This window comes from Mesorhizobium silamurunense (genome assembly GCF_014843825.1).
Lineage (GTDB): Bacteria > Pseudomonadota > Alphaproteobacteria > Rhizobiales > Rhizobiaceae > Mesorhizobium > Mesorhizobium silamurunense.
In genome coordinates, this window is sequence record NZ_JHQR01000268.1 from 1 (window position 1) to 54,254 (window position 54,254).

The 54,254-nt window shown below is 64.2% G+C and carries 50 protein-coding genes, 1 other RNA gene and 3 pseudogenes; 22 read left to right on the forward strand and 32 right to left on the reverse strand.

Translation table 11 applies throughout. From position 1 onward, the window contains the following. Window positions 1–135: 135 nt before the first annotated feature. Window positions 136–1,944: an NAD(P)/FAD-dependent oxidoreductase gene (locus tag DH10_RS27575; protein ID WP_192245506.1), complete on the forward strand. Its 1,809-nt coding sequence runs from the start codon at window positions 136–138 to the stop codon at window positions 1,942–1,944. A gap of 48 nt (window positions 1,945–1,992) precedes the next feature. On the opposite strand, the gene tmpB is transcribed toward DH10_RS27575, so the two are convergent. Together tmpB and tmpA are read right to left on the reverse strand one after the other, a co-directional pair. Continuing rightward, on the reverse strand, window positions 1,993–2,583 hold the full coding sequence (tmpB, locus tag DH10_RS27580) for a (R)-1-hydroxy-2-trimethylaminoethylphosphonate oxygenase (protein ID WP_192245508.1): 591 nt from the start codon (window positions 2,581–2,583) through the stop codon (window positions 1,993–1,995). Continuing rightward, complete coding sequence (gene tmpA, locus DH10_RS27585; RefSeq protein ID WP_192245510.1) at window positions 2,580–3,731, reverse strand: 2-trimethylaminoethylphosphonate dioxygenase; 1,152 nt, start codon at window positions 3,729–3,731, stop codon at window positions 2,580–2,582. The genes tmpB and tmpA overlap by 4 nt, the downstream gene beginning before the upstream one ends. A gap of 112 nt (window positions 3,732–3,843) precedes the next feature. On the opposite strand from tmpA, the gene DH10_RS27590 reads away from it, so the two are divergent. Further along, the gene (locus DH10_RS27590; RefSeq protein WP_192245512.1) at window positions 3,844–4,728 is read left to right on the forward strand and encodes a LysR family transcriptional regulator; all 885 of its coding nucleotides are present in this window, start codon (window positions 3,844–3,846) and stop codon (window positions 4,726–4,728) included. Here DH10_RS27590 and DH10_RS27595 read toward each other — a convergent pair. The 3 genes and pseudogenes from DH10_RS27595 to DH10_RS27605 all read right to left on the reverse strand — a co-directional run bounded on the left by DH10_RS27595 (window position 4,720) and on the right by DH10_RS27605 (window position 6,177). Beyond that, window positions 4,720–5,259, reverse strand: a complete 540-nt coding sequence (locus DH10_RS27595) for a GNAT family N-acetyltransferase (protein WP_192245514.1) — start codon at window positions 5,257–5,259, stop codon at window positions 4,720–4,722. The two genes, DH10_RS27590 and DH10_RS27595, sit on opposite strands and share 9 nt — an antisense overlap. Before the next feature lie 37 nt (window positions 5,260–5,296). Continuing rightward, window positions 5,297–5,606 (reverse strand): annotated as a pseudogene (locus DH10_RS27600) (hypothetical protein). Between the two features lie 4 nt (window positions 5,607–5,610). Continuing rightward, window positions 5,611–6,177: a helix-turn-helix domain-containing protein gene (locus DH10_RS27605; protein ID WP_192245516.1), complete on the reverse strand. Its 567-nt coding sequence runs from the start codon at window positions 6,175–6,177 to the stop codon at window positions 5,611–5,613. A 151-nt stretch (window positions 6,178–6,328) separates the two neighbouring features. On the opposite strand from DH10_RS27605, the gene DH10_RS27610 reads away from it, so the two are divergent. Then, window positions 6,329–8,158 (forward strand): ATP-binding protein, encoded by a 1,830-nt coding sequence (locus DH10_RS27610; RefSeq protein ID WP_192245518.1) that lies wholly within the window; start codon window positions 6,329–6,331, stop codon window positions 8,156–8,158. A gap of 220 nt (window positions 8,159–8,378) precedes the next feature. Here DH10_RS27610 and DH10_RS27615 read toward each other — a convergent pair whose 3' ends face one another. Both DH10_RS27615 and miaA read right to left on the reverse strand, forming a co-directional pair. Further along, window positions 8,379–9,170: a GGDEF domain-containing protein gene (locus DH10_RS27615; protein WP_192245520.1), complete on the reverse strand. Its 792-nt coding sequence runs from the start codon at window positions 9,168–9,170 to the stop codon at window positions 8,379–8,381. Window positions 9,171–9,297: 127 nt separating this feature from the next. Further along, a complete protein-coding gene (gene miaA, locus DH10_RS27620) occupies window positions 9,298–10,242 on the reverse strand; it encodes a tRNA (adenosine(37)-N6)-dimethylallyltransferase MiaA (RefSeq protein ID WP_192245603.1) in 945 nt (314 codons plus the stop codon). Here miaA and serB point away from each other — a divergent pair. Beyond that, window positions 10,232–11,119, forward strand: a complete 888-nt coding sequence (gene serB / locus DH10_RS27625; protein WP_192245522.1) for a phosphoserine phosphatase SerB — start codon at window positions 10,232–10,234, stop codon at window positions 11,117–11,119. The two genes, miaA and serB, sit on opposite strands and share 11 nt — an antisense overlap. Then, window positions 11,116–11,688 (forward strand): GNAT family N-acetyltransferase, encoded by a 573-nt coding sequence (locus DH10_RS27630; RefSeq protein WP_192245525.1) that lies wholly within the window; start codon window positions 11,116–11,118, stop codon window positions 11,686–11,688. Before serB ends, DH10_RS27630 begins: the two co-directional genes overlap by 4 nt. Before the next feature lie 44 nt (window positions 11,689–11,732). Here the strand turns inward: DH10_RS27630 and DH10_RS27635 are convergent, their stop codons facing one another. The 6 genes and pseudogenes from DH10_RS27635 to DH10_RS27660 all read right to left on the reverse strand — a co-directional run bounded on the left by DH10_RS27635 (window position 11,733) and on the right by DH10_RS27660 (window position 17,431). After that, window positions 11,733–13,247, reverse strand: a complete 1,515-nt coding sequence (locus tag DH10_RS27635) for a DegQ family serine endoprotease (protein WP_192245527.1) — start codon at window positions 13,245–13,247, stop codon at window positions 11,733–11,735. Between the two features lie 146 nt (window positions 13,248–13,393). Beyond that, window positions 13,394–13,557 (reverse strand): annotated as a pseudogene (locus DH10_RS27640) (DUF2065 domain-containing protein). 6 nt (window positions 13,558–13,563) lie between these two features. Next, a complete protein-coding gene (hflC, locus tag DH10_RS27645) occupies window positions 13,564–14,556 on the reverse strand; it encodes a protease modulator HflC (RefSeq protein WP_192245529.1) in 993 nt (330 codons plus the stop codon). Next, window positions 14,556–15,653, reverse strand: coding sequence for an FtsH protease activity modulator HflK (gene hflK / locus DH10_RS27650; RefSeq protein ID WP_192245531.1), 1,098 nt, complete (start codon window positions 15,651–15,653; stop codon window positions 14,556–14,558). Before hflK ends, hflC begins: the two co-directional genes overlap by 1 nt. A 246-nt stretch (window positions 15,654–15,899) precedes the next feature. Continuing rightward, window positions 15,900–16,418 carry a dihydrofolate reductase gene (locus DH10_RS27655; RefSeq protein ID WP_192245533.1) on the reverse strand — a complete coding sequence of 173 codons (519 nt, stop codon included), beginning with the start codon at window positions 16,416–16,418 and terminating at the stop codon, window positions 15,900–15,902. After that, window positions 16,418–17,431, reverse strand: a complete 1,014-nt coding sequence (locus tag DH10_RS27660) for a DUF4424 domain-containing protein (RefSeq protein WP_192245605.1) — start codon at window positions 17,429–17,431, stop codon at window positions 16,418–16,420. Before DH10_RS27660 ends, DH10_RS27655 begins: the two co-directional genes overlap by 1 nt. A gap of 187 nt (window positions 17,432–17,618) precedes the next feature. Between DH10_RS27660 and cobF the strand changes: the two genes are divergently transcribed. Next, window positions 17,619–18,383: a precorrin-6A synthase (deacetylating) gene (gene cobF, locus DH10_RS27665; RefSeq protein WP_192245535.1), complete on the forward strand. Its 765-nt coding sequence runs from the start codon at window positions 17,619–17,621 to the stop codon at window positions 18,381–18,383. A gap of 108 nt (window positions 18,384–18,491) precedes the next feature. Here cobF and DH10_RS27670 read toward each other — a convergent pair whose 3' ends face one another. The 4 genes from DH10_RS27670 to modA form a co-directional block, all read right to left on the reverse strand. Beyond that, the gene (locus tag DH10_RS27670; RefSeq protein ID WP_066990897.1) at window positions 18,492–18,833 is read right to left on the reverse strand and encodes a winged helix-turn-helix domain-containing protein; all 342 of its coding nucleotides are present in this window, start codon (window positions 18,831–18,833) and stop codon (window positions 18,492–18,494) included. A gap of 85 nt (window positions 18,834–18,918) precedes the next feature. Then, the gene (gene modC / locus DH10_RS27675; protein WP_192245537.1) at window positions 18,919–20,031 is read right to left on the reverse strand and encodes a molybdenum ABC transporter ATP-binding protein; all 1,113 of its coding nucleotides are present in this window, start codon (window positions 20,029–20,031) and stop codon (window positions 18,919–18,921) included. Beyond that, window positions 20,028–20,732 (reverse strand): molybdate ABC transporter permease subunit, encoded by a 705-nt coding sequence (gene modB, locus DH10_RS27680; RefSeq protein WP_192245539.1) that lies wholly within the window; start codon window positions 20,730–20,732, stop codon window positions 20,028–20,030. The genes modC and modB overlap by 4 nt, the downstream gene beginning before the upstream one ends. Before the next feature lie 19 nt (window positions 20,733–20,751). Next, window positions 20,752–21,546 carry a molybdate ABC transporter substrate-binding protein gene (gene modA / locus DH10_RS27685; protein WP_192245541.1) on the reverse strand — a complete coding sequence of 265 codons (795 nt, stop codon included), beginning with the start codon at window positions 21,544–21,546 and terminating at the stop codon, window positions 20,752–20,754. A gap of 166 nt (window positions 21,547–21,712) precedes the next feature. Here modA and DH10_RS27690 point away from each other — a divergent pair, with 166 nt between their 5' ends. Beyond that, window positions 21,713–21,922: a TOBE domain-containing protein gene (locus tag DH10_RS27690; RefSeq protein ID WP_192245543.1), complete on the forward strand. Its 210-nt coding sequence runs from the start codon at window positions 21,713–21,715 to the stop codon at window positions 21,920–21,922. Window positions 21,923–21,964: 42 nt separating this feature from the next. On the opposite strand, the gene DH10_RS27695 is transcribed toward DH10_RS27690, so the two are convergent. Further along, complete coding sequence (locus DH10_RS27695) at window positions 21,965–22,759, reverse strand: thymidylate synthase (protein ID WP_192245545.1); 795 nt, start codon at window positions 22,757–22,759, stop codon at window positions 21,965–21,967. Window positions 22,760–22,901: 142 nt separating this feature from the next. Continuing rightward, window positions 22,902–23,213, reverse strand: coding sequence for a DUF2853 family protein (locus DH10_RS27700; RefSeq protein ID WP_192245547.1), 312 nt, complete (start codon window positions 23,211–23,213; stop codon window positions 22,902–22,904). A 168-nt stretch (window positions 23,214–23,381) separates the two neighbouring features. Here DH10_RS27700 and ssrA point away from each other — a divergent pair. Both ssrA and DH10_RS27710 read left to right on the forward strand, forming a co-directional pair. Next, window positions 23,382–23,742, forward strand: a transfer-messenger RNA (tmRNA) gene (gene ssrA, locus DH10_RS27705). A gap of 89 nt (window positions 23,743–23,831) precedes the next feature. Beyond that, entirely contained in the window at window positions 23,832–24,425 is a 594-nt protein-coding gene (locus DH10_RS27710) for an AAA family ATPase (RefSeq protein ID WP_192245549.1), read from the forward strand. 4 nt (window positions 24,426–24,429) lie between these two features. Here the strand turns inward: DH10_RS27710 and DH10_RS27715 are convergent, their stop codons facing one another. After that, complete coding sequence (locus DH10_RS27715; RefSeq protein ID WP_192245551.1) at window positions 24,430–25,635, reverse strand: multidrug effflux MFS transporter; 1,206 nt, start codon at window positions 25,633–25,635, stop codon at window positions 24,430–24,432. A 208-nt stretch (window positions 25,636–25,843) separates the two neighbouring features. Between DH10_RS27715 and DH10_RS27720 the strand changes: the two genes are divergently transcribed. The 4 genes from DH10_RS27720 to DH10_RS27735 all read left to right on the forward strand — a co-directional run bounded on the left by DH10_RS27720 (window position 25,844) and on the right by DH10_RS27735 (window position 27,625). Next, window positions 25,844–26,527 carry a TetR/AcrR family transcriptional regulator gene (locus tag DH10_RS27720; RefSeq protein ID WP_192245553.1) on the forward strand — a complete coding sequence of 228 codons (684 nt, stop codon included), beginning with the start codon at window positions 25,844–25,846 and terminating at the stop codon, window positions 26,525–26,527. Between the two features lie 117 nt (window positions 26,528–26,644). After that, window positions 26,645–27,181: an SspB family protein gene (locus DH10_RS27725; protein ID WP_192245555.1), complete on the forward strand. Its 537-nt coding sequence runs from the start codon at window positions 26,645–26,647 to the stop codon at window positions 27,179–27,181. Window positions 27,182–27,190: 9 nt separating this feature from the next. Then, window positions 27,191–27,388, forward strand: a complete 198-nt coding sequence (locus tag DH10_RS27730) for a DUF4169 family protein (RefSeq protein WP_192245557.1) — start codon at window positions 27,191–27,193, stop codon at window positions 27,386–27,388. 9 nt (window positions 27,389–27,397) lie between these two features. Further along, window positions 27,398–27,625 carry a ribbon-helix-helix domain-containing protein gene (locus DH10_RS27735; RefSeq protein ID WP_192245559.1) on the forward strand — a complete coding sequence of 76 codons (228 nt, stop codon included), beginning with the start codon at window positions 27,398–27,400 and terminating at the stop codon, window positions 27,623–27,625. A gap of 6 nt (window positions 27,626–27,631) precedes the next feature. Here DH10_RS27735 and DH10_RS27740 read toward each other — a convergent pair whose 3' ends face one another. Continuing rightward, complete coding sequence (locus DH10_RS27740) at window positions 27,632–29,434, reverse strand: chloride channel protein (RefSeq protein WP_192385573.1); 1,803 nt, start codon at window positions 29,432–29,434, stop codon at window positions 27,632–27,634. 186 nt (window positions 29,435–29,620) lie between these two features. Here DH10_RS27740 and DH10_RS27745 point away from each other — a divergent pair, with 186 nt between their 5' ends. Continuing rightward, complete coding sequence (locus DH10_RS27745; RefSeq protein ID WP_192245563.1) at window positions 29,621–30,052, forward strand: MarR family winged helix-turn-helix transcriptional regulator; 432 nt, start codon at window positions 29,621–29,623, stop codon at window positions 30,050–30,052. A 52-nt stretch (window positions 30,053–30,104) separates the two neighbouring features. Here DH10_RS27745 and DH10_RS27750 read toward each other — a convergent pair whose 3' ends face one another. Then, window positions 30,105–34,073 (reverse strand): AsmA family protein, encoded by a 3,969-nt coding sequence (locus DH10_RS27750; RefSeq protein ID WP_192245565.1) that lies wholly within the window; start codon window positions 34,071–34,073, stop codon window positions 30,105–30,107. A gap of 212 nt (window positions 34,074–34,285) precedes the next feature. Here DH10_RS27750 and DH10_RS27755 point away from each other — a divergent pair, with 212 nt between their 5' ends. Then, a complete protein-coding gene (locus tag DH10_RS27755; protein WP_192245567.1) occupies window positions 34,286–35,254 on the forward strand; it encodes a Dyp-type peroxidase in 969 nt (322 codons plus the stop codon). A gap of 12 nt (window positions 35,255–35,266) precedes the next feature. On the opposite strand, the gene DH10_RS27760 is transcribed toward DH10_RS27755, so the two are convergent. Beyond that, window positions 35,267–36,685, reverse strand: coding sequence for an FAD-binding oxidoreductase (locus DH10_RS27760; RefSeq protein WP_192245569.1), 1,419 nt, complete (start codon window positions 36,683–36,685; stop codon window positions 35,267–35,269). Window positions 36,686–36,850: 165 nt separating this feature from the next. On the opposite strand from DH10_RS27760, the gene DH10_RS27765 reads away from it, so the two are divergent. Then, entirely contained in the window at window positions 36,851–37,336 is a 486-nt protein-coding gene (locus DH10_RS27765) for a thioesterase family protein (RefSeq protein WP_192245571.1), read from the forward strand. A gap of 144 nt (window positions 37,337–37,480) precedes the next feature. Continuing rightward, entirely contained in the window at window positions 37,481–37,696 is a 216-nt protein-coding gene (locus DH10_RS27770) for a hypothetical protein (RefSeq protein WP_066990849.1), read from the forward strand. Here DH10_RS27770 and DH10_RS27775 read toward each other — a convergent pair. Beyond that, window positions 37,682–38,158, reverse strand: a complete 477-nt coding sequence (locus tag DH10_RS27775) for an Lrp/AsnC family transcriptional regulator (RefSeq protein WP_192245574.1) — start codon at window positions 38,156–38,158, stop codon at window positions 37,682–37,684. The two genes, DH10_RS27770 and DH10_RS27775, sit on opposite strands and share 15 nt — an antisense overlap. Window positions 38,159–38,246: 88 nt before the next feature. Here DH10_RS27775 and DH10_RS27780 point away from each other — a divergent pair, with 88 nt between their 5' ends. Further along, window positions 38,247–39,164, forward strand: coding sequence for an EamA family transporter (locus DH10_RS27780; RefSeq protein ID WP_192245576.1), 918 nt, complete (start codon window positions 38,247–38,249; stop codon window positions 39,162–39,164). 9 nt (window positions 39,165–39,173) lie between these two features. On the opposite strand, the gene DH10_RS27785 is transcribed toward DH10_RS27780, so the two are convergent. After that, a complete protein-coding gene (locus DH10_RS27785) occupies window positions 39,174–40,061 on the reverse strand; it encodes a dienelactone hydrolase family protein (RefSeq protein ID WP_192385574.1) in 888 nt (295 codons plus the stop codon). 259 nt (window positions 40,062–40,320) lie between these two features. On the opposite strand from DH10_RS27785, the gene DH10_RS27790 reads away from it, so the two are divergent. Next, window positions 40,321–40,758: a hypothetical protein gene (locus tag DH10_RS27790; protein WP_192385575.1), complete on the forward strand. Its 438-nt coding sequence runs from the start codon at window positions 40,321–40,323 to the stop codon at window positions 40,756–40,758. A 17-nt stretch (window positions 40,759–40,775) separates the two neighbouring features. Here DH10_RS27790 and DH10_RS27795 read toward each other — a convergent pair whose 3' ends face one another. Further along, window positions 40,776–43,094, reverse strand: a complete 2,319-nt coding sequence (locus DH10_RS27795; RefSeq protein WP_192245580.1) for a glucose/quinate/shikimate family membrane-bound PQQ-dependent dehydrogenase — start codon at window positions 43,092–43,094, stop codon at window positions 40,776–40,778. A 181-nt stretch (window positions 43,095–43,275) separates the two neighbouring features. Between DH10_RS27795 and DH10_RS27800 the strand changes: the two genes are divergently transcribed. Continuing rightward, on the forward strand, window positions 43,276–45,960 hold the full coding sequence (locus tag DH10_RS27800; RefSeq protein ID WP_192385576.1) for an ATP-dependent helicase: 2,685 nt from the start codon (window positions 43,276–43,278) through the stop codon (window positions 45,958–45,960). Window positions 45,961–45,969: 9 nt separating this feature from the next. Here the strand turns inward: DH10_RS27800 and DH10_RS27805 are convergent, their stop codons facing one another. From DH10_RS27805 to DH10_RS27825, 5 genes are all read right to left on the reverse strand, one after another. Continuing rightward, complete coding sequence (locus tag DH10_RS27805; RefSeq protein WP_192245585.1) at window positions 45,970–47,019, reverse strand: ABC transporter permease; 1,050 nt, start codon at window positions 47,017–47,019, stop codon at window positions 45,970–45,972. After that, window positions 47,016–47,813, reverse strand: coding sequence for an ATP-binding cassette domain-containing protein (locus tag DH10_RS27810; protein WP_192245587.1), 798 nt, complete (start codon window positions 47,811–47,813; stop codon window positions 47,016–47,018). The genes DH10_RS27805 and DH10_RS27810 overlap by 4 nt, the downstream gene beginning before the upstream one ends. An 86-nt stretch (window positions 47,814–47,899) precedes the next feature. Next, a complete protein-coding gene (locus tag DH10_RS27815) occupies window positions 47,900–48,913 on the reverse strand; it encodes a substrate-binding domain-containing protein (protein ID WP_192245589.1) in 1,014 nt (337 codons plus the stop codon). 101 nt (window positions 48,914–49,014) lie between these two features. After that, window positions 49,015–49,923: a sugar phosphate isomerase/epimerase family protein gene (locus DH10_RS27820; RefSeq protein ID WP_192245591.1), complete on the reverse strand. Its 909-nt coding sequence runs from the start codon at window positions 49,921–49,923 to the stop codon at window positions 49,015–49,017. Beyond that, the gene (locus DH10_RS27825) at window positions 49,920–50,951 is read right to left on the reverse strand and encodes a Gfo/Idh/MocA family protein (protein ID WP_192245593.1); all 1,032 of its coding nucleotides are present in this window, start codon (window positions 50,949–50,951) and stop codon (window positions 49,920–49,922) included. Before DH10_RS27825 ends, DH10_RS27820 begins: the two co-directional genes overlap by 4 nt. 198 nt (window positions 50,952–51,149) lie before the next feature. On the opposite strand from DH10_RS27825, the gene DH10_RS27830 reads away from it, so the two are divergent. After that, window positions 51,150–52,175: a LacI family DNA-binding transcriptional regulator gene (locus DH10_RS27830; protein ID WP_192245595.1), complete on the forward strand. Its 1,026-nt coding sequence runs from the start codon at window positions 51,150–51,152 to the stop codon at window positions 52,173–52,175. Between the two features lie 66 nt (window positions 52,176–52,241). Here DH10_RS27830 and DH10_RS27835 read toward each other — a convergent pair. Beyond that, window positions 52,242–52,549, reverse strand: a pseudogene (locus DH10_RS27835) (ferritin family protein). A gap of 258 nt (window positions 52,550–52,807) precedes the next feature. On the opposite strand from DH10_RS27835, the gene DH10_RS27840 reads away from it, so the two are divergent. After that, window positions 52,808–54,232 carry an esterase-like activity of phytase family protein gene (locus tag DH10_RS27840; protein ID WP_246505915.1) on the forward strand — a complete coding sequence of 475 codons (1,425 nt, stop codon included), beginning with the start codon at window positions 52,808–52,810 and terminating at the stop codon, window positions 54,230–54,232. Window positions 54,233–54,254: the final 22 nt, after the last annotated feature.

Genomic DNA, 54,254 nt, shown 5'->3' on the forward strand with positions numbered 1-54,254 from the left:
CGGCCGCCACCGGTTTTGCCCCGGTTACGAGGGACTTCCCTAACGACTTGATTGCATTGTGATTTATCCCTTGGCGCGGTGGCTGGCACGTCATTTGCAGTTCATTTCGGGACTCTGGCAAGTGGAGGAGAACAAATGCTCGAGAGAACACCCACCACCAGGGCGCAGGCGCTGCTCGACAAATTCGGCAAGGCGCTGGAAGCCGGCGACATCGATGCCGCCGTCAACTGCTTCCAGGCCGACTGCTACTGGCGCGACCTTGTCGCCTTCACCTGGAACCTGAAAACGATGGAGGGTCGCGACCAGATCGGCGACATGCTGCAGGCGACGCTGGCTAATACCAAGCCTATCGGCTGGACGGTGGCCGAAGGCGAAGAAGCGACCGAGGACGGCGGCATCATCACCGCCTGGATCACGTTCGAGACCGGTGTGGCGCGCGGCTTCGGCCTCGTGCGGTTCAAGGGCGACCTGATCTGGACGCTGCTGACCACCATCGCGGAGCTGAAGGGCCATGAGGAGAAGGCGGGCTTCACCCGCCCGCTCGGCGCCAAGCACGGCCACGGCAAGGGCCGCAAGACATGGCGCGAGGAGCGCGACGACGAGATCGCCGAGCTCGGCCATACAAGGCAACCCTATGCCGTCATCATCGGCGGCGGCCAGGGCGGAATTGCTCTTGGCGCCCGGCTGAAGCAGCTCGGCGTGCCGGCCATCATCGTCGAGAAGAACGAGCGCCCGGGCGATTCCTGGCGCAAGCGCTACAAGTCGCTCTGCCTGCACGATCCGGTCTGGTACGATCACCTGCCCTACATCGACTTTCCGAAGAACTGGCCGGTCTTCGCGCCGAAGGACAAGATCGGCGACTGGCTGGAAATGTACACCAAGGTGATGGAGCTGAACTATTGGAGCTCCACCACCGCGAAATCCGCCGCTTACGACGAGAAGACCAAGGAATGGACCGTCGTCGTCGAGCGCGACGGCAAGGAGATCGTGCTGAAGCCGAAGCAGCTGGTGCTGGCGACCGGCATGTCCGGCAAGGCGAACTGGCCGAAATACAAGGGCCAGGACATCTTCAAGGGCGAACAGCAGCACTCCTCGACCCATCCCGGCCCGGACAAATATGTCGGCAAGAAGGTCGTCGTCATCGGCTCCAACAACTCCGCCCACGACATCTGCGCGGCGCTGTGGGAAGCAGGCGCGGATGTGACCATGGTGCAGCGCTCGTCCACGCATATCGTCAAGTCCGACACGCTGATGGATATCGGCCTCGGCGCCCTGTATTCCGAGCAGGCGGTCGAGAACGGCATGACGACGCGCAAAGCGGACATGATCTTCGCCTCCCTGCCCTACCGCGTCCTGCACGAGTTCCAGATTCCGCTCTACGAACAGATGAAGGAGCGCGACGCCAAATTCTACGAGGATCTGGAAAAGGCCGGCTTCATGCTCGACTGGGGCGACGACGGTTCGGGTCTGTTCATGAAATATCTGCGCCGCGGCTCCGGCTACTACATTGACGTCGGCGCCTGCGACCTCGTCATCGACGGCTCCATCAAGCTGAAGAGCGGTCCGTGTGCTGCGGTGCAGGAACTCACCGAGACCGGCGTCAAGTTCGTCGACGGCAGCGAATTGCCGGCCGATCTTGTGATCTATGCCACCGGCTACGGCTCGATGAACGGCTGGGCCGCGGACCTCATCTCGCAGGAAGTGGCGGACAAGGTCGGCAAGGTCTGGGGCCTCGGCTCCAACACCACCAAGGATCCCGGCCCGTGGGAAGGCGAGCAGCGCAACATGTGGAAGCCGACGCAGCAGGAAGCGCTGTGGTTCCACGGCGGCAATCTGCATCAGTCGCGCCACTATTCGCAGTATCTATCGCTGCAACTGAAGGCCAGGCAGGTCGGCCTGCCGACGCCCGTCTACGGGCTGCAGCAGGTGCACCACAAGGCTTGATGCAAAAGGTCGCGTCGAATGGAAGCCCGGTTATGCCGGGCATCCGTTTTATGTCGCCCTTTGGGCCGCGAATTTTTTCACCACCCGCTCGAGCAGCGGCACGTAGTCGCGAAAGGCCCGCGTCCTCATGTTGGCGACCTTGCCGCCTTCGTCCCAGATGCGCACACGCACCGCTTCCTCGTGAAACGGATTGCTGCGGAACTCCGCCACCTCCTCGGCACGCATCGGCCCGCCTTGCAGCGACAGCGTGTGGACCGAAGCCGGCGACAGCTTGCTGAAATAGGTCGGATCCGTGGCGCAGAGATAGCGTTTGGCCGCAACATGCAGCCGCACACATTCGACGATGACCGGCGGAAAGAACGGCGCCAGCACCTCGCCGCCCGCCTCATCATGGTGCTTGTCCTCGACATCGTCGGGCGAATAGGTGCCGAACTCGCTGGTGTAGTGGCCGATGTCGTGCAGCAACGCCGCGGCCACCAGTTCCTCCGGCGCACCGTCCTGTTCGGCAAGCCACGCGCCCTGAAGCATATGCTCCGACATGGTGACGGGCTCGCCGAGATAGGATTCCGCCCCGCGGCGCTCGAAGATATCGGCGATGAACTCGACGATGTTGCCGGTGTTCAATCCCTGCGGGTTCATTCCGCCGCCTCCCTGAAACCGTGCTCGATCGCGGCAAGTGTCGAAAGCAGGCCATCCTTGTCGGCGTAGCAGCCCTGCAGCCAGCGCTTGCCGCTGCCGGAAAACGCCTTGCGCGCATGCATGACGCGAGTGTTATCGACGATGAAGGACTGCCCCGCCTCGAGCTTGAAGGTCACCTCGAAGGAAGGATCCTCGATCAGTTCGGCGAACCGGCGATAGGCGGCGTAGTATGTGTCCATCTCGGCGAACGGCACATCGACGATCGGCGCCAGCGAGCGGTTATTGAATCGGATGCAGATGAGTTCGCCATCGGGTCCGAGCTCGATCATCGGCCGCTTCGACTGCAGCCGAACGCCGGAAGAGCCGGCATATTCGAAGCGCGCCGGATAGGAGCAGAGCAGCCGGAAACCCTCGGGGTTTTCCGTCTGCAGCGCGGCGGCGACCGCAAATCCGTCGACGACGCTGGATTCGCCGCCGTCGACCGTATTCTCGATGCAGGCCAGGATCTGCAGCGTCGGCACCGGATCGCGGTAGGGATTGTCGGTATGCGCCTGCAGGCCGAGATTGGTATAGGCAAGGTTGTTCGGATTGACCTCGGCGCGCACCTCGAACCAGCGCCCGTAATTGGTTTCCCTGATGTAGCCGAAGAGATCGGCCACCTTGCACAATGCCCCGGATTCGGTCGGCAGACCGTCCATGACGGCGAAGCCGTAGGTCCGCACGGCGGCCAGCCATTGCCGCAGAACATTGCTGTCGCGGCTGGCCTCCGCATAGGCCGCGCGCGGCACCGAATTCTGCATGATGGCCTTGGTCCACCGCTGAATGTCGCTACCTGTCCAGCCGGGCTGCCGATCCTCCTGGTGGTCATATGCATGGGCGCGAAGCCAGCTTGCGGGAAAGCTGACGGTCTTGTCTTCCGGGACGAACGCGACTTCCAGCGCTTCGCCCTTGATCGAAGCAGCGCCGATCCGCGCCTCCGCCGGAATGTCGAGAATGGTGATCAGCCGCTGGCCGTTGCCGGCGCTGCGCGTCTTGTCGTCCAGCGCATTGTCGCGCAGCCACATGGCATGGAAGCGGCAGTGCGTTCCGTCCTCCCAGCCGAGTTCGATCGTTCGTCCGTCGTTGGCCAGCGTTGCTCTGGTCAGCATGTTCATGAAGCTCCCATCTTCGATCCCGCCACCGCAGGTACCGGTTGCATGCTGACGTCGCCAATGGCATAATTCAAATTATCGTTTTTCGGTCAATGGCGTAGAAATTCTGATGGCTAGGAAAACTTTCGACACAATACCTCCTCTCGACTGGCTGCGCAGTTTCGAGGCGGCAGCGCGCCTGTCGAATTTTACCGCCGCGGCCGCAGAGCTCGGCCTCACGCAAGCTGCCGTCAGCCAGCACATCCGCTTTCTGGAAGAACGGCTCAAGACGCGGTTGTTCGCACGCCTGGCACGTGGCGTCGCTCTCTCGCCGGAGGGCGCCGCCTATCTGCCACACATCCAGTCGGCATTCGCGATCATTGGCAACAGCACGAGCGAGCTGTTTGAGCCCCGCGCCGTGCAGACGGTCAGCATCCGCGTTCCGATCTCCTTCGCCCTTCTCGTGCTCGTGCCGGCTCTTGCCGATCTGGCAAAAGCGCTGCCACGGGTCAGGCTCGATCTGGTGACCATCCATCGACCGGCCGATTACGACCAGCCGGGCTCTGCACTCGACATACGCTTTGGCAACGGATCTTTCCCGGCGCGCGAGGCCGACCGGCTGACCGTCGAGCGGCTTGTCCCAGTCGCGGCTCCGCCCCTGGCCAGTGACGCTGATTGGACGTCGTTACCGCTGCTGCTGGTGGCGGGCGCGCGCGAGATGTGGGCGGAATGGTTCGCGGCCGCCGGGCTTGCCGGCCATTCGCGGCGCTCGCACCGCTTCGACAGTTTCGTCGCCGCGATGGACGCGGCGAAGGCCGGCGCCGGAGCGCTGCTGGGCTCGCGGCCGCTGATCGACGCCGCCCTCAAGGACAACGTCCTTGTCAGGCTTTCGGACTTCGAGCTTTCGAGCCCATCGGGCCACTTCCTGACAAGGCCGTCGTCGTCGCGGCTGACCGGCGCCGAGCAGGATTTTCGCCGCTGGCTTTTGTCGCGCGTCTCCACGAGTTCAGGGTAGCGCTTGAACCGGCGCGCCTATCCGCTTCCAGTAGATGAGTGTGCCGGTCAGCCCGCCATGCGGCTTGAGTGCATAGTCCGGAATCTCGCCGGTCAGCGCGAAGCCGAGTTTCTCGTAAAGGCCGGCAGCTCCCTCCTCGCTTGCTGTGTCCAACACCAGCAAGGTGCGTCCCTTCTCGACGGCCAGTTCCTCGGCGGCCCGCATCAGACCCGTCGCGATGCCTTTGCCGCGATGGTCGAGGCGGGTCATCAGCTTGGCGATCTCGGCGCGGTGCGGCTGGTTGGGCGGGCAGTCGAGCAGCAGCGTCACGGTGCCGACAAGCGTCTCGCCGTCCCATGCGCCCAGCACCGCCCTTTCTCCCCGTGCGGCGGCGGCGAGCGATTTGCGCCAGAACTCATGGGCCGCGTCGGGCGACAGCGGATGCATGAAGCTCACCGATCCGCCGGTGGCGACCGTCTCGATCAGCAGATCGGCCAGCATCCCGCTGGTTTTCGCGTCATCGTTCAACGCCATGATTTCAAGGGAGTCCATGTCCATACTCTCCAGGTGGTGAAGTGTCGGGCCGCCGTCATTCGAAATGACTGTTCCGTCGTCGGCGGCGCGCCCTGCGGATTTCCGCGATGCGCTCGGCGTCGTCCTCGCCTGAGGTGGCGCCCGCGCTCCGGGATCTCGAGCGTGTACTCTTCATAGGTGAGGCCAAGCCGCTCGGCCCTTTCCAGCCGCATCAGCATGATTCCGTGGCTCGGCGCCTTCCAGGCTTTGTCGTGGGCGTCGCGCCAGGCGAGAAAGATGTAGGCATCGCCCTTGCCCCAGGGAGGGCCTTCATAATCGTCGATAGGCGGCCCGCCATTGTGCGAGCGTCTCGGTCGGCGTGCCATGCGATCAGCCCCGGACCAGCGCCACCAGATACTCGGCGGCTTCCGGTCCCGGAGCATGGAACGTGCAGTCCGACGGAGCGCCGAGCGCAAGGCAATCGCCCGGCTCGAGCCTGTGCACGACATCGCCTTCGGTGAAGTCGAGGCGGCCGCCGATAAGCCAGATCTGCTGCTTGATGAAAGCATAGGACGCTGCCGGGAAATCGACCTCGGCGCCTGCCGGCAAACTGACCCGGATCAGTTCGAGCGGCATTTGCGTCGCCGGCGACAGGTGCCGTCTCACATAACCCGTCGCCGGATCCTGCCAGACCGGCTGCTCATCCTTGCGGCAGACCCCGCCGCCCTGCATTTCGGCGCGGGCAATCAGCGTCGACAGCGTCATGCCGAAAGCCGACGCTATGCGCACCAAAAGCGCCGCGGTCGGGCTTGTCATGCCGCGCTCCAAGGCGCTCAGCATCGCCTTGGAAACAACCGACCGCTCGGCCAGCTCGGCCAGCGACCATCCTCGCAAATCCCGCTCGGAGCGTATCCGCCTGCCGATGGTGGATGTGATGTCATTCGATATATCAGCCATTCGTCCAATATATCGAAAACTAACCATAGCGAAAGTGGCTATTCGATCGAATTTTCGCGACTACCTTAACAGGCCCTACACCATCCGACCTCACGCGACTTTAACCCCGATTGGATAGGTTTGACCTCGAGGGGAATGGGACAGGTCACCGATGTTTGTTGAACGCGAAGCCTCCGTTGGGGAACCGACCTCGCAGGAGCGCCGCGACGCCCAGCAAAGCGACAAGCGCATTCTGGGCAATGTCGTGCAATGCGACGGCGCGCGCGCCACCATCAGCGCCTATGCCGAGGATGCCGAAGGCACGGTCACCGGCCTGTGGACCGTCGGCAAGATGATTTCCATCAACCTCGGCTCGACGCGCACCGTTGGCCTTGTCTATGCGATCGGCAAGTCTGACCGCGCCTGGAGCAGCGAGGGCCAGAATGCGATCGAGGTCAGCATCGAACTGATCGGCGAGGTGCGCGACGGCGCCGAGTCTGGCGCCAAGCCGGTCTTCGACCGCGGCATCACCACCTATCCGCATATCGGCGCCGTTGCCCATCGCATCCGCAGCCGCGACCTGCAGGCCGTCTACGATCTCGCCGGCCGCCATTCGATCACCATCGGCACGCTGTCCCAGGACGAGGCGATCGACGCCAACATCGCCATCGACGACACGCTGGCGCGCCATTTCGCCGTTGTCGGCACGACCGGCGTCGGCAAATCCACGGCTGTCTCGCTGCTTTTGCGTAAGTCGATCGAGGCCCGGCCCGATCTGCGCGTGCTGATCCTCGACCCACACAATGAGTTTGCCGCCTCGCTTCCGGAACATTGCGTGAAGGTCGATTCCAAGACGCTCGACCTGCCGTTCTGGATGTTCAGGCTGGAGGAATTCGCCGAGGTTCTGTTTCGCGGGCGCGAGACCGTGCCGGAGGAAGTCGACGTCCTGCGCGACCTCATCCCGGCCGCCAAGAACCTCTACCGCAACCCGAGTTCCGGCTCGTATATCAGGCGCGGCAGCGATGCGCTGACGGCGGACACGCCGGTGCCTTACCGCATCGCCGATCTCCTCAAGCAGATCGACGAGCGAATGGGTCTCCTGGAAAGCAAGAACGATCGGCCGACACTGAAGTCGCTGAGGACGCGCATCGAATCGGCCGCGGCCGATCCGCGCTACCGTTTCATGTTCAATTCGCGGCTGATCGAGGACACCATACACGAGACCGTCGGCAACATCTTCCGCGTGCCGAACCACGGGCGTCCGGTAACCTGTTTCGAGATGGCGGGCATGCCGTCCGAGGTCGTCAACTCCGTCTGCTCGGTACTGGCGCGTCTCGCCTTCGACCTTGCGCTCTGGAGCGAGGGCCGGCTGCGGCTGCTTTTGCTATGCGAGGAGGCGCATCGCTACATGCCCGCCGATCCGCGCCTCGGCTTCGCGCCGACCAGGCACGCTTTGTCGCGCATCGCCAAGGAAGGCCGCAAATATGGCTGCTACCTCGGCGTCGTCACCCAGCGTCCGGGTGAGCTCGATCCGACCATCCTGTCACAATGCTCGACCTTCTTCGCCATGCGGCTCGCCAACGAGCAGGACCAGGCGATCATCCGCTCGGCGATCGCCGATTCCTCGGCCTCGACGCTGGCGTTCCTGTCCTCCATGGGCCAGCGCGAAGCCATCGCCTTCGGTGAAGGCGTGGCGACGACCATGCGGCTCAAATTCGAGAAATTGTCCCGCGAATTCATACCGGGAACGGCCAAGCGCGAGCAGACCCTGCCCGCGGAAGCTGGCGACGATGTCGATCTCGCAGGAATTGTCGAGCGGCTGCGCAACGTGCCGAAACCGCAGCAGTCGATAGCGTTCGCCGAGGCCGTCGATGCCGGCCGCCAGGCCGGTGATCCCGACTACCGCAAGCCATCCGCGCCGCGCGTGCAGCCGGACGACGATTTCGACCTGCGCTACGGCCTGAAGCCCTCGACCTTCGGCATGCGCCAGCAGAACGACTGAGCCTGCGGCAGCCTTTCGCCGACCGATAACAGTGCCACTGTAAGGCTTCCAGGCTCCGTTTCACCGGCAGGCATGGGTAAATTCCGTCAGGAAATTCGTCAGGCCGAGTCGACTGGAGTTGCTTTCGAGAACCGGAGCGGAGCGGACAAAAAGTCCGTGAGCACCGGAAGCGCAGAAAGCGGCTCCAGGCGGCCAGCATCACGAATTTAGTGACGGAATTTTAGGCGCAGACGCGGTTGCGGCCCTGCTTCTTCGCCTCGTAGAGCTGCCGGTCCGCGCGGCGATAGAAGTCGTCGGCGCTCTCCTTGCGGTCCCAGACGGCAAGGCCGACGCTGGTGGTGACCTTCAGCCGCACATTGCCCGACAGGATCGACATGTTGGCGATCGCCTTGCGGATTCGCTCGGCGAACCGGGCGAGCAGTTCCGCGTCCATGTTTGGCGTGACCACGGCAAACTCCTCGCCGCCAAGCCTCGCCACCACGTCGTGATAGCGCGTCATGCCGCGCACGCATTGCGCGACGGCCCGCAGAACTTCGTCGCCGACATCATGACCATGCGTGTCGTTGACCTGCTTGAAGTGATCGAGGTCGAGGATCATCAGGCCCACCGGCTTGTCGATGCGGCCGAACTCGTCGAGATATTCCCTTAGCGCGTCGTCGAAGTAGCGGCGGTTCTGCATGCCGGTCAGGCCATCGGTGAGCGCCGCGTGCTCGAGCGTTTGCGAACGGGCGCTCAGTGATACCGTCATGGCGCGCAGCTTGCCTTCTTCCCTCACCTGGCCGCGGATCAGCGGGTAGATGAAGAAGGTCCCGAAGAACAAGGCGGCGGCCAGCAGCGCGCCGGTCACGAACAGCAATTTGTTGAGATAGATGATCCTGTCGAGACGCGACGCGGTGTCGAGATCAGTCGCAATGTCCTGCAATTGGCCATAGGCGTGGAAGGTCACCAGGCCGGCAGCCAGGATCACGAAAATAAAGACGAAAAATGCGGATTCCGCCTTGTGAAAACGCATAACTCCCCGCGGTACTGCGACCCATCGTCGTTATGGCATGCCCAGCCTTACGGACGGTTAACCCGGACAACCGTGGCGGGAAGCTCCATCGAAGATTCCAAGCCTCTGATTGAAATCGCAAAATCCATCAGTCCGGGATTGACGATTCCCCACCCGGGCGGAGCCTTTGCCACTCCGGTCCCAGCTGGTGCCTGAACCAGGTCGTCTGACGCTTGGCATATTGGCGCGTGGCGATCTTGGCGCGCTCGATCGCTTCGGGAAAGCTCATCTCCCCGGCCAACGCGGCCTGCAGCTCTCGAACCCCGATCGCTTTCATCGCCGGCAGGTTCGGAGCAAGATCGAGCGCCATCAACTGCCTGACCTCGTCGAGCGCACCTTTGTCGATCATCTGGTCGAATCGCGCCTCGATGCGCGCCACGAGCTCGCCGCGATCCGGCTCGATCACCAGGAAGCGCGCGCTGTCGCGGTCGATAAGCGGCTGGCCGCGCGCCGCCTGCCAGTCAAGGATCGACCGCCCCGACGCGTCGAGCACCTCCAGCGCCCGCACGATGCGCTGGCCGTCGGTCGGCCTGAGATGCATGGCGACGGCGGAGTCTTCACGCATCAAAATGCGATGCAGCCGTTCGGCCCCTTGTTCCTTGAGCTCGTAGCGCCAGCGCTCGCGCACCGATGGCGGAATGTCGGGCATGTCCGAGATGCCTTCGGCTAAAGCGCGGAAATAGAGCCCGGTGCCGCCGACGAAGACGGCGGGCCGCCCGGACAAAGCGTCTTCCTCGATCAGCCGGGTGACGTCGCGCAGCCAAGCGCCGGTGGAGTAGGCTGTCGAAGGATGCACATGGCCGTAGAGGAAATGCGGCACGCGTGCCATTTCGGCCGCGCTTGGGCGCGCCGTCAGCACGTCGAGTACCGAATAGCCCTGCATGGAATCGGCGTTGACGATGACGCCGCCCTGGCGTTCGGCAAGATCGAGCGCCAGCGCCGACTTGCCGCTGGCGGTCGGCCCAGCTATCAGGATCGCGTTCTTCACGCGGCCTTCGCCCGCCCGTCTGCCGGAATTTTCGATGCCGCTGATCGCCACGCTTGTATCCCGTCCCAAAGACCGCGCAGTGTCGGCCTCACTTGCGAATATGGCCTCGCGTGCAGCCGGCGCAAGCGCCCTTCACTGGCTGGCGGAAGATGTCGCCTGCGATCTGGTTCTGCCGGAGACGCCCGACATCGGCGTATTGACGGCCAATCTGCGCGCGGCATTGGCCTCCGAACCGGTCGACATCGTTGTCCAGCCGGCCGAAGGCAGGAAGAAAAAGATCCTGCTTGCCGATATGGATTCGACCATGATCGACCAGGAATGCATCGACGAGCTCGCCGACGAGATCGGCGTCAAGCAACATGTCGCCGCGATCACGGCGCGGTCGATGAATGGAGAGATCGCGTTCGAGCCCGCCTTGCGCGAGCGCGTCGCCTTGCTGAAGGGCCTCGACACGGCAGTGGTCGACCGCATCATCGCCAAGCGGCTGACGCTGGCCGCCGGCGGCCGCGCGCTGGTGCAGACGATGCGCGCCGGCGGCGCCTGGACGGCACTCGTCTCCGGCGGCTTCGACGTCTTCACCAGCCGCATCGCCGCGCTGCTCGGCTTCCAGGAGAACCGCGCCAACCGACTGATCGAGGCCGACGGCAGGTTCACCGGGACGGTGGCCGAACCGATCCTCGGCCGCGCCGCCAAGGCCGAGGCGCTGCTCGACATTGCGGCAAGGCTTGGCCTGTCGACGGCCGACGCGATTGCTGTGGGCGACGGCGCCAACGACCTCGACATGATCCGCCTGGCAGGCACTGGAGTGGCCCTGCACGCCAAGCCAGCGGTGGCGGAGCAGGCAAGGATCCGCATCGATCATGGCGACCTCACAGCGCTGCTCTACCTCCAAGGCTATCGCCAGGAGGAATTCGTGCAATGAAGCCGATGCGCACCGATCGCCTCATCCTGCGCAACTGGGAGGAGCGCGACCGGGCGCTCTTCCACCGCATCAACTCCGACGAGCGCGTGATGGAGTTCTTCCCATTCCGCCGCGACCGCGCCGCCGCCGATGCCAAGATGGACGAGGTCCGCACCTGGATCGATGAAGACGGTTACGGCTTCGCCGCGGCCGAGATTGCCGCCACGGGCGAGTGCATCGGCTTTGTCGGATTGTCCGGAACGGAGGATGTGGACGTCCTGCCGGCCGGCACGATCGAGATCGGGTGGCGGTTGGCGCCGGAATTCTGGGGCAACGGCTATGTAACCGAGGCGGCCGAAGCCTGGCTCGCTTACGGGTTCGAAACGCTGGAGCTGGGCGAAATCGTTTCCTTCGCCGTCGCTGAAAACCACCGCTCCGTCGCCGTCATGAAACGGCTCGGCATGCGCGTCGATCCGGCCAGCGACTTCGATCATCCTGCCGTGCCGGACAGCCTCCCTCATCTTAAGCGGCACGTCCTCTACAGGCTGTCGCGAGGCGACTGGCAGGCACGGAAAAGGGCGGCTCGCTAGCCGCCCTTTTTGTTGGAGCCCAGTTGGTTGGACGTTTTCCGGACTCAATCCATCCGGATCGTCACGAAGCGCAGCTCGCCGGTCTTCGAGGCCAGCATCAGCAGCGCGTTCTTGCGGCCCTGTTCCTTCAGGGCGCCGATCCGGTCCATGACGTCCTTCGGCGTTCCGACCGATTCCTGCGCGATCTCGGTGATCACCTCGCCGGGCTGGATGCCGCGCTCGGCGGCCGCCGAATCCTTGGCGACGTCGGTGATGACCACGCCCGACACATCGGCCGCGATGCCGAACTTCTGCCGCGTCTGGTCGTTGAGCTCGCCGACGGTCATGCCGAGCACCGAAGCCGTGGACACCGGAGCCGCCTTGTCGCCCTTGTCCTGGTCGGTATTGCCGTTCTCGCCGCTGGCCAGCTTCTCGCCGTCCTCGAGCCGGCCGAGCGTCACCTTCACCGTCTGCTCGACGCCCTTGCGCACGATCACGACGTCGACCGCCTTGCCGACCGGGCTTTCCGCGACCACGCGCGGCAGGTCGCGCATCTCGTGGATGTCCTTGCCGTCGAACTTGATGATGACGTCGCCAGCCTGCACCGAACCATTGTCGACCGGACCGCCCTTGATGACGCCGGCCACCAGCGCGCCCTTGGCCGTCGCCATGCCGAGGCTCTCGGCGATGTCGTCCGTCACCGGCTGGATGCGCACGCCAAGCCAGCCGCGCCGCGTTTCGCCGAACTGGCGAAGCTGGTCGACGACGCCCGCCGCAAGCTGCGAGGGAATGGAGAAGCCGATGCCGATCGAGCCGCCGGACGGCGAGATGATCGCCGTGTTGATGCCGATGACCTCGCCTTCGGCGTTGAACAGCGGGCCGCCGGAATTGCCGCGGTTGATGGCGGCGTCCGTCTGGATGAAGTCGTCATAGGGGCCGGAATTGATGTCGCGGTTGCGCGCCGAGATGATGCCGACCGTGACCGTGCCGCCAAGGCCGAACGGGTTGCCGATCGCCATCACCCAGTCGCCGACGCGCATCTTGGTGGAATCGCCGAATTTCACCGCCGTCAGCTTGTGGCCCTTCGGATCGACCTTCAGCACCGCGACGTCGGTCTTTGTATCGGTGCCGACAAGCGTCGCCTTCAGCGTCACGCCGTCGGAGAAATTGACCTCGATGTCGTCGGCATCGGCGATCACGTGGTTGTTGGTCACCACTATGCCCTGCTCGGCGTCGACGACGAAGCCGGAGCCCAGCGACTGCACCTTCTGCCCGCCGCCGCCCTTGTCGCCGCCACGGTTCTTGAAGAAGTCGTCGAAGAAATCCTGGAAGGGCGAACCTTCGGGGAGTTGCGGCATCGGAACTGCGCCCGGCCCTTCCGTGCCTTTCACCGTTTGCGAGGTCGAGATGTTGACCACCGCGCCGAGCAGGCGTTCGGCGAGATCGGCGACGGAAGGCGGCCCGTCGGAAGCGATCGTGGGCGTGACGAAAGACGGGACGGCAACCATGCCGACGACGAATGCGGTGGCGCCGGCGAAAAGCGTGCGCCGCGCCGCGCGCAACAGGGTGTCGGATATCATCGTGGCCTCCCGGCGTTTTTAGAAAAGGAAAAGCGCATCCGCAAAGGCGCCTGTCCAATTCATGTTGGCAAGAAATAAGGCACGTTTGCGGCTATAGCTATCGGCGGAAGATAAATCGTCAATCACTTCGGCACCATGGAATTTCATCAGCCACGGACCAACCAGACGATCCCGACGCCGACGGCGATCGCAACCAGTCCGCCGATCCGCAGCACATTCTCAGGCGTCGCCAGGCCAGAGCTGGAAACCCGCCATAGACCAGCCCCTCGATGACGAGGACCAGGCCGATTGCCGCAAGGAAATCCTGCACCGCCCGCTACTGGGCGGTGCTGGGTTGTGTCGCAGGCGCGGCAGGTGCCGTCGCAGGCGCGGCAGGTGCCGCAGGCGCCGGTTGCGGTGCCCCCAGTTGCGTTGCCGGTCCGGGGGCGGGCTTGCTGTCCGGATCGCGGAAGTAACGGAAGAACTCGGACTCGGGCGACAGCACCATCGTCGTTCCGGTATTGTCCAACGCGGCACCATAGGCATTCATCGAGCGGTAGAAATCGAAGAAGGCCGGGTCCCGCTTGTAGGCGTCAGCAAAGGTCGCGCTGCGCTGCGCCTCGCCCTCGCCACGCAGGATTTCCGATTCCTTCTGCGCCTCGGCGATGATCTCGACGACCTCGCGGTCGGCCCTGGCCTTGATGCGTTGCGCCGCCTCGTTGCCGCGCGCTCTCAGCCGCTCGGCTTCCGCCAGGCGTTCGGCCTTCATGCGGTCGTAGGTCTGCTGCGATACTTCCGCGGTCAGATCAGTCCGGCGGATGCGCACATCCTCGATGTCGAGGCCGAGCGACGTCGCATCCGGACGGAGCTGGTCACGCACCTCACGCATCATGACACCACGTTCTTCGGAAAGTGCCGCCTCGAAGTCGCGCAGACCGTAGACGCGGCGGAGCGCCGCATCGAGGCGCGTCCTCAACCGAGCTTCGGCGAGTTCCACCTGTCCGGACACGGCCGCTCGGAAGGTGCGCGGATCCGAGATGCGGTAGGCGATGAATGCGTCGACCTCGTAGAACTTGCCGCCGGAGACCTGGACCCGGATGTTGTCGAGGTCGAAGCGCATCACTCTCTTCTCGACCATTTGCACGCTATCGGCGTCGAAGAAGGCGAACGGTGCCTTGAAGTAGACGCCCGGCTCACTCTTGACGTCGATGATCTCACCGAATCTCAGCACGATCGCTTGCTGGCCCGCACTGACCACGAAGACCGAGGAATAGAGGAGGAACAGGAGAACGGCCGCGATGACGGCGATGATGGGAAGACGGTTGGCCATCACTGGTTACCTCCCAGCGCCGGCGCCGGCGGCGCCTTCGGCTGCAGTGCAGGCAACGGCAGATAGGGAAGCACACCCTGGCCGTTGCCCTGCTCGACGACGACCTTGTTCGAGTCCTTCAGGATCCTCTCCATCGTTTCCAGATAAAGGCGCTTGCGCGTGACGTCGGGCGCCTTGGCATATTCGTTGTAGACGGAGATGAAGCGCTGCGCCTCACCTTCGGCTTCCTGCACGACGCGGTTCTTGTAAGCGGCGGCATCCTCGCGGACCTGAGCCGCCTGGCCGCGCGCTTGGCCGAGCTTCTGGTTGGAATACTGGTTGGCCTGCTCGACGAACTTGTCCTCGTCCTGCTCGGCGCGCTGCACCTCATCGAAGGCATCGGCGACCTCGCGTGGCGGTGCTGCATCCTCGATGGAGATCGCGTTGACCTGGAGGCCCGTCTTGTAGCCGTCGAGCGTGTTCTGGATGATCTCACGCACCGAAGTGGCGATACCCTGGCGATCGTCGCGGAAAATATCCTGCGCCGGGCGCCGGCCGACGACCTCGCGCATGGCGCTTTCGGCCACTTGCGTCAGCATGCCATCGGGATCGGAGACATCGAAGAGGTAGGCCCTTGGATCGGAAACCTGATAGGCGACCGAGAACTGCACGTTGACGATGTTCTGGTCGCCGGAGAGCATCAGCCCGGAACCGCTGCTCGATCCGCCGCCGATGCTGACAAGCTGCTCGGAAATCTTGGCCGTCTCGACCGTTTCGATCGGCCACCAGTGGAAATGCAGGCCGGGCTGCGAAAGCTCCGTCTTCGGCTTGCCGAAGCGCAATTCGACCGCAACCTCGTCAGGCTGCACGGTATAGATTGCCTTGAAGGCCCAAAGCACGACCAGAGCGAGCGCGATCAGCCCGAGGACCGCCGGGCTGGCGCCGCCGCCGCCCGGAAGAGCGCGCCGCAGCCTGTCCTGGCCGCGGCGGATAATGTCCTCGAGATCGGGAGGCGAACCCGGCGGGCCGCTCGGGCCTTTCGGTCCCTGCCCCCAGGGCCCCTGATTGCCGCCGCCGCCCCATGGGCCGCCGCCACCGCTCTTGTCGTTCCAGGGCATGAATGTCCTTTCGCTTCGGTTCCCTCGGGCCTTGCGGCGCAATCCTAGCGCATGACCCCGAAAACCGGTACCGGTTTTCGGAAAGGAATCATGCGCCAAATCAAAGTTTTACAGCGGCCTTTTGCGGGTCCGGTTGGACGCGCGGCGCTGTACTGTCGTTCTTCTATAGGGACGCCGTGACGCGCTTTCAACGCGGTCTGCCGCCCGCGCCGTCCGATTTGGGCCGGCAGCGACCCTTTGTCCTCGTCACTGGCCGTCGCCGCGACGCTCATAGACGGTATAGCGCGTCGCGTGGCTGTCCTTTTCGCCCGCCGGGAAATCCTCGGAACGCACGATCCGCCAGATCGCCGGGTCGATCGGCGGAAAATGAGCGTCGCCATCGACCGCGGCCAGCACATGGGTGACATGGAGACGATCGGCGAGCGGCAAGGCCTGGGCATAGATCTCGCCGCCGCCGACCACGCAGATCTCCTCGGCGCCCGCCATGCAGCGGCCGCGCACCTTGGCCAGCGTAATCGCCTCGTCGAGCGAATGGGCGACTTCGATGCCCTCGGCGCGCCAGTCTCTGGCGCGCGTCACCACGATGTTGAGCCTGCCGGGCAGCGGCCGGCCGATGCCCTCATAAGTCTTGCGGCCCATGATGATCGGCTTGCCCATCGTGTCGGCCTTGAAGCGCTTCAGATCGCTGGAAAGCCGCCACGGCAGCCCGCCTTCGCGTCCGATCACGCCGTTCTCGGCAATGGCGACGTAGATCGCGATATCCATCAGCCGCCGTTCCCGCCATTGTCCGACGGCTCGAGCAGCAGGATGTTGATATCGTGCTCAGGATAAAAATCCTTGGCCGTCATCTCGAATGTCGTCGGGCCAACCTTGCGGACGTTGTCGCCGCAGAACGAAACCAGATTCTTGGGGCTACCCTTGTCGATGGTTAGCTTGAAATTGCCGATGCTGCCCGACGCCCAGTTTCCGCCCGTGGTGAGGATGTAAGCGATGCGGCTCTCGAAATATTTCGGATAGCCGTCGGGATTTTCCTTCGCTGCCTTGCGCACCGCGTTCTCGAACGCGCCGTCGATGCAGTAGCGGGTCTTGTAGGTGTCGTACTGCCCCTGGAACTTGCCGTCGTAATAGAAGCTGACCGATGACGTGCCGCCGACGCTGGGCTTATAGCGGTGCGAGACATGGACTTCCTTGTTGGCCGGGAAGGTCGAGCGCCACCAATAAGTCGAGCGCAATTGCCAGAACGGCGCGTAGGCGGTTTGCATGCCCGACCCGTCATCGGCAGTGTCCTCGATAATGATGCCGCGGTTTTCCCAATCCTCGGCGACATCCTTAGGCAGTTTCGCCAGAGCCGCCTTGGCCGCATCGCCGAACGGATAGAGCGGCACGTTCTGCGCCTTGAGGTCGGCCGTGATGTCGATGCCCAGCGCAAACGCCTTCTGTTCGAGCTGCGGCTTCGCGTCGACGCCGTCGATCGTCACCTCGAAGCCTAGGAAATTGTCGCTCTGCGCTTCCGGGAGCGCCGGCATCTCGTTTGGATCGCCCTCGATGTCCGGCATCGGGAAGGCAACGATGGCGCTGACGTCCTTGTCGGTGTTGTTGCGGAAGACGTAGTCGACGGTCACCTTCTCAGGCGAGATGAAAAGGTTCTCGCTTTCCATGGCGACGGCGTCGCTGCGCGACAGGATCAGGCCGCCGGTACCCAGTTCGGCGACGGAATCGTTGGCGAAGGCCGGTGCGGCCAAAAACGCCAACGCTGCGGTGAGGATGGTGCGGAACATGAATCCCCTCTCGACCGGGATCACCCCGGTATGCGCTTTCATCTAGAGCAATTCCACGAAAAGTAGCTAGAGCAGTTCAGCGTTTCTGCCAAACGATGGACTGCTGTTGCCCGCTTCAAAGGCCTTTACGTTCTGGTTGCCCAAGCCGTCTGGACACCGGCCGTCCGATCGGGCAGGAGAAGCGCTCATGCGCAACCTTCTCGTCATCGGCATCGGCGCCGGCAATCCCGATCACATGACGGTCCAGGCCATCAACGGCCTGAACCGCGCCGACGTGCTGTTCATTCCCGACAAGGGCGCGAGCAAGAACGATCTCGCCGAACTTCGCCGGCAGATCTGCGACCGCTTCGTCACCAACCCGCAATCGCGCCGCGTCGAGTTCGACGTGCCGGTTCGCGCCGAGCCGGCATCGTCCTATCGCGTGACGGTCGACGACTGGCACGAGGCGATCGCCGAGATCTATGAGCGGCTGATCCGCGACGAGCTTGCCGAGGATGGCTGCGGCGCCTTCCTGATCTGGGGCGATCCTTCGCTCTATGACAGCGCGCTGCGCATCCTGGAGCGCGTGTGCCGCAGAGGCAATGTCGGTTTCGAGCTCGAGGTCATTCCGGGCATCACCGCGATCCAGGCGCTGGCCGCGAGCCACGCGACAGCGCTCAACCGCATTGGCGATTCGATCCTGGTCACCACCGGACGCAGGCTGACTGAAGAAGGGCTGCCGGCAAACGCCGGAAGCACGGTTGTCATGCTCGACGGCAAATGCGCCTTCAACACGCTGGCCGATCAGGATGTCTTCATCCAATGGGGCGCCTATCTCGGCACGCCGGACGAGATCATCCTCTCCGGCCGGCTCGGCGATGTAGGCGCCGAGATCGAGAAGGTCCGCGAGGAAGCCAGGCGGAAAAAAGGCTGGATCATGGACACCTACCTGCTGAGGAAGCCAGGGGAGTAGGAAATAGGCAGTAGGGAATAGGCAGTGGGCCATTAGTTCGATCGGAAGTTGTCGATTTCGTGCGCGTCGAGCAACAACTCTAGGACATCACAGCCTACTGCCTACTGCCTACCCGGCGTCGATCTCCGCTTGCAAAGCCTGCATATGCACCGCGGCCGCGGAAGCGGCGGCGCGCTCTATGGCCCTGAAGCGACTGACGACGGCGAGGCCTACCGCGGTCAATTGCGCGCCGCCGCCTTTCCGGCCACCGGTCTGCGCCGCAACGAGCGGCTTGCCGAACACCCGGTTCATGTCCTCGACAAGATCCCAGGCATGCTTGTACGACATCTCCATGCCGCGCGCCGCGGCCGAGATCGAACCGAAAGCGGCGATCTGTTCCAGCAACTCGATCTTACCCGGACCAATTCGTCCGTCGGGATCGAGATTTATCCGCAGGCTCAGCGATGGCATCTCTTGTCCTCCGCGATCACGTCGAGATTACCCCCTCCGCCGCCATATCGCTATTCCAAACCAACATAGCGATATTGCCCTTTCGTCAACCGTCGGCCTCTACCGGCAATCCGGGCGCGGTCGTCGCACTGTCGAAGCTCACCGTCTTGATCACCGCGAAGACCTTGCGGCCGAGCGCGAGGCGAAGGGTGTGTTTCGACTGTTCGGTGATGCGCGCCAGGACGATTGCGCCGTTGCAGTCGATGGCGATCTCCACCGTCGGGCCGACGCCCGGCCTGACTGCGGCGATCGTTCCCGCCAATATGTTGAGCGCGCTGAGGCCCGCCGGCCGTTCAGTCGCGATCATGACGTCGCGAGCGCGGATGCGGAGCCGCACCAGAGCCCCCGCCGGCCGTGGGAGGCGTGGCACGCGGATATCGCCGGCCGGCGAGCCGAGCACAGTCATGCCGAAAGCCTCGTCGTGACGCAGCACCCTGGTGTCGAGCACCGCGCCGCCCTCGCCGCGCTCCTCCGCCGGCAAAAGGTCGAGCCGCTGCATGATCGCCTCGGTCGGGCCGAAAGCCGCGACCTTGCCTTGCGAGAGCACCACCACGTCACTCGCCAGCCGCGCCACTTCGGCGACGGAATGACTGACATAGACGATCGGGATCTTCGTCTCGTCACGCAGCCGCTCGATATAGGGCAGGATCTCGGCCTTGCGCGCCTCGTCGAGCGAGGCAAGCGGCTCGTCCATCAACAGCAGTTTCGGGCTGGCAAGCAGCGCACGCCCGATCGCCACGCGCTGCTTTTCGCCACCTGACAATCTCGCCGGCCGCCGGTCGAGCAGAGGACCGATGCCGAGCAGGTCGACCACGGCGTCGATATTGGCGTAGCGTTCGGTAGCCGGCGTAAACCAGCGGCCATAGCGCAGATTGCCGGCGACGCTCATATGCGGGAAGAGCCGCGCGTCCTGGAACACCATGCCGATCCGCCGCTTGTGCATCGGCACGAACACGCTGGCGGCGGTGTCGACCAGCACGCGGCCGTCGATCGCAATCCGCCCTTTTTGCGGCCGGATCAGTCCGGCCATCAGGTTGATCAGCGTCGACTTGCCCGAACCCGAAGGCCCGAACAGCGCCGTCAGCCGGCCGGCGCTTTCGAAATTCGCTTCGATGGCGAAATCGCCGAGGCGATGATTGATGTCGACCGAGAGCGTCATTCGATGTCCATCCGCCGGCCGATCCGCCGCGCAAGGACCTCGGAGGCCACCAGCGCGACCATGGAGATGACGATCGAAATCAGCGTCAGTCTCAGCGCGCCCGCATCACCGCCCGGCACCTGCGTGAAGGTGTAGATCGCCGAGGGCAGCGTCTGCGTCTCGTTGGGGATGTTGGAGACGAAGGTGATGGTGGCGCCGAACTCGCCCATTGCCTTGGCGAAGGAGAGGATCGCGCCGGCGATCAGCCCGGGCAGGATCAACGGCAGAGTGATGGTGGCGAACACCCAGAGCGGATTGGCGCCGAGCGTGCCGGCCGCGGCCTCCATCTTGCGGTCGACCGCCTCGATCGACAGCCGGATCGCTCGTACCATCAGCGGAAAACCCATGACGCCGCAAGCGAGCGCCGCGCCCGTCCAGCGGAACGAAAAGACGATGCCGAAATGTTCGACCAGGAAAGAGCCGGCAGGTCCACGCCTGCCGAAGGTAAGCAGGAGCAGATAGCCGGTCACCACCGGCGGCAGGATCAGCGGCAGATGCACCAATCCGTTGAGCAGGGTCTTGCCCCAGAACTGCCCCCGGGCCAGCACCAGCGCGATCAGGATGCCCGGCGGCAGGCTTGCGATCATCGCCACCGTCGCCACCTTGATCGACAGCCGGACCGCATTCCATTCATCGGGAGTGAGGTCCAGCAGCCAGTTCATATGCGGTGTAAGGTCTCTCTCAGTTGCTCGGCGCGAGCACCGTAAAACCCTGTTCCTTGAAGAGCGCGGCGGCCTTGGCCGACTCGACGCACTTCAGGAAGGCAGCCGTATCCTTGTCCTTCGAATCCGCCGTCTGGGCAATCGGGTAGATGATCGGCGGGTGCGAATCCTCGGGGAAGGTTCCGACGACCTTCACGCCCTTCTCGGCATGCGCGTCGGTAGCGTAGACGATGCCGAGGACGGCCTCGCCAGTCGACACCAGCTTCAGCGCGGCGCGGACATTCTCGGCCTGCGCGACCTTGCCTTCGACGGAGGACCAGACGCCCAGCGATTCCAGCGCCGCCTTGCCGTATTTGCCGGCCGGCACCGCCTTGACGTCGCCGATTGCGAGCCTGCCATCGCCGATAAGCTTGGCGAGATCGAAACCCTTTTCCACCTTGGCTTCGACCTTGGAATCCCTCGGCGCCACCAGCACGATCTGGTTGCCGAGCAGCTTCACTTCGGTGTCCGTCTTGGTCAGCTTCTTGTCGGAAAGATATTTCATCCAGTCGAGATCGGCCGAGACGAAAACGTCTGCCGGCGCACCGCCCTCGATCTGCTTGGCGAGCGCCGAGCTTGCCGCATAGGAAATGGTCGCCGCTTCGCCAACTTCAGGCTCGCAGGCCTTGTTGACCGCATCGAGCGCGTCCTTGAGGCTCGCCGCAGCGAACACGACCACCTTGTCGTCGGCGCGAGCCGTCGGCACGGCCGCGATCAAGAGCGCCGTCAGCCCGCTGACCGCGACCGCCTTCAATCCAAAACCCTTGCCCGTCATGAAACCTCTCCCTGTCTTGAAAATTCGTTCTGCCTAATGCCTTCGATCGATATATCCGGATGAACATAACAAGGGAAGGCTTTTTACCTTCAGCACCATTGTATAGCTGGGTCCTCCCAGCCTACGATGAAGCCTATCCGATACAGCGCAGGCCAAGGAGAGGCAGATGAAGATCAGCGCCCGCAACATCCTCAAGGGCAAGGTCGTCGAGATCATCAAGGGCGCGACCACCTCGCATGTCAGGATCGACATCGGCGGCGGGGCGATCGTCACCGCTTCGATCACCAACGAGGCCGTCGCCGACCTGCAGCTCGAAAAAGGCAAGCAGGCCTATGCGGTGATCAAGGCGTCCGACGTCGTGGTCGGCATCGACTGACAGAACTGCGTTTCACCATCCAAGCGCCGGGAGCGCCTGGTATCAGACCGCGATCGGCGCCTTGATGCTGGCATCGGCGAAATAGTTTTCGAGGCGGAAATCCTCGAAGCGGAAGGCAAAAAGGTCCTTCACGTCCGGGTTGATCCACATCGTCGGCAGCGGCTTCGGCGTGCGCCGCAGCTGCTCGCGCGCCTGCTCGAAATGGTTCGAATAAAGATGCGCGTCGCCGAGCGTGTGGACGAAGTCGCCGGGCTTCAGACCGGTCACCTGTGCCACCATCAGCGTCAGCAACGCATAGGACGCGATGTTGAACGGCACGCCGAGGAAGATATCGCCCGAGCGCTGGTAGAGCTGGCAAGAGAGCCGGCCCTCCGAGACGTAGAACTGGAACAGGCAGTGGCAGGGCGGCAGCGCCATCGCTTCCACTTCGGCCGGGTTCCAGGTCGAAACGATCAGCCGTCGCGAATTGGGATTCTTGCGTATCTCCTTGAGAAGGCCAGCAATCTGGTCGATCTCGCCGCCATGCCCGTCCGGCCACGAGCGCCACTGCTTGCCGTAGACAGGGCCGAGATCGCCGTTCTCGTCGGCCCATTCGTCCCAGATGGTGACGCCGTTGTCGTTGAGATATTTGATGTTGGTGTCGCCCGCCAGGAACCACAGCAGCTCGTGGATGATCGACTTCAGATGCAGCTTCTTGGTGGTGGTGACCGGGAAGCCGCGCGAAAGGTCGAAGCGCATCTGGTAGCCGAACACCGAGCGCGTGCCGGTGCCGGTGCGGTCGCCCCGGTTGGCGCCGTTTTCCAGCACGTGCTTCAATAGGTCGAGATATTGGCGCATAGGATTCGCCTCGATTCGGGTGACATGCGATCATAGCCGACTGGCCGTCGGTCGAACACCGCAAACCCGTCACAGATATGGATCGTGCGCCAGAAAGTCCGCGGGCCGGCACGATGCGGAGCCGGCTGCCGACGGCTGTGCCTCAGAGGGAACCCAGTTTGCCCAGATCCTTGGCGACCAGGTAATAGAAGGTAACGCGGCTCTTGGTGTTGTCGGCGGCCATCGCCTTGCAGACCTTCTCAATCGAGGCGTCTGCCTTCTTGGCGTCCGCGACGCCGAGCTTCTTGCCGGCCCAATTCTCCCGGACGCGCTCGAGCTCCTTCGGGTCCGTGCAGGAGACCAGCGAGGAATCGCGGTTCCTGAGCGCGATGCCCAGATGCTTGACGATCTTCTCGACGGCGTCGGCGCTGGCGCCGGCATCGTACTTCTTCACATCCGCAAGATAGTCGGCCATCGAAATTCCCCTCGTCGGCGCCACGGATCCGATCGATGAGGCTTGTGGCGCGCCGCGCAACTTGTGCGCTAGGTCAGAGATTCCTCATCGCCGGCGGAGCTTCGATTGAGTAAGCGCGCAAGTCAACCCTTGGCTGTCGAGTTTGGCACCGGGGACAAGTGCCGGTTTGGCCTTTCATTTTCCATGATCGGTCCCTATATTCACTTCGTCGGCTTGACCGACTATGGCGATAAACAGGCGATGAAATAAGCCGTTCGGACCCGGGGGCGGTACCCGGCGCCTCCACCAAAAACTGCTCTGGATGACGGAGCGGCTTTTGCTGGGGGCGAAATAGGATCGACGAAGGTGTAAAGATCGTACTTTTGCCCGGCATTGTACCACCGTCATCGGGCTAAACTTATAGTTGCCAACGACAACTATGCGGAAGCTCGTCTCGCTGCTTAATGCAGTGCGAACGCTTCAAATCAAGCCCTAGGGGTTCGCACTTCTAGGCGGGGTTCGGAGGTACCTGGCAACAGAAACCTCCACCTTCTCCCCTTTTCTTCTTTCCCACTGAACGGCCAAGGTCCGGCGCGCATGCGTCGTCCTGCCTTGCCGTCCATCATCCATGGACAAGTCATGCAAAACGACTCCGATCGATTCTTCGTGCTGACCGGCGGTCCCGGCTCCGGCAAGACCACGCTCATCGAAGCGCTGAAGGCCATGGGCTTCGCGACGGCGCCCGAGGCGGGACGCGTCATCCGCGATCAGATGGCGATCGGCGGCCCTGCCCTTCCGTGGCAGGACCAGGCGCTCTTTGCCGAGCTGATGCTGTCATGGGAGCTGCGCTCCTGGCGCGCCGCGCATGCTAAGCCCGGCCCCGTTTTCTTTGATCGCGGCGTGCCGGACGTGATCGGCTATCTCAGGCTCTGCAGCCTGCCGGTGCCTGACCGCATCAAAAACGCGGCGGCCAAATTCCGCTATGCCCGCCGCGTCTTCATCGCGCCGCCATGGCCGAAGATCTTCACTCAGGACGAGGAGAGGAAACAGACACTCGACGAAGCCGAGCGCACCTTCCAATCGGTGGCCGAGGCCTACGCCGAACTCGGCTACAACCTTGTGCCCTTGCCCCTTACGTCGGTCGAGGAGCGTGTGCGCTTCGTCCTCGACGCGACGGATTGTTGCGGACACGGAAAAAGCCGGGCAAGCCCGGCCTTTTCCGATCTTTCGTGAGTTCTTACTCCGCCGGCGCTTCGACCGCTTCCCGCGTGCGGCCGAGAGTCACCTTGGCCAGCGTGAACGAAATCACCGCGCAAAGCGTGATGCCGGCAACCATCGGCAGCGGCGTGCCGTCGAAGAAGAGGCCCGCTACGCCCATGGCCAACGCACCTATGGCGAAGTGCAGCGTGCCCATCAACGCCGAGGCGGTGCCGGCGATCTCGCCATGCTCTTCCATGGCCAGCACGGAAGTGGTCGGGATGACCAAGCCGAGGAAACCGTAGCCAACGAAGAGCAGCGCCGCCATCACGTCGAGCCGGTCGACGCCGGAAGCCATGATCGCGAACAGCGCCACCATCACCGTGGCGTAGCCGGTCACCGCCACCCAGACGACCCGCTTCAAACCAAAGCGGTCCGCCAGCATTCCGGTCAACTGCGACATGCCGATGAAGGCGACCGCGTTGATCGAGAAGAAGACGCTGTAGACCGACGGCGACAGGCCGTAGTGGTCGATCAGGATGAAGGACGAGCTCGACAGATAGACGAAGAAGCTCGCAATGCCGAAGCCGGCGATCGCCACCAGGCCGAGGAAGTTGCGGTCACCCATCAGGTAGCGGTAACCCGCCAGCGCCGTGCCGAAAGACGAGTTGGCGCGCTCCTCCACCGACCGCGTCTCTTTCAGCGAAGTCGCGAGCAGGATGGTGGCTAAAGCCGCGGCACCCGTCACGGTCCAGAAGACTGCGCGCCAGCCAAAACTCTCGATGATCTGGCTGCCGGTCAGCGGCGCCAGGATCGGCGAGACCGAGAACACCAGCATCAGGAGCGACATCAGCTTTGCGGCCTCGTTGCCGGTGTGCAGGTCGCGCACGATGGCGCGCGGAATGGCCATGCCGGCGCTGGCGCCGAGCCCCTGCAGAAAGCGGAAGGCGATCAACCATTCGATGGAGGGCGCCATGGCCGAGCCGACGCCGCCGACCATGAACAGCGCGAGGCCGGCATAAAGCGGCAGCTTGCGCCCGACCATGTCGGAGATCGGGCCGACGACGATCTGGCCGAAGCCCATCGACAGGAAGAAGATCAAGAGGCTCATCTGCACGGCAGCCGTGCCAGCGTGCAGATCCTCACCGATCGAGGGCAGCGCGGGAAGATACATATCGATCGCGAAGGGGCCGATTGCGGACAACAAGCCGAGCACGACCGCGATGCGGAGGAATTTGGGACTCATGATAGGGCTTCTTTCGAATCTGGTTGCCGCCGCGAAGATCGGCGTCTACCCCAGGACGTTCCATCCCGTGGAAATCCGACATCTGAGGGCGAGTTCATTCGCCTCTAGAGCGAATTCATTCGTCTCTCGGGGAGCGGACTTCCCTTTGTTGTGTCCACAAATTTAGACAGGCTTGTCCAATTCGTCAATCACCACTATATAGATTTTTATGAAGCCCGGCGTTTCTCCTGACACTTTCCCGCCACGCAGCCATGAGGCCAAGCGCACATCGGTGGTCGATGCGGCCGCTTCGGTTTTTTGCCGGGAAGGCTATGCCGGCGCCAATATCGACCTGATCGCGGCCGAGGCCGGCGTCTCGCGCCAGACCGTCTACAATCACCATGGCGACAAGGAAAAGCTCTTCATGGCGGTCGTGCGCGACCTGACGGAACGCTGCAATGCCGGCATATTCGCCACCATCGCCACCTTCCCCGATCAGCCCGCCGACCTCGAATCCGATCTTGTCGCCTTCGCGGTGCGCATGAACCGCAACTGCATCTGCAACCGCGACGGCCGCTTCCTGCGCAAGCTGATCCAGGCCGAGGGCGAGCGTTATCCGGAGCTTTTTGCCGAGTGGCGCGAACAGGGGCCGGGCCGCACCTGGTCGGCGCTTGCCGCCCGCTTCGCGCGGCTTGCCTATGCCGGGCACCTGTCGATCGACGATCCGGACGTGGCGGCGCGCCAGTTCCTCGCGCTTGTCAACGCCGAGCTGCAGATAACCTTCATGCTCGGCGGCATGCCGACCGAAGAGGAAGTGCTGCGCTCGGCCACCAACGGTGTGCGCACCTTCCTCCGCGCTTTCGGCTCGCGGAAAACAACCTCCGTCAGGCAGGCCGCCCTCACCCACGCCTGAGCGATCAAATCGCCGCCACCCCCTCTTGGCCTCGGCGTTGGGCGCCTATATGCGGTTTACGCCGCGCTCAAGCTTGATTACAGCTATGCGGACGATTCAACGGAACCCGACCGTCACATGGCCGACGACCACATCCGCTACGACATTCTGGCCCAGGAGGCATTGCGCGGCGTCATGCGCAAGGTCCTGGCCGAGGTCGCGCGCACAGGCCTTCCGGGCAACCATCATTTCTTCATCACCTTCCTGACCGGCGCGCCTGGCGTGCGCATTTCCTCGCGGCTGCGCGAGCGTTATCCGGAGCAGATGACCATCGTCATCCAGTTCCAGTACTGGGACCTGAAGGTGACGGATGCCGGTTTCGAGGTGGGGCTCTCCTTCTCCGACGTGCCTGAAAAGCTCGAGATCCCCTTCTCCGCCGTGCGCGGTTTCTACGATCCTTCGGTGAATTTCGAGCTCGAATTCGACGTCAAGGCGGACAATGCCGCGGAAGACGACGACGCAGCGCCGGCCCCGGAGCTGCCGATTGCCGTCGTGGCCGAAAAGAAACCGGAATCGAAGAAAAAGACCACCGAGGCCGAGAAGAAGCCGGCCGTCGCCGATACCGGCGGCAAGAGCGCCGAGGTGGTTTCGCTCGACGCTTTTCGCAAGAAGTGAGCCGGGAGAATGGGCGAAGTCGTCAATCTCCGCCGGGCCCGCAAACAGAAAGCGCGCATCGAGAAGGAACGCCTGGCCGGCGAGAACCGGGCATTGCACGGCCGCTCCAAGGCCGAGCGCGAGCGTGACTGGCTGACGTCCGACAGGACGGAAAAATTCATGGACGGCCATCGCCGCGAGAAGCCCGGCGATCCGGACGGACGCTGAGCGCCTCCGATGGCCGCGGTCGAAAAGCGCTCGGTGACGATCCGCGGCCACCGCACTAGTTTTTCCTTGGAGCAACCTTTCTACGATGACCTCGTCACGATCGCGGCGCAGCGCTCGATTTCGCTGGCGGCCCTTGTTGCCGAGATCGACGAAACGCGAACACGCGACGCGAACCTCTCCTCCGCGCTGAGGCTCTACGTGCTGGCCTGGGCAAAGCGCGGCGGCAAGTCGCCTTGACCGGCCTCAGACCGGGTCGCCGACGCTTTGCTGCGTCTTGCGTTTGGCGCCGAAGCTGAGCAGGGCCGAACGGTCGCGTTCCTCCGCCTGCTTTTTCGACCGCACTCGCATCAGGTCCTTCCAGCCGATATAGCCGACGAGCCGTGCATCCTCGCGCGAGACGACCGGCAGATGCGAGACGTTAGCCAAGAGCAGCTTGTCGGACAGCCCTTCCAAATACTCGTCCGGATAGGCGAGCGTGACCTTGCTGCCGGTTAAAAGCTCGCCGAGCGTCGTCTTACGGTGCTTGCCGGCGCGGCGCCAGCGTAGGATCGCCGGCGGATCGATGACGCCGAGCACATGTCCGTCTTCGTTGATCACGGGGAAGCTCGGATGCCGCGTGTCCGGCGCGGTGAGGAATGCGGCTGCGCCATGCAGCGTCATCGTCGCCGGCACGCTCTCGACCTTGGCCGTCATCACTTCGCGCACCCTGGTCAGCGCGAAGGGATCGACGCGGTATTCGCGGACGAGGTGATGTCCGCGCCGCGCCACCTTTTCGGTCAGGATCGATCGCTTCATCAACAGCACGGTGACGGCATGCGCGGTTGCGCAGGCCGCGATCAGCGGGACAAGCATATGGGTGTTGCCGGTGAGCTCGACCGCGAAGAAGGTCGCGGTAAGCGGCGCGCGCATCGTGCCGCCCATGGTCGCGGCCATCGCCAGCAGCGGCCAGAAGTCCGGCGTCGCCTCGGGCAGGATGCCGGCCAGCACCGCGCCCATCGCGCCGCCCATGATCAGCAGCGGAGCCAGCACACCGCCTGACGTTCCCGAACCCAGCGCCACCGACCAGATGATGGCCTTCACCACCAGAAGCGTCAGCGCCGCGGTCGCGACGACGCGGCCATCGAGCATATTGGCGATGTTGTCGTAGCCGACACCGAGCGCCTGCGGCTCGATCAATCCGCCGATGCCGACCACGAGGCCGCCGATCATCGGCCACCACATCCAGTGTATTGACAGTTTCTGGAAGGCGTCCTCGCAGGCATAGACCAATTGCGTCAGCAGGCCCGAAAGAAGCCCGGAGGCAATGCCGACCAGCACCCAGCCGCCCAATCCGGCGATCGATGCTTCCATGCTGCCCGAAAACGGGAAGATCGGACCCGGCAGATGCAGCAGGGTGCGTTCGACCTCGGCGACGATGGCGGCGACGGCGACCGGGATGAAACTGCGCGGCGTCCATTCGAACAGCAGCAGTTCGACGGCAAGCATGATGGCGGCGATCGGCGTGCCGAAGACGGTCGTCATGCCGGCAGCCGCGCCCGCCACCAGCAGCGTCTTGCGTTCATTGTCGCTGACCGGCAGCATCTGCGCGATCAGCGAGCCGATCGCGCCGCCGGTCATGATGATCGGGCCCTCGGCACCGAACGGTCCGCCGGAACCGATCGAGATCGCCGACGACAATGGCTTCAGCACCGCAACCTTGGCGTCGAGCCGCGAGCGCCCGAGCAGGATTGCCTCGATCGCTTCGGGAATGCCGTGGCCGCGGATCTTCTCGCTGCCGAAGCGCGCCATCAGCCCGACGATGAGCGCACCGATCACGGGTACGATCACGGCGGCATAGCCGAGCGGCGTGTCCTCGAGCCTGAGCTCGGCCAACGTGAACTGGCCGAAATAGGCAATGTTGGTGGCAAGCCGGATGAGCTTCAGCAGCACGATGCCGGCAAACAGCCCGGCGGTCGCGACCACGACCGCTATCGCGGCGATGAGCAACACCCTTGGATCGGTGGTGAAGTCGCGAAGATGGCCATTACCGGCGTGAGCGGATTTCATTGGGGAGCCTGAGCTTTCTGGCGGCGCGAGTGCCGTCCGGTGTCGGGCCGCTACATATCGTACTACGATATAATTCATCAAGGGCGTTTCTCGATCATCGATCCGCGTCATTTTGGACATGGATCGCACTAGGCCCCTAGCTTCATGAGAGTTGAGCTTTGGCCGGAAAGGGCCATAAGTCGGAGAATGACGCCGCCGAAGAAACCACGTCCCGCCATCAGCCAGGCCGACTACCAGCGGCTGTCGGAGTTCCGCTACCTGATCCGCCGCTTCCTCGAATTCAGCCAGCTTCAGGCGAATGAGGCGGGCTTGACCCCGCGCCAGCACCAGGCGCTGCTGGCGATCAAGGGCTATCCCGGCGGCGGACCTGTGGCGGTGGGCGATCTGGCGGAGCGGTTGCGCATCCGCCACCACAGCGCCGTCGAACTGGTGAACCGGCTGAGCGAGGCCGGACTGGTCATAAGGGATCAGGACAAGGCCGACCACCGCCGCGTGCTGCTGCAACTTACCCCTCTCGCCGACGATCGCCTGGCCGAATTGTCGGCCGCCCATCTCGACGAGCTTTCGCGGATCGAGCCTATGCTCAGGCGCCTGCTCTTTCGTCAGGAGCCGTCCTAATCGACAAGGCGGCGCGGCCGAATGCCAGACCCGCGGCTTCGGTGGATAGGCCTCAACCGCCGTCCAGCGATTTCAGCAGATTGTCGATCGTGAACGGGTTGGCCTTGGGTTTCGGCGACTCTGGAGCGGAACTGTCGTTGACGCCGGGAAGCGACCGGTCGGCCTTCGGCGCCTGCTCGGTCGCCTTGCGCTCTGCTTCCAGTCTCGCTTGCTCGGCTTTCTTGCGATCGGCCTCCAGCCTCGCCTGCTCCGCCTTCTTGCGCTCCGCCTCGGCCTGGGCCTTCGCCGCTTCGTCAGTTGCTCGTTGTTCTGCCTTTGCCTTAGCGTCGGCTTCCGCTTCTGCCTTGGCATCAGCCTCCGCCTTGGCGCGTGCCTCAGCCTCGGCCTGAGCCTTGGCGTCGGCCTCCGCCTTGGCCCTCGCCTCGGCTTCCGCTTTTGCCTGCGCCTCTGCCTCGGCTTTCGCCCTGGCTTCGGCCTCGGCTTTCTGCCGCGCCTCCTCCTCTTGCCGGCGCAATTCCTCGGCCGCCCGGTCGCGCTCCGTCTGCAGGGCAGCGTAGTAGCGCACCTCGCGCCGCAGCCTCTGCTTCTCGAGCAGCGCCGCCTGCATCGCCTCGACCCGTTGCTGCTCTTTCTCCAGCGCGCGCTGGGTCAGGAACTGCGCCAACGGCGCGCTGTCGAACTGGGGCGCCGTCGCCCCGAGCGCGCCGGCGAGGCTGAAATTCACGGCCGGTTCGGAGCCGACCAGCGCCTCGTCGCCTGGTCGATAGGTGATCGCGCCCTTTGCTGTGACGGTGCTGGTGCTGAGGTCAGCCATCACGTCCGCCGACAGTGTCGCTGCCGGGTTGTCGAGGCTGATCGGCGGCGCCCGGAGCGTGCCGTTGGCAACGGTGAAGGCGATGTCGGTGTCACCGGCCGTGAAACTGCCCTCGCCGGCGATCTCAGGCGCGAAGCCGGCGGTCTTGGCGGCATCGATGTCGCGTCCGATTGCATCGGCCTTAGCGATGACAGGGGCAAAGGCATCGGGATTGATGCCGGCGATGGCCAGTCCCTTCAGCGCCGCCGTGCCGGACCCGGACAGGGCGGCGATCATCGCATCCACAGACTTGCCGCTGGTCGACAGCGCTGCCGAAATGTCGCCGCTGCCGCCGATGCCTGACCCCGGCAGCACTGTGGAAAGATCACTGCCGGCCAGTTTCAACTGCCCCGAAAACAGGCCGGTGCCGTCGGTGTTCTTCAGCTCAAACAGGCCGGTCAGCGTGCCGCCGTAGAGCTTGGCCTTGAGGTCCGAGACATGGATGCCTTCCCGGTCGAGCTTCAGCGACAGCGCCGCGTCATGCGCGGTGGCGAACGGTCCGGCGGCAAGCGCCGCCGTGTTGAGGTCGAGATCGGCGCTGAACGGCAGGGTCGACTTCTGGCTGAACGGCGCGGTTGGCCAGCCGCCGCCTTTCGCGGCAAGGAAGGACTGATCGCCGAACAGCGACACCGCCAGCGGATCGAGGTCGAGCTCATCGAGTGCCAGCGCACCGGCAAGATGCGGCAGCCCATCCTTGCCGTCGACATTGACGTCGCCCGACACTGCGGCCTTGTTGATCGCGCCGGTCAGTCCGCTCAACACCAGAAGCCCATTGCCGAAATCGGCATCGGCGGCGAGCGATGCCGACGTGCCGGTGCCCATGCCCGGCAGCCCGACGCCTGTCGTCATCAGCCATGGCTCGATATCGGCGGCGTCGAGATTGACCTTGCCCTTGGCGGTGGCGCCTTGCTGCGTCTCGGCGACGGTCCCGTCGAAGCTCGCCCTGAAATCGTCAGCCGTGAGATTGAAGCTGGTCGCCAGACCGCCGCTCAACGAGCCCTTCGCCGAAAGATCGGTGGTCGCCTGTCCAAGCATGCCGAGCGGCAGCGCCGGCAGGCCATAAAGCGCAAGCAGCGTGGCGGCGTTCTGGTTGCGAGCGTTGAAGGTCAGCGCGACCGGCGCCTCCAGAAGCCGAGCCGCAGTGCCCTTGCCCGAGAGCGAAGCCGAGAAGGCGGAGCCGCCGGCCTTGCCTTGCGCGGAGAGCGCGAGCCCGGTAGTGCCGTCGCCATTGTCGGCCGCACTGGTTACCAGGTCGACACGGGCGTCCTGGAACAATTCGGGATAAGCAGCCGCACGGGTGGCCAGACCCTTCAGAACCGGATTGTCCGGATAATGCTGTGCCGCGACATCGATGAGCGGCTTGAGATCCACGGCCACGACGGATGCGTCGAGCTTGCCGGTCGGGCTTTCCGGAAAGTCCTTGATACGCCCTGTGGCGCTGATCGAGGCGCCGGCAAGCCCGCCGACCGAGAGCCGGTCGATTTCGAGCAGGCCCTCACGCAGCCTCAACGCCGTATCCACCGTGTCGGCCGTCAGGCCGCCGGCGCTGACCGGGCCCGCCTTGATCTGGAAATCGAGGTCGCGGTCGGAGAAACGGTTGGCGCCCTTGTCGCTGACGAAGATCGAGGCGAAAGCCGCCAGCCCGTCGACGTCGAGCTCGCCGCCTTCCAGCCGCATCAGCACCGAGGGCCTGGCGCCATCGGGCTGGCTGGAATCGATGCTGCCCGAGAACTTCGCCTTGCCGAGGATGAGCTCGAGATCGCTGAAGGACTGCCGGTTCGCGCTGAGATCGACCTTGGCCTTGAACCCTGCCGCCGGCAGACGGCGGATCGCGTCGTCGACATCCTTCGACAGCCAGGCCGCGAAACCGGAGGGCTGTCCGACGGCAAGCAGCAGGGAGCCCGTGAAGCCGAAATGGTCCTCGACGCTCAGCATGCCGTCGGCTTCGAGCGTCGCGCGGCCCGGCAGTGTCGCGGCAAGCGACTTCACCGACCAGCCGCCCTCGACCGGCTCCGCCGAAAGCCGCACGTCGCGCACTGTCGTGTCGCCCGCCACCACCGCCGGCAGCCTGACCTCGACCGTGCCCGGTATCGTCGGCTTCGGCATGTGCAGCAGCGTCTGCTCGAATGCCGCGATGCGCTGATCGAGCGTCAGCCCGGTTCCAGCGGATGCGCCCACCGCCTCGTCGAACTGCACCTGCGCCCCGCTCGCTTCGATCGCGAAATGCGGCTTGAGGCCGAGATCGACCGACGCCTTGCCATCGGCGGTGTAGGGATTGTCGAGCGGCCCGGTCTCGAAGCGGAATTCGTCGACGCCGAGCTTCTGATGGTCGAGAGCGAATTTGCCGTTCAATCGGAAGCCAGGATCGGGCTTGCCGGTGCTGACTTTCACAGGTTCGCCGTCAGTACCACGCAATTCGGCCGAGTTCCTGTCGGCTCCAGAAATCTTGAACTGGCCGGAATAGACTGCCGCGCCCTTGACGATGCCGGCATTGCCGTCGGTCTCGATGACCAGCGGATAGGCATCCGGATCGGCCTTCAGCCTGAGCCGCATCTGGCCGTCTGCTTCCACCCTGCCGGTAGAGGCCGAGACTTCCGTGCGCAGGCCGTCGAAGCGCAGCGTGCCGTCCATCCGCCATGGGCCGGCAAGCGACTTGGCCGAAATGGTCGAGTTGATCTCGGAGATAAAATGGCTGCGCCCGCCGGCGGCATGGCGCAGTTCGATCTGCCCTTCGGTCACCGTCAGCTTCTCGATCGCGATCTGGCCCGGATCGAAGCGCGTCGACGGCCGGATGGCCCAATCGACCGTGCCGTCGCCGGCGACGTCGATCGTCGCCTTCGGGTGCACCAGCCGCATGTCGAAGATCAGCAGCTCGCCGCGCAGGAAAGGCGCAAGCTCCGCATCCATGGAGAAGGTCTCCATCGTCATCGCCGGCTGGCGGTCAGGGCCGCCGGCGACCTCGACATTGGAGAAGGTCACCGAAGGAAACGGCAGAAGGCGCGCGGTCGCATCGCCTTTGACGGTCACCTTGCGGCCGAGGATGGTGCTCGCCTCGCGCTCGAAATCGGCGCGATAGCCGGTCCAGTCGATGAAATACGGCACCACCAGCGCCGCGCACAGCACCAGCACGAACAGCCCACCGAAGATCACGAACAGGCGTGCGAGCATTTTCTCCCCGGATTGAAAGTCAGCCGCACTCTACCCGCATCCGCGTGTCGATAAAGAGGCAATTCGGCCCTGTTCGCCCGCCAATCCAGGGTAACGACCATTGTTGCGCAACCGCTCGCGGTCGCGATATCCTTTTTGGAACGCACCTGCCTCAAGCGGCCATGCCCGGCCGCGATCATCTGAACCAAATCGTCAAACGCGGAGCATTCCCGATGTCAGGCAAGAACTGGGACAGGGTGCCGATCGATGCGCAGAGCATCGATGCCCCGCTGTCGCTCGCCTCGGTCTTCCTCGTCGTCACGGTCGGCAGCGATCAAGTGGCCCTCTCGAAGGTGGCCTTCGTGCTCGGCGGGCTTGACGACCTCGTCAAGAATGTCGGCTTCCGCGACCTGTCCGGCCGATTGTCGTGCATCGCCGGCATTGGCGCTGGCCTCTGGGCGCGTCTTTCCCCGGACTGGCAACCGCGCGAGCTGAAAGCCTTTGCGCCGGTCAAGGGGCCGGTCCATTCGGCGCCGTCGACGCCTGGCGACCTCCTCTTCCACATCCGTGCCGAACGCTCCGATATGTGCTTTGAGTTCGAGCGCATCCTGTTGGACAGCTTGGGCAGCAGCGTCACCGTCGTCGACGAGGTTACCGGCTTTCGCTATTTCGACGCGCGCGACTTGCTCGGTTTCGTCGACGGCACGGCCAACCCGACCGGCCTCGATTTGCCCGCTTCGGCCCTTGTCGGCGACGAGGATGCCGGCTTTGCCGGCGGCAGCTATGTCGTCGTCCAGAAATACCTGCACGATCTCGACGCCTGGGCGGAAACGCCGACGCACCTCCAGGAAGAGATCATCGGCCGCACCAAGATCGACAACATCGAGATCGATGACGACGACAAGCCGCGCAAGTCGCACAAGTCGCTGGCCACGATCGAGGACGACGCCGGCAACGAATACGACATTCTGCGCGACAACATGCCTTTCGGCCGGCCGGGGCAGAAGGAATTCGGAACCTACTTCATCGGCTACACCCGCTATCTGTGGGTGATCGAGAAGATGCTGCAGCGCATGTATGTCGGCGAGCCGCCCGGCGCTTACGACCGGCTGCTCGATTTCTCGACGCCGCACACCGGCACGACCTTCTTCGCGCCCACCCGACCTACGCTGCAGAAGCTCGCCGAGGGAGCGCAGGAGTAGCTCGCGGCAACTTCATCGTCCCGCCGCCGGCAAAATCTTGCCCGGGTTCATGATGTTCAGCGGATCGAGCGCCTGCTTGATGGTGCGCATGACATCGACACCGTGGCCGAGTTCATGGCGCAGGAAGCCCACCTTGCCCTGGCCGATGCCATGCTCGCCGGTACAGGTGCCTTCCATGGCGATCGCGCGCATGTTGAGCCTGGCGACGAATTTTTCCGCAAGCGCGATCTCTTGCGGGTTGTCGACATCCATCAGCACCAGCACATGGAAATTGCCGTCGCCGGCATGGCCGACGATCGGCGCGATCAGACACATCTCGGCGATGTCGGCCTCGGTCTCGGTGACGCATTCGGCGAGCCGCGAGATCGGCACGCAGACATCGGTGGACAGGCCCTTGGCGCCGGGACGCAGTGTCAGCGACGACCAGTAGGCGTCATGCCGCGCCTTCCAGAGCTTTGTCCGCTCTTCGGCAACGCTGGTCCATAGGAACGGCCCGCCGCCCTGCTCCTCGGCGATCATGCCAAAGGTCTCCGCCTGTTCGGCGACGCCGGCATCGCTGCCGTGGAATTCGACGAACAGGCACGGGCTCTCCGGATAGTCGAGCTTCGAATAGGTCTTCATCGCCCGCATCTGCAGCGCGTTGACCAGTTCGATGCGCGCCACCGGAATGCCCATCTGGATGGTCGCGATCACCGTGTTGCAGGCCGCCTCCAGGCTGGGGAACGGGCAGACGCCGCCGGAAATCGCCTGCGGAATGCCCTGCAGGCGGAGCGTCAGCGACGTGATGATGCCGAGCGTGCCTTCCGAGCCGACCAGCAGCCGGGTCAGGTCGTAGCCGGCCGAGCTTTTCTTCGCCCGCTTGCCGGTCGTCACCGCCTCGCCGTCGGCCATCACCGCGGTCAGCGACAGCACGTTCTCGCGCATGGTGCCGTAGCGCACGGCATTGGTGCCGGAGGCGCGCGTCGCCGCCATGCCCCCGAGCGAGGCATTAGCGCCGGGATCGATCGGGAAGAACAGGCCGGTATCGCGCAAATGCCGGTTGAGGTCCTCGCGCGTCACGCCTGGCTCGACCGTGCAGTCGAGATCCTGCGGATTGACCGAGAGAATGCGGTTCATCCGCGAGGTGTCGATCGAGATGCCGCCGCCCGGCGCATTGGTATGGCCCTCGAGCGAGGAGCCGACGCCGAAGGCGATGACCGGCACGCGGTGCGCCGCGCAGGCGCGCACAATCTCCTGCACCTCCGGGGTGGTTTCTGCGAAGACGACGCCGTCCGGTGCCTGGGTCGGGATATAGGTGGTGGTATGCGCATGCTGGCCGCGGATCGCCGCGCCGGTCTGGAAACGTTCGCCGAACTGTTGCTTGAGGATGCCGAGCACGGCGGCGATGCCTTCCTCGTTGCGCTCGACGGGATTGAGGTCGCTCAAAGCCATGAATTCCTCCGCGAATGGACCAGCGGCCACTCTTGCTATGCAGCTATGGATGATGCCTAAAGCAATTCCAGGAAAAGTGTGAAGCGGTTTTCCGTCCGGAATTGCGCCAGAACAAAGAGAACCTCACCAGCCACGCCCTGTCCAGCGACGATCAAGGAAAACCAGATGCCAATGCCTGCGCCGATCATTTCCAAGCCGATGGCGATCGAGAAGGACTGGATCGACTATAACGGCCATCTCAACATGGCCTATTACAACGTGCTGTTCGATCGCTGCTCGGACGAGGCTTTCGAAATGATGGGCATGGGGCCGGACTATGCCAAGGAGCGCCGCCTCACCATCTACACGGCCGAGGTCCATGTCTGCTACGTGCAGGAGCTTCACCTTGACCACAAGGTGAACGTCTCGTTCCAGCTCATCGACCATGACGAAAAGCGGCTCAGAGTCTACCAGGAGATTCGCCACGTCGACGGCTGGCTGGCCGCAACATCCGAATCGCTGTCGCTGCATGTCGACATGGCCGGGCCGAAGGTCGCTCCTTTCCCGGCCGATGTGATGGCACAGGTTGAAGCCATGCGCGCTGCCCACGCCGCGCTGCCGACGCCGGAGCGTGCCGGCCGGTCGATCGGCATCAAACGCAAGAGCGCTTGAAAAGCCCGGCACCCGCGTTAACCTTACCAAGGTTTTAACGTGAACAAGTCACGTCCGTCCGTTGAACGACTCAGTGACGCGTTCGAAAACCGCCGTACCGGGTTACGCGCGGGCGGCAGACGGAATGCGGTGCGAGGCAAGTGCATGAAAACCGACATCAAGGTCGAAGTGGAGCGGTTGGCGGCCGATCCACGCATTACCGACTATGATTTCTGGCGATCGCTGAAGAACGTCAACAACGAGATTTTTCACATCGCCAACAACAACGAGCCTATACCCTTCGACATGATCCGCTGGCGCGCGATTCTCAAGCAGGCGCGCATGAGGCGCGGTCATACTGAGCCCTCAGCGCTCCCTTAAACTGCCAAGCGGCGAGCGCGGCTCGACCGGCGACGACTGGATGATGGCGGTGTTGGTCATCGCATAGGGAATGATCTTGTCAATCACTCGCTCGAGTTCCGTAACCGAGCCGACATGCGCCAGCGCGATGAAGCAATCCTCGCCGGTCACCCGGTCGCATTGCGCGATTTCCGGCAACTCGCGGATGATCCCGGCCACGACGGCGAGTTGCCCGGGCACCGGCCGGATCCGCAGCCATGCCGACAGCTTCATGCCGAGCGCCGCCGGATTGATCCTCACCGTATAGGCCTCGATCACGCCGTTCTCCTGCAGCTTGCGGATACGTTCGGCAACGCTCGGCGCCGACAGCCCGACGGCACGCGCCAGCTCCGCCGTGCTGGTGCGCGCATCCTTTTCCAGGAGCCGCAGGATCTTCAGGTCCGCCGCATCCAGGTCGACATTTTCATTTCGAAGGCGTTTCAAGAGAATTCTCTTTCTTCAGCAAGTGAAAAGCCATCAAGGCCATTCATCGTCCATATTAACTGTGAAATTCGCCTGCGATAATGAGCGCATGAATTCCGAAGCGCAAGTTCGTGCAACAACCCAGGCCTCTGGCGACATCGACGCCGCGCGTCCTGCCCTCGCTGGACTGGCCGATGCGTTGCCGCCGCATGTCTGGTTCTGCGTCAGCGCCATCTTCCACTATCTCGGGCCGGCCTTCGCCGTGCTGCTGTTCGCTCAGGTCGGAGTGCTCGGCATGGCCTGGCTGCGTATCGCCACGGCCGCGCTCGTTTTCGCGCCGCTCACCAAGCCGTGGACGGTCTTCGCGCGCGCCGACCGCTCGGCCCGCCTGCTTCTGCTGGCTTTCGGCGCCTGCCTGGCGGTGATGAACTGCGCCTTCTATCTGGCTCTCGACCGCCTGCCGATCTCGCTGGTGGCAGCGATCGAATTCGTCGGCACGATCGGTGTCGCGCTCGTCGGCCTCAGGAGCCGGCGCAATTTCGCGGCGCTCGCCATCGCCGTCGCCGGCACCATGCTGCTGATCGATATCAAATGGTCCAGCGATCCGGTCGGCCTGTTTTGGGCCTTTCTCAACGGCGCGCTGTTTGTCGGCTACATCGTGCTGGGCCACCGCATCGCCCAGACCGGAATAGGCATTGCCAGCCTCGGCACAGCCATGCCCATCGCCTTCCTCGTCGTATTGCCTATCGGCTTCAGCGAGGCGTTACCGGCCTTTTCGGCCCCGCAACTGCTGATCGCCGCCATCGGCGTCGGCATCTGCTCCTCGGTGATCCCCTATATCTGCGACCAGCTCGCCATGGCGCGGCTGCCGCGCGCGAGCTTCGCCTTGATGCTCTCGCTGCTGCCGCTCACCGCGACGCTGATCGGCGTCGTCGTATTGCGGCAGGTTCCGAGCCTCACCGATTGCCTCGGCATCGCGCTGGTTGTGGCGGGCGTCGCCATGCACAAGCCCGCGGCCGATGCCTAAGTCGCTCGGTCACACCAGCTTCTCTTTCAGAAACGCGATCGTCCTTCCCCACGCCAGATCGGCCGCCTTCTTGTCGTAGCGCGCAGCCGAGGTGTCGTTGTTGAAGGCGTGGTTGACGCCGTCATAGACATAGACGGTGTACTCGACAAGCGCGGCATCGAGCGCCTTCTTGTAGGCATCGATGCCGGCGTCGATCCGTTCGTCCAGCCCGGCATAATGCAACAGCAGCGCCGCCTTGATCTTTGGCACATCCTCGGCTTTTGGCTGCATGCCGTAGTAGGCGACGCCGGCGCTGAGGTCCGGCGCATTGACGGCGAGCGTGTTCACCGTGCCGCCGCCCCAGCAGAAGCCGACCGCGCCGACCTTGCCGTTGCCATCCTTGTAGCCCTTGAGGTAGGCGACCGTCGCCACGCCGTCGGCCGCGACCTGCTTGGAGTCGAGCTTGGTGAACATGTCGCGCGCCTTGTCCTCATCGGACGGCGTGCCGCCGAGCGGCGACAGGAAGTCCGGTGCCAGCACGACAAAACCTTCCAGGGCCAAGCGCCGCGAGACATCGCGGATATGCAGGTTGAGCCCCCGGTTCTCATGGACGACGATGACAGTCCCCGGCTTGCCTGACCGGTTCGCCGGCTTGACCAGATAGCCCTTCATCTCGCCGCTACTGCCGGGATAGGTAATGTCCTCGCCCTTCACACGCGGATCGTCCTCGGCGACGATCGCCGCCTTGGCCGAATTCGCCACCAGCATCGGCGCGATTGCCGCGGCCGCGGCGCCCGATCCGGTGAGCCGGGTCAGTCGCTCCATGAAGCGCCGTCGGTCGAGCGTCAGATGCGTGTATTCGTCATAGGCATCGATCATCGCCTGGGTGATGACGGGATTTGCGACAGGTTCGGTCATGGCTCTCCTCGACGGCTGGATTGGGACGGCTGGATTGGTTGTTGCGCAAGATAGGGGAGAGAGTTGCACGGTCCAGTCACGGACAGGTGACGCGCCACGAAACCGTATAGCCGTCGCGAATCTGTCCGCCGCGGCGATGATGAGCCAGGTAGGCTCATCACATTTTGGTCATTTCCGAAAGCGTTGATGGTGCTTTCACACTGGGACGGGAAGCTGCGGATGCGGCCTCACCGATCCGAACGACAAAAAGGGGAATGCCATGAACGTCCAGGACATCATCGACACCGTTTCCTCGAAGGCCGGACTTGATCAGGCGACTACCGAAAAGGTCGTCGGCACCATCTTCTCCGTGCTCGAGCATGAAGCGGAAAGCACCAGCATTTCGTCGTTCTTCGACCAGATCCCCGGCGCCGGTGCGCTGGCCCAAAAATACGATGTGATGGCCGCCGGCGCCGCGCCCGGTTCAGGCGGCGGCTTGCTGTCGTCGCTGCAGGGAGCGCTTGGCGGCGTACTCGGCGAAAAGGCCGGCGCGCTGATCAACGGCGTCGCGGTGCTGAAAGAGTCGGGCCTCGATATGGCGCAGATCCGTCAGGCCGGCGAGACCCTGATCAAGCAGGCCGAAGCAGCCGCCGGCCCGGATCTCACCAACCAGGTGCTCGGCCAGGTGCCCAGCCTGAGGAGCCATCTCGGCCTCTGAAGTTCGGACACCCTCGTCTATTTCGGCAACGTGTAGGCCATCACATAATCGCCCGGCTTGGTGCCGACCGAGCCGTGGCCGCCGGCGACGATGACCACGAACTGGCGGCCGTCGGCGACCGTGTAGGTCATCGGCGTCGACTGCCCGCCCGCCGGCAGCCTTGCCTGCCAGAGCTGCCTGCCGGTGGTAAGGTCGTAGGCGCGCAGATAATCGTCGACCGCGGCGCCCAGGAAGGCAACGCCGCCGGCGGTCATCATCGGCCCGCCGATGCCCGGCACGCCGACCTTGAACGGCAGGGGCAGCGGCGTCATGTCGTAGACGGTGCCGTTGCGATGCTTGTAGGCGATCTGGCCGGTCCTGAGGTCGACGCCGGCGACATAGCCCCAGGGCGGCGCCTGGCAAGGAATGCCGAGCGGCGACAGGAACGGGCCCATCACCACCGCGTAAGGCGCGCCTTCGTTGCGGTTGAGCCCCTGCTCGCTGCCTTTCGTATCGGTGCCTGGCGGCGGCACGTCCGCGCGCGGAATGAGCTTCGACGTGAAGGCGAGGTAGGTCGGCATGCCGAACATCACCTGCCGCACCGGGTCGACCGCGACGCCGCCCCAGTTGAAGACGCCGAAATTGCCGGGATAGATCAGCGAGCCCTGCAGCGAGGGCGGCGTGTAGCGCCCCTCGTAGCGCAATTTCCTGAGCGCGATCCGGCATGCCAGCTGGTCGAACATGGTGATGCCCCACATGTCGGCGCCCGTCAGCGGCTTGGGATTGAACGAAAGCCCCGATTCCGGTTGTGTCGGCGATGCATGGTCGCCTTCGATCGCGCCGCCCGGCGCCGGCATTTCCTTCACAGGAATGATCGGCTCGCCGGTGCGCCGGTCGAGGACATAGAGGTCGCCCTGCTTGGTCGGCCCGACCAGCGCCGGCACGACCGCGCCGTTGGCCGAGGTGATGTCGATGAGCGTCGGCTGCGCCGGCACGTCCATGTCCCACAGGTCGTGATGCACAAGCTGCCGAACCCAGCGCATTTTTCCGGTGTTGAGGTCGAGCGCGGTGATCGAGGAGGAGAATTTTTCGACATTGGCGCTGCGGCCCATGCCGAGCTGGTCGGGCGTCTGGTTGCCGAGCGGCAGGTAGAGCAGGCCGAGCTTCTCGTCGGCGCTCGCCGTCGACCACATGTTGGGCGAGTTGTTCGTGTATTTTTGCCCGGCCGGCAGCGGCGTCGTCTGATCCGGATTGCCCGAATCCCAGTTCCACAGCAGTGCTCCGGTGCCGGCGTCATAAGCGCGGATGACGCCGGACGGCTCGTCGGTCGAATAATTGTCGTTGACCGCGCCACCGACGATGATCTTGCCGGCGACGATCAGCGGGGCCGAGGTCGAATAGTAGTAGCCCGACTTCGGATAAGGCATGTTGGCCATGAGGTTCAGCGTCCCGCCTTCGGCGAAGGACGGACACACTTGTCCGTTCGCCGCGTCGAGCGCGATCAGCCTGGCATCGGAGGTCGGCAGGTAGACACGCGCGGCGCAGGGCTGTCCGGCCGCGACCTTTGCATTGGCGTAATAGGACACGCCGCGGCAGGTCTGGTGCTGGCGGTTGGGATCGAGCTTGATCTTCGGATCGTAGCGCCATTTCTCCTTGCCGGTCGCGGCGTCGATGGCGATGGCGAAATTATGCGGCGTGCAGATGAACAGCGCATCGCCCACTTTCAGCGGCGTCACCTGATAGGTCGTCTCGCCGATGTCGTCGGGACCTTTCACGTCGCCGGTGCGGTAGGTCCAGGCCGGCTGCAGCTTGGCGACATTGTCCGGCGTGATCTGGCCGAGCGGCGAATAGCGCTGGCCGAACGGCGTGCGGCCGTAGAAGTGCCATTCGCCTGGGGGCACGTCACCGCCGAGGTTGGCCGTCGGCGTCACCTTGTCGGTGTCGAGCGTGCCGCCGATGTCTTTTGGATCGGCAGTCATCGAGTAGCCGGCCACCGCAAGCGAGGCGAGCACCGCCAGGATCAGCGGCGCGCGTCCGTCTGGGCCGGTAAATCCCTTTCTTGCCCATGGCGTCAGCAACCACAGCGCGACAAGGACGATGATGCCGCCGCGCGGACCGAGCTGCCACCAGTCGAAGCCGGTCTCCCACACCGCCCAGCACAACGTGCCGAGCACGAACACCGCATAGAGCCAGAGCCCTGTCGATCGGCGGCGGAGAACGAGCCAGGCGGTGACCAGGAAAGCGAGACCGGCAATTGCGTAGTACCAGCTGCCGCCCAGCATCACGAGCCAGATGCCGCCACCGCCAAGCGCCAGACCGATGAGGAGGAGGACAAGGGAGGTGATGGTGACAGCCAAGATGATACTCCTTCGACTGTTGCGCGCTTGCGGCGCCTCTCAGGAAACGGCGTGCCGCCCCTGTCCTGCCGGCACCTTTCCCTCACCGGCAGCGCCTGTCAAGCAAGCGGGGCAGCGCAAAAATGGAACAAAACGTAGACGCTTCTGGCCTTTCGCTGCCGAATCACTACATTCGGGGGCGATGTCCGGCTTTTCGGAAGACATGCCCTTCTTCGACGAACCGAATGCGCGGCCCGCGGCCCCGTCCGGCATTGCCGCGCGCGCTATGGCCGCACGCAGCGCGCAGACCCGCGCGCCCGACTACCTCAACGGCCTCAATCCGGAGCAGCGCCTAGCCGTTGAAACAACGGAGGGTCCGGTGCTGGTGCTGGCCGGTGCCGGCACCGGCAAGACGCGGGTCTTGACCACGCGCATCGCCCACATCCTTGCCACCGGCAGGGCCTTCCCCTCGCAGATTCTCGCCGTCACTTTCACCAACAAAGCCGCGCGCGAGATGAAGCAGCGCATCGGCCTGCTGATCGGCGAAGGCAATGTCGAGGGCATGCCCTGGCTCGGCACCTTCCACTCGATCGGCGTCAAGCTCCTGCGCCGTCACGCCGAGCTTGCCGGGCTGAAATCCGATTTCACCATCCTCGACACCGACGACGTGGTGCGGCTGATCAAGCAGCTGATCCAGGCCGAGGGGCTGGACGACAAGCGCTGGCCGGCCAAGCAGTTCGCCCAGATGATCGACAACTGGAAGAACAAGGGCCTCGGGCCCGACGAGATTCCGGAAGGCGACGCGCGCAGCTTCGGTAACGGCAAGGGCCGCCAGCTCTACAAGGCCTATCAGGAACGGCTGCAGATGCTGAATTCCTGCGACTTCGGCGATCTGCTCTATCACCCGATCCGCATCTTCCGCGCCTATCCGGACGTGCTGAAGGACTATCACCGCAAGTTCAAATACATCCTGGTCGACGAGTATCAGGACACCAACACCGCGCAGTACATGTGGCTGCGACTGCTGGCGCAGCGGCCGCAATCCTCCTCCCCCCTTGAGGGGGAGGTGTTCGCGAAGCGGACGGAGGGGGTCGCCGCAGAAGGCACCACCAAAGCGTCGAGCACTGCCGCTAGGACCCCACCCGACCGGGCTTCGCCCGGCCACCCTCCCCTCAAGAGGGAGGGAAATCCGCGCACGTCGCCCGTAAACATCTGCTGCGTCGGCGATGACGACCAGTCGATCTACGGCTGGCGCGGCGCCGAGGTCGACAACATCCTGCGCTTCGACAAGGATTTCCCAGGCGCCACCATCATCCGGCTGGAGCGCAACTACCGCTCAACCGCGCATATTCTCGGCGCCGCCTCGCATCTTATCGCCCACAACGAGGGGCGCTTCGGCAAGACGCTGTTCACCGACCGCGACGATCCCGAGGACGACAAGGTGCATGTCCATGCCGCCTGGGACTCGGAGGAAGAGGCGCGTGCCATCGGCGACGCGATCGAGGCCTATCAGCGGCAGAAGCACAATCTCAACGACATGGCGATCCTGGTGCGCGCGTCCTTCCAGATGCGCGCCTTCGAAGATCGCTTCATCACGCTCGGCCTCAACTACCGCGTCATCGGCGGTCCGCGTTTCTACGAGCGGCTGGAAATCCGCGATGCGCTGGCCTTCTTCCGCGTCGTTGCCAACAGCGGCGACGACCTCGCCTTCGAACGCATCGTCAACGTGCCGAAGCGCGGGCTGGGCGAAGCCACCATCCGCCAGATCCACGACACGGCGCGGACATTGCGCATCCCGATGCTGGAGGCCGCCGCGACGCTGGCCGAAAGCGACGAGCTGAAGCCGAAGCCGCGCGCGGCGCTGCGCGAGGTCGCGGCCAATTTCGAGCGCTGGCAGAAGGCGCTGGAAACCACGCCCCACACCGAGCTTGCCGAGACCATCCTCGAGGAGAGCGGCTACACCGACATGTGGAAGAACGACCGTTCGGCGGAAGCGCCCGGGCGGTTGGAAAACCTCAAGGAATTGATCCGCTCCATGGAGGAGTACGAGTCGCTGCGTGGCTTCCTCGAGCATGTGGCGCTGGTCATGGAGGCTGAGCAGGGCGAGTCGCAAGATGCGGTGAGCATCATGACGCTGCATTCGGCTAAGGGCCTCGAGTTCGAGACCGTGTTCCTACCCGGCTGGGAGGAAGGCCTGTTCCCGCATCAGCGCGCGCTGGACGAAGGCGGCCGCTCGGGCCTCGAGGAAGAGCGTCGCCTTGCCTATGTCGGCCTGACGCGGGCGAAAAAAAACCTGCACATCTGGTTCGTTTCCAACCGCCAGATCCACGGCCTGTGGCAGTCGACGATCCCGTCGCGCTTCGTCAATGAATTGCCGGAAACCCATGTCGATGTCGCCGACGGCGGCAATTCCTATGGCGGCTACGGCAATCCTTACGGCGGCGGCTCATTCGCCTCGAGCCGCGGCGGCCGGCGGCAGAACCCCTACGGCGCCTCGCGCTTCGACAATATCGGCGCCGAGAAATCCGGCAGCTTCTCCAACACCTATGCGACGCCCGGCTGGCAGCGCGCACAAGCAAACCGTACCGAGGCGACCGACCGCAACTGGGGCACCCGCTCCGGCCATCAGGTCGAGCGCATCGGCTATGGCGAGACCGACTCCGGCTATGGCGCCGGCCGCACTTCCGTGAAGGGCCGCACCATCGAGGGCGAGCTGGTCGCCAAGTCCGTCGCCGACACGCCATCCGCCTTCAGCGTCGGCGACCGCGTGTTCCACCAGAAATTCGGCAACGGCAACATTGCCGCGATCGACGGCAACAAGCTCACCATCGATTTCGACAAGGCCGGCCAGAAACGCGTGCTGGACGGCTTCGTCACCGGGGTTTGAGCAATCCTTTCACCGATAGCGTGCCTGGTTCCATTTGTGGCCGAGCAGCGACAGGATGATGATCAGCCCGTTGAAGAACTGCACATAGAATCCGCTCAGGCCCGCCGCCACCACGCCGGTCTGGATGAACGAGACGGTGACCGCGCCGATCGCGCCGCCGACCACCGTGCCGATGCCGCCCCAGGTCGGCGTGCCGCCGACGAACACCGATGCCAGCACCGGCAGAAGGTAGCCGTCGCCGGCCGTCGGCCACCAGGTGAAGTTGATCATCACCGAGAAGGTGCCGGCGATCGCAGCCCCGATGCCGACGAAGACGAACACTTTCACCCGCACGCGCTTGACGTCGATGCCCATCTGCTTGGCGCTGTCCGGATTGTCGCCGACCACCTTCACCTGCGCGCCGAAGCGATGGCGGTTGTAGAGCAGCGCCGAAAACACGACGAAGGCGATCGCCCAGAAGATCTGCACCGGGATGCCCCAGATCTGGCTGGAGAAGATCGCATAGGCTGAGCTGTCGGCGAGGCCGGTGAGGGCCGTCGACTTGCCTTCGTTGATGATCTGGATCAGGCCGCGCAACAGGAAGTTCATGCCGAGCGTGGCAATCAGCGACGACAGCCCGCCATAGACCACCAGCGACCCGACCAGGAAGCCGAGCAGCGTGCCGGTGACGAGCGCCGCGAGAATGCCGAGGAACGGATCGTAGCCGGCCTGCACGACCAGCGCGAAGACCCAGGAGGCGAAGCCCATGGTCGCTGGAAACGACAAATCGATCTCGCCGCAGGTGACGACGAAGACCAGCGGCACGACGACGAACAGCGCCACGGGCAGCGTGGTGAGCACGGAGCTATAGAGATACCAGGTGGTGAAGACGGTCGGGTTGGCGATCATGAAGACCGCCATCATGACGATGAACACAGCAAGCGTGCCGAGGGCCGCGCGGTTGTCGAGTACGAAGCCGCGCAGCCAGTTGTCGGACGGATGCGCCCATTCTTTTCCGCTGGCCTGGCCACGCGGATTGCCGAGAGGAGTCTGCAGATCGGGTTCCATGGCCTTGCTCATCGCGCTCTCTGCTCCGCTTCCCCGGCTCCGTGCAGCCCCGGCAAGCCGCCAGGGTGTGCGACGTCTTCCATGAAGTTGATGAGGTCTTCGGCCGACTTGACCTCGCTGCGGTCGGCGGCGAGCGCCACCTTGCCGCGATCGAGCACCACGAAACGGTCGGCGATGTCGAAGACATGGTGGATGTTGTGGCCGATGAACAGGATCGAGCGGCCGCTCGCCCGCACCTGGCGCACGAAATGGAAGACCTTGGCGGTCTCGGTCAGCGACAGCGCCGTCGTCGGCTCGTCGAGGATGATCAGCTCCGCCTGCTTGTAGATGGCGCGCGCGATCGCCACGCCCTGGCGCTCGCCGCCCGAAAGCTGGCCGACGATCGACTGCGGGGTGAACACTTTCGAGGTGAAGCCGATCTCGCGCATCAGCCGACTCGCTTCCTCGATCTCCTTGCCGACCTTGAGCCAGCCGAGAAAGCCGGTCAGCTCGCGGCCCATGAAGATGTTGCGCACGATCGTCTGCTGGACAGCGAGCGCTCGGTCCTGGAACACCGTCTCGATGCCGGCGTCGCGCGAGCGGGCGGCACTCCATCCGGTCACCGGCTTGCCCCGCACGAGGATCTCGCCGCTGGTCGGCTTGACCACGCCGGACAGGATCTTGATCAGCGTCGACTTGCCGGCGCCGTTGTCGCCGATCAGGCCGACCACCTCGCCGCGATCGACGCTGAGATTGACCCCGCCCAGCGCATAGACCTGGCCATAGGACTTCTTGATGTCGCGCAGTTCGATGATGCGTTCGCCCATGCGATCCCCGCTTGAATTGTCTGTCTGCCGGCCGCTTGCCGGCGATCCGGCCGGCCGGGCCTAATCCCGGCCGACCGCCTGGGAGGTCAACGCAGCGCCTGCTTGGCCAGCTCGGCGACGATCTCGTAATTCTGCGGCGTGACGAAGCCGGCGCCGGTATCGACATTCATCGGCGCCAGACCCAGCACCACTTGCTGGCAAAGGCTCAAGATCGGCAGATAGCCCTGCAGGAACGGCTGCTGGTCGGCCGTGAGCTGCACCCAGCCGCCCTTGAAACCCTCGACGATCTGCGGGCTGGTATCGAAGCCGAAATTGAAGATGTCGCCCGGCTTGCGGCCGGCCGCCTGCATATAGGTGGCGACATTGCCGAGCATCTGCCCGCCGGGATAGCCGACCGCCTTGACGTCGGGGTGGTTGAGGAGTGCTGCCGTGATCACCGGAATGGCGAGGTTGGGGTCTGACGCCCATTCGCCGCTCGGCGGCGAGGAAAGCTGGATCACCTCGACGCCCGCCTCCTTCAGCGCCGCCACCGTGCCGCGCTCGCGGGCGCCGCGGTTCTCGTTCTCGAACGGCCCGATCATGATCGCCTTGTCGCCGGCCTTGAGCTTGGCGAGCTTGAACGCCTCGGCGCCGAGCGCCCGGCCCTGCTGCTCCTGCTGCGCGCCGACATAGCCACCGCCGAACGCCACCACCACCTTCGGCACCGGTACGTTCTGATACATCATCTTGATGCCGTCCTTATGCGCCTGCTCGGCCAGCGGCATGATCGCGGCATCGCCCGGATGGCCCATCATGGCGATGCCCTGGGGCTTGACCGCGACCGCCTCGCGCAATTGCTGCACCATCTTCTCGACATCCCACTGGGAGAAGATGTAGTCGACTTTCGGCCCGAGATCGGCCGCCGCCTGCTTGGCGCCATTGTAGACGATGGTGCCGAAGGCGTCGCCCTCGGCGCCGCCGACGAAGAAGCGGATGTGGACGTCCTTGCACCATTGGGCATCAAGCGCCTGCGCCGGCAAGGTGAAGATCGAGGCGCAGAGCGCCGCAGCAGCCGCCACGACGGTCGAGCGCAGAACAGTCCTTCTGGTCGTGATGCTCATGCACGTTCCTCCCTTTTTGATCCCTCGCGAAGAGGGTTTTCGAATTGATCGGCTTGGTGCCGCAGTCCTCGGTCGGCCGGCTCCTCTCGCCAGCCAGGTCCTCACACCGGATTTGGCAGGTAGCTGGCGCCTCCCCTACATTGCTTCAGATATTCCAGCGCCCGCGCCTGGCCGGTGATCTCGAGGTCGCCGCGATAGACCGGGTCGTGCCAGCCTTCGATGTCGATGGCACCCTTGTAGCCCGCCAACCGCAACTCGCTGATCATCCGCGTCCAGTCGCTGTCTCCGAAGCCGGGCGTGCGCATCTGCACGAATGGCAGGCGGCCGAACACGCCGTGCTCGCGGATCACGTCCCAGCGCACCGTCGCGTCCTTGCCGTGGACGTGGAAGATGCGCGGCGCCCATTTGCGGATCTGCGGGATCGGGTCGATCAGGTAGACGAGCTGGTGGCACGGTTCCCATTCGAGGCCGAGATTGTCGTTTGGCAATTCGTTGAACATCAACTCCCAGGCGTCGGGATTATGGGCGATGTTCCAGTCGCCGCTCGCCCAGTTGCCGTCCATGGCGCAGTTCTCGAAGGCGATGCGCACACCCTTGTCGGCGGCGCGCTTGGTCAGCGGCCCCCAGACTTCGCGGAAGCGTGGCAGGCTGTCGGTCAGCGGCTTGCCGCGGATGCGGCCGGTGAAGCCGCTGACCGTGGAAGCGCCGAACAGATGCGCATTGTCGATGACGGTCTCCCAGGCCGCAAGCACGCCGCGATCGATCTCGCCGCTCTCCAGCGGATTGCCGAACACACCGATCGACGACACCGTCACGTCGGCATCGCCTATCGCCTCGCGGATTTCGCCCGCCAGGCGCTTTAGGTCCTTGCCGCCCAGCGTCTGCCAGAAGAAGGGCTGGATGCTCTCGAAGCCGAGCGGCAGGATCTTTCTGATATAGGCGGCCGGGTCGTCGAGATTGGCCCGCACCATGGTGCCGATCCTGATGTCGAGAAGCGGGTTCGGCATCATTGCGTTTCCTGTGCGATTGCCACGCGGCGGCCGGTCTCGGCGCTTTCGATCGCGCCGAAGACCATGGCCAGGCTCTTGATGTTGTCGCTGCCGCGCGTTTCCGGTTCGGTTCCGGTTTCGATCGCGTGCAGGAAATCGGTGATGATGCCGAGATGGCCATCGACGCGGTCGGCCGGGTCCAGCGGCGGCACCTCCATCGGGCCCGTCTTGTCCAGCAGCCCTTCACGCTCCGGCAGCACCACCTCGGCTTTCAGCCCGTCATGGCCGTCCCAGAGCAGGCTGCCGCGCTCGGCGACGATGCGCCAGCTGCCTTCCCAGCTGCTGCGGAAGCCGGCAGCGCACCAACTGCCCGCATAGGTGAAGACCTTGCCGCCGCCGAAATCGAAGACGGCGCTGGCCGACGATCCTTGCCGGTACCAGGAATTGGCCGGCTCCCATTCCTGGCAATAGACGTTGGCCGGCTCGCCGGCGACCATGTAGCGGGCGGCGTCGAAGGTGTGGATCGCCATGTCGAGTAGCAGCACATGCGCCATCTCCTCGCGAAAACCGCCGAAATGCGGCGCGACAAAGAAGTCGGCGTGGATGCTGGTCGGCTTGCCGATGGCGCCGGAATCGAGAAACCGCCGTATGCGCCTGACATTGGCGACATAGCGTCGGTTTTGAACGACGGCGTGAACGCGTCCGGCCCGGCGCGCTGCCTCGATGATGGCGCGAGCATTTTCCGGACTGTCGGCCAGCGGCTTTTCAGTCAAGAGGTGGCAGTTATGGGCGAAGGCGGAAAAGGCGACTTCGCGCCGGGCGGCGGGAACCACCACGTCAAACACGGCGTCGGGCTTTGTCTGGTCGAGAACACCGTCAACGCTGGTGCCGATAACAGCATTAGTGAGGTCGTATTCACGCGCCCTCGCCTGCGCGCGTTCGGCGTCGAGATCGACAAGGCCGACAATCGCCAACCCGTCCATCTGCCTTGCGGCATCGAGCCAGGCCCTGCTCATGGCTCCGCACCCGACAAGGACGACATCCATCATACAGCGCTCCTCCCGATCAGCCCCCTCCCGGCCGACCGCCACGGCATTCACGACATCGCCGTAAACGTTTTTCCGTAAACGTTTACGACAACACACCCGAAGGCGTAGAATGTCAATTGCCCGTTTGCAAAAAAACGCCGTCGACCGCCTTGGCCTCGGCGGCCGCCGATGCTAGCGAAGACAGTGGGAGAACCGTCCTTGGCGTCCAGTATTCACGATCTTGCGCGTCATCTGAACATTTCGATCGGCACCGTGTCGCGCGCGCTGAACGGCCGCGCCGACGTCAATGCCGACACGCGCCAGCGCGTGCTCGAGGCGGCCAAGAAGCTGAACTACGCACCGAACCAGTCCGGCCGCAGCCTGAGACAAGGTGCCACCCATTCGATCGCCTTCATGCTGCAGCCGCATCCGGGCGATCAGCAATATGGCGAGCCCTTCTTCATTCCGTTCCTCACCGGCCTGCAGGCGCGGCTCGCCGAGAGCGGCCTCGACCTGATCGTAGTGATGGGCGCGCCGGGCGACTACCAGCAGGAGCGCCTGCGCCGTGTCGTCGAGACGCGCCGCGCCGATGCGGTGGTGCTGGCGTGGACGCGGCGCGAGGATGAGCGCATCGAGTATCTCGCCGAGAGGGGCTTCCCCTTCGCCACACTCGGCCGCAGCCGTTCCGGCGGCAAATCCTACCCTTCCCTCGATCTCGATTTCGAGAAGGCGGGCAGCGACGCCGTCGACCGGCTGGTCTCACGCGGCCACCGCCGCATCGCCGCCATCCGCCCGTCGCTCGATCTCAATTTCGGCCACCTGTTCATGACCGGTTATCGCAAGGCCTTGCGGCGGCACGGCATCGAGGTCGACCCCGGCCTGATCGCGGAGGGCTTCATCAACGAGGCCGGCGGCTACCAGGTGACGCCACGCGTGATGCTTTCCAAGGACAGGCCGACGGCCATCATCTTCAACAATGACGCCATGGCTCTCGGCGGCTGCAAGGCGCTGGCCGAAATGGGCATCAGCCCCGGCCACGACATCGCGGTTATCGTCATCGTCGACACCCCCCTCTGCCGTTATTTCTCGCCGGCGCTGACCGGCTTCCGCCCCGCGCTGGAGCCGCTGGGACGTAGGCTCGCCGAGATGCTGCTCGCATCCCTGCCAGCTTTCGCCGGCCCCGAAGGCACGCGGATCATGCGCGAGGTCTGGCCACTGGAGTTGATCGCGCGCGATAGCGATTGATGATGGTGGAAGCGGGAGCCGCCGTAGATTGCTGTTCAGGCCATGTTGGCTGCGTCCGAGTGGACTTCAATCCGCTTTCTTCTCGCCTGCCTCGCCGCGTTTGACGATGTCGCCTAACGTGAACAGGATCTCCTTCAGCTCCGCGCGCCAGTCCTCCTTCTGACGCAGCAGGAATTCATGCCGAAATGCTTGAACTCCTCGCCTTGCGCATTCTTCATGATAGCGCGGGCCTGGACGTCCTTTTCCACCGACATGCGCTGTTCGTACCAGCTGATCGCCTCCGCCTCCTCGATCAGCGAGGTGATCATGCGGGCAAAGGTCCGCACCTTTTGCGACAGCTCTTCCGGCGGCTCATGATACCGGTCGAAACCCATTTCTTGTCCCCTTCCTGTCCCCTGACCTGACCGGTCAATGAGAAGCGGCATCAGGGCTCGGCTCCAACGGAATAAGACGGACATGGTTCCGGCCGCACGACGGACGCCAACGCTGTCACGCAAGTATCATGTTTGCGCCCTAGACCGCTAGGCGGAGAGGTGCTGGCGACGCCCGCTCCGCTTTGTCATAAGGGGATCTCCATGAAACATCTGAACCGAACTGTTTCGCTCGGCGTTGCGCTCGCTCTGTTCGCCGCCATGACTCCGGCGCTCGCCGACGGCGTCGCCTATGTCAACAAAGGGTTTGTCGGCGTCGGCCGCATTCCGGCCAGCCAGAAAGACAAGTTCGGCGAGACCTTCGGCTCGGGCTCGGGCATGGCGATTGACACGAAGTCCTGGGCGCGGGACGGCGCCGCCTACAAGGGCTCGCTCTGGCTGCTGCCCGATCGCGGCTACAATGTCGTCGGCACCACCGATTACCGGCCGCGCCTGAACACCATATCGATCGAACTAACCCCAACCGCTCCCGGCGCCGCCCCTGCCGCGGGCCAGGAGCAATCGGGCGTCAAGGCGATGCTCGCCGACACCATGCTCTTGACCGACGATAAGGGCGCCGACACCACCAGCCTCGACCCGCTCAACGGCGTGCGGCCCGCCGCCGGCGACATGCCGATTCTGCCGCAGGCCGACAACGGCAAGCTGGCGCTGGACGACGAGGCGATTGTGCGGCTGCCCGACGGCACCATGTTCATCTCCGACGAGTATGGCCCCAACCTCTATCGCTTCTCGGCCGACGGCCGTCTGATGTCGGCCACCCAGCCGCCGGCGGCCCTGGTGCCGATGCGCCACGGCAAGCCGAACTTCGCCTCGGACAATCCCGGACCTGGCGCGGCCGAGCCCGATCCGAAGGATCCCGAGAGCGGGCGCCAGAACAACCAGGGCCTCGAAGGCATGTCGATGACGCCGGACGGCAAGTTCCTGATCGCCGTGCTGCAGTCGGCGCCCCGTCAGGACGGCGGCGATTCCGGCGCGACGCGCCAGAACACCCGGGCGCTGGTCTATAACGCTTCCGACCTCGCCCACCTCAAGCTGGCGCATGAGTATGTCGTGCCGCTGCCGGTGTTCAAGGACGCCAAGGGGAAGACCAAGGTGGCCGCGCAGAGCGAGATCGTAGCGCTCTCGGACAAGAGCTTCCTGATGCTGGCGCGTGACAGCGGCAACGGCCAGGGCCTGAAGGGCGACGAGTCGCTCTACCGGAAGATCAACATTGTCGACCTGACCGGCGCCACCGACATTGCCAACGGTCCCTTCGACGCCGCCGACAAGCCGGTTGCGCCGAAGGGCGTGCTCGATCCCTCGGTGACTCTGGCCAAGCTGACGTCGTTCATCGACATTAACGACAAGGGCGAGCTCGGCCGCTTTGGCCTGCACAATGGCGCGCCGAACGACAAGAACAACCTCTCGGAGAAGTGGGAGGCGATGTCGCTGGCGAGCGTGCTCGATCCGAAGCTGCCCGACGACTATTTCCTGTTCGTCGCCAACGACAACGATTTTCTCACCCAGGACGGTTTCCAGGTCGGCGCCCCGTACAAGGCCGAGGACGGCGCCGATGTCGACACCACCTTCCTCGTCTATCAGGTCACCCTGCCCGGCCTCGCTGGAAACAGCCTCGTCCAGAACTAGGGTCAGGACTCATTGATCCAGA

Excerpts from the sequence above, each read along its gene's own strand:
- hflC (WP_192245529.1), bottom strand. The coding sequence starts at position 14,556 with ATGGCCAACCGTCTTCCCATCATCGCCGTCATCGCGGCCGTTCTCCTG.
- modC (WP_192245537.1), bottom strand. The coding sequence starts at position 20,031 with ATGACGCTCTCGGTCGACATCAATCATCGCCTCGGCGATTTCGCCATC.
- DH10_RS27740 (WP_192385573.1), bottom strand. The coding sequence starts at position 29,434 with ATGAAATCCGCTCACGCCGGTAATGGCCATCTTCGCGACTTCACCACC.
- DH10_RS27710 (WP_192245549.1), top strand. The coding sequence starts at position 23,832 with ATGCAAAACGACTCCGATCGATTCTTCGTGCTGACCGGCGGTCCCGGC.
- DH10_RS27695 (WP_192245545.1), bottom strand. The coding sequence starts at position 22,759 with ATGCGCCAATATCTCGACCTATTGAAGCACGTGCTGGAAAACGGCGCC.
- DH10_RS27745 (WP_192245563.1), top strand. The coding sequence starts at position 29,621 with ATGACGCCGCCGAAGAAACCACGTCCCGCCATCAGCCAGGCCGACTAC.
- DH10_RS27670 (WP_066990897.1), bottom strand. The coding sequence starts at position 18,833 with ATGCCATCGCTGAGCCTGCGGATAAATCTCGATCCCGACGGACGAATT.
- modB (WP_192245539.1), bottom strand. The coding sequence starts at position 20,732 with ATGAACTGGCTGCTGGACCTCACTCCCGATGAATGGAATGCGGTCCGG.
- DH10_RS27725 (WP_192245555.1), top strand. The coding sequence starts at position 26,645 with ATGGCCGACGACCACATCCGCTACGACATTCTGGCCCAGGAGGCATTG.
- hflK (WP_192245531.1), bottom strand. The coding sequence starts at position 15,653 with ATGCCCTGGAACGACAAGAGCGGTGGCGGCGGCCCATGGGGCGGCGGC.
- DH10_RS27735 (WP_192245559.1), top strand. The coding sequence starts at position 27,398 with ATGGCCGCGGTCGAAAAGCGCTCGGTGACGATCCGCGGCCACCGCACT.
- DH10_RS27605 (WP_192245516.1), bottom strand. The coding sequence starts at position 6,177 with ATGGCTGATATATCGAATGACATCACATCCACCATCGGCAGGCGGATA.
- DH10_RS27615 (WP_192245520.1), bottom strand. The coding sequence starts at position 9,170 with ATGCGTTTTCACAAGGCGGAATCCGCATTTTTCGTCTTTATTTTCGTG.
- DH10_RS27780 (WP_192245576.1), top strand. The coding sequence starts at position 38,247 with ATGAATTCCGAAGCGCAAGTTCGTGCAACAACCCAGGCCTCTGGCGAC.
- DH10_RS27715 (WP_192245551.1), bottom strand. The coding sequence starts at position 25,635 with ATGAGTCCCAAATTCCTCCGCATCGCGGTCGTGCTCGGCTTGTTGTCC.
- DH10_RS27575 (WP_192245506.1), top strand. The coding sequence starts at position 136 with ATGCTCGAGAGAACACCCACCACCAGGGCGCAGGCGCTGCTCGACAAA.
- cobF (WP_192245535.1), top strand. The coding sequence starts at position 17,619 with ATGCGCAACCTTCTCGTCATCGGCATCGGCGCCGGCAATCCCGATCAC.
- serB (WP_192245522.1), top strand. The coding sequence starts at position 10,232 with ATGCCGCTGATCGCCACGCTTGTATCCCGTCCCAAAGACCGCGCAGTG.
- DH10_RS27815 (WP_192245589.1), bottom strand. The coding sequence starts at position 48,913 with ATGAGCATCACGACCAGAAGGACTGTTCTGCGCTCGACCGTCGTGGCG.
- DH10_RS27730 (WP_192245557.1), top strand. The coding sequence starts at position 27,191 with ATGGGCGAAGTCGTCAATCTCCGCCGGGCCCGCAAACAGAAAGCGCGC.
- DH10_RS27760 (WP_192245569.1), bottom strand. The coding sequence starts at position 36,685 with ATGGCTTTGAGCGACCTCAATCCCGTCGAGCGCAACGAGGAAGGCATC.
- DH10_RS27690 (WP_192245543.1), top strand. The coding sequence starts at position 21,713 with ATGAAGATCAGCGCCCGCAACATCCTCAAGGGCAAGGTCGTCGAGATC.
- DH10_RS27805 (WP_192245585.1), bottom strand. The coding sequence starts at position 47,019 with ATGAGCAAGGCCATGGAACCCGATCTGCAGACTCCTCTCGGCAATCCG.
- DH10_RS27810 (WP_192245587.1), bottom strand. The coding sequence starts at position 47,813 with ATGGGCGAACGCATCATCGAACTGCGCGACATCAAGAAGTCCTATGGC.
- DH10_RS27755 (WP_192245567.1), top strand. The coding sequence starts at position 34,286 with ATGTCAGGCAAGAACTGGGACAGGGTGCCGATCGATGCGCAGAGCATC.
- DH10_RS27765 (WP_192245571.1), top strand. The coding sequence starts at position 36,851 with ATGCCAATGCCTGCGCCGATCATTTCCAAGCCGATGGCGATCGAGAAG.
- DH10_RS27820 (WP_192245591.1), bottom strand. The coding sequence starts at position 49,923 with ATGATGCCGAACCCGCTTCTCGACATCAGGATCGGCACCATGGTGCGG.
- modA (WP_192245541.1), bottom strand. The coding sequence starts at position 21,546 with ATGACGGGCAAGGGTTTTGGATTGAAGGCGGTCGCGGTCAGCGGGCTG.
- DH10_RS27800 (WP_192385576.1), top strand. The coding sequence starts at position 43,276 with ATGTCCGGCTTTTCGGAAGACATGCCCTTCTTCGACGAACCGAATGCG.
- DH10_RS27770 (WP_066990849.1), top strand. The coding sequence starts at position 37,481 with ATGAAAACCGACATCAAGGTCGAAGTGGAGCGGTTGGCGGCCGATCCA.
- DH10_RS27655 (WP_192245533.1), bottom strand. The coding sequence starts at position 16,418 with ATGGATATCGCGATCTACGTCGCCATTGCCGAGAACGGCGTGATCGGA.
- DH10_RS27660 (WP_192245605.1), bottom strand. The coding sequence starts at position 17,431 with ATGTTCCGCACCATCCTCACCGCAGCGTTGGCGTTTTTGGCCGCACCG.
- DH10_RS27595 (WP_192245514.1), bottom strand. The coding sequence starts at position 5,259 with ATGGACTCCCTTGAAATCATGGCGTTGAACGATGACGCGAAAACCAGC.
- DH10_RS27630 (WP_192245525.1), top strand. The coding sequence starts at position 11,116 with ATGAAGCCGATGCGCACCGATCGCCTCATCCTGCGCAACTGGGAGGAG.
- DH10_RS27790 (WP_192385575.1), top strand. The coding sequence starts at position 40,321 with ATGAACGTCCAGGACATCATCGACACCGTTTCCTCGAAGGCCGGACTT.
- DH10_RS27750 (WP_192245565.1), bottom strand. The coding sequence starts at position 34,073 with ATGCTCGCACGCCTGTTCGTGATCTTCGGTGGGCTGTTCGTGCTGGTG.
- DH10_RS27610 (WP_192245518.1), top strand. The coding sequence starts at position 6,329 with ATGTTTGTTGAACGCGAAGCCTCCGTTGGGGAACCGACCTCGCAGGAG.
- DH10_RS27635 (WP_192245527.1), bottom strand. The coding sequence starts at position 13,247 with ATGATATCCGACACCCTGTTGCGCGCGGCGCGGCGCACGCTTTTCGCC.
- DH10_RS27840 (WP_246505915.1), top strand. The coding sequence starts at position 52,808 with ATGACTCCGGCGCTCGCCGACGGCGTCGCCTATGTCAACAAAGGGTTT.
- DH10_RS27720 (WP_192245553.1), top strand. The coding sequence starts at position 25,844 with ATGAAGCCCGGCGTTTCTCCTGACACTTTCCCGCCACGCAGCCATGAG.
- DH10_RS27700 (WP_192245547.1), bottom strand. The coding sequence starts at position 23,213 with ATGGCCGACTATCTTGCGGATGTGAAGAAGTACGATGCCGGCGCCAGC.
- tmpB (WP_192245508.1), bottom strand. The coding sequence starts at position 2,583 with ATGAACCCGCAGGGATTGAACACCGGCAACATCGTCGAGTTCATCGCC.
- DH10_RS27825 (WP_192245593.1), bottom strand. The coding sequence starts at position 50,951 with ATGATGGATGTCGTCCTTGTCGGGTGCGGAGCCATGAGCAGGGCCTGG.
- DH10_RS27590 (WP_192245512.1), top strand. The coding sequence starts at position 3,844 with ATGGCTAGGAAAACTTTCGACACAATACCTCCTCTCGACTGGCTGCGC.
- tmpA (WP_192245510.1), bottom strand. The coding sequence starts at position 3,731 with ATGCTGACCAGAGCAACGCTGGCCAACGACGGACGAACGATCGAACTC.
- DH10_RS27785 (WP_192385574.1), bottom strand. The coding sequence starts at position 40,061 with ATGACCGAACCTGTCGCAAATCCCGTCATCACCCAGGCGATGATCGAT.